Raw genomic sequence first — 57671 nt, 5'->3', positions numbered from 1 at the left:
GCACTGACGGCATCCTTGATGTCTCCGTCCGTGCAGGAGCAGACGCGTGATACGCCGATGGTCCTGTTCGCCGGAATGACGCTGGCGGTATCGTTGTGTGACTGGCTATGTCTGAAAGGCATCCGTGACCATGACCGTGCCATGTCGTTGGGCGCGTTCGCGTGTTCGGTGATGCTGGCCGTATGCGGTGGCGCGGCGGCCTCATTCATGATTCGATGCACGCAGCCGATGACGGCCGGTGCGCTATTCGCATCCTGCTACGTGGCTGTGAACATGACGCTGATGATGGTCCTTGTCGCCGATCCGACCATCGGAGGGGCAATCGTTGCTACGTTTGCGTCGTCGGTGCCCTTGATGCTGATATGCGCCGTCGCACTGATCCATACGCTGCATGTGCGGTTGCTGGCCGGTTTCGTGCTGACCGTGGCGGTCTGCTGCCTGCAGATGCTGCCCAATATCGTGATGCATGTGCCGGACCGCTATCTGGTGGAATGGCGCACCTACATGACTCGTCGTTGGACGGTACGCGGCGGTATTCCGGAAAAGTCCCGCGTACTTACACGGGCCGATGTACATGACGACATGCAGACGTTTCTGGCACGGTATTCCACCGGTTTCACGATATGCATGATGCTGATGTTGCTGACATATGCGATAGTGGCCGATTCCTGTGCGTTCGACCAGCCGTATGATCGCATCGGCTTCCTGACGCTCAGTGCCGCGCTGTTCCTGTTCCTCACCCTGAAGCCACGTCAGTCCGGTCGTCCCTTCGAACGATACCTGATGCGCCTTGGCGGTGTCACCGTGCTGCTGATCTGGTGCATGCATATGCCGCATGCGCTGCCGGATTGGGGGCAAGCCTTGCCGTTGGCGTGCGTGCTGACCGTTGGCGCGTTGGGATTGACCATGGCATTCGGCATGCTCGCCCAGCATGGCGGATTCCATTCGCTCGCATTGTCCCGCATCGGCGACGTACTGTGCTTCGCCTCCATGATGTGCACGCCGCCGGCGACGTTCTTCGCCGTCGGCGCCTTGGAATTCATAAGGGGGTTATGATGACCGCCTCGACACTGATCACTCGTTTTCGCCCGGCCGACGCGGCCAGGCAATGTGAGGCCTCCTTCATTGATTTGGGATTCGTGGTGGCGTGCGCGGGTGTCGCCGCCCTGATCAGCCACGACATCACGGTGACGGCCATGATTGCGCTTGAAGCGGTGGCGGTGCTTGCAGTGGGTGAAGGTTCCCGAGGCATAACCCCGGGCAATATGATGCTTGGGCTGCGAACGGTCCGGGTCGAAGGCATGCATGATGCCACAGCCGGGGTGCTTCCCGCCGGAATGGGACGCATCCTCATCAAATACTGCATGTTGATCGCCTCACTGCTGGCTGCATTCGTAGGGCTCCCGATAGTCATGTGTTCGCCGCTGTTCTCCGGGAACGATCTCAACCAGGGATGGGCGAACAGGCTTGCCTCGCTGGCAAGCGTCGATATCCGCCAGCCCATCGTCGTACAGGCAAGGGCACCGCGTCAACGGATCGCCATGGCGGATGAGTCGAACCCATCCATACCACGGACGGTGGCAAGAAGACCATCCTCGTTGCCTACGGTCGCTTTGCCCCCTCACCCCAAGCCGGCTCCGGCAGCGCCGGCGGTACCGGCCATGCCGGTACCCGTCGCACCGGCACCGCACATCATCATCTTCTTCGAAGACGGTTCCAAACAATCGCTCGACATCCCCTCCACGCTGGTTCTCGGCCGCAGGCCCGCAGCACAGCAACCGGAAGACGCCGTGCTCGCGGTGCCGGACCACACCGGCACCGTATCGCGTAGCCATGCACGACTTGAAATCACCGAGGATCATCTGTGGATCACCGATCTAGGCAGTACCAACGGAACGAAAGTCGTCAACGAAAACGGCGAGGAAACCAGATTGAAGGCGCGGCAACGATTCCCCATCCACACCAGAAACCGCATTTTCCTAGGTGACATGGGATGCAGCATCATCATGTCGACAAGCAGGAGGAAACACGCTCGTGAGCGCTGAAGAAACGCAGGCCAGCAGACTCGAAGGCCCGAAAACGCCCAAAGGCAGGGTCGTGCTGCAACCTCCGCCGGAACTCGAGCCCAGCGATGGCGTCAACACGCTGCTCACTTCGCTTGTGCCGTTGCTGGGCGCCATCAGCGCCATGGTCATGATGCTGATGACCAATTCAGGACTGACCGGCATACTCACCGGCGGCATGTTCATGGTCTCGTCATTGGGATTCGTGGTGGTCAATGGTTTTCGCCAGCGTTCACAACGCATGGCCAACCTGACCGCTTCACGCAGGGAATACCTCACCTATCTGACCGGACTGCGAAAAACCGTACGCGCCGCAGGCCGCAAACAGCGTAACGCGGCGCTCTGGAACGCGCCATCGCCGCAATCCCTGACGGCGCTCGCGGAAGAACCGGAACGTCGCTGGGAACGCATCCCCGCAGACGAGGACTTCATGGTCCTGCGCTGCGGCACCCAGGAGGTGCCGCTCTGCCTCAAACTCGAATCGCCCGAACTGCCGCCCTTGGCGCAGCTTGATCCCGTTTCGGCCTCGGCGGCGCATCGATTCATGCTGGCGCATCAATCCCTGCGCAACATGCCCTACACCATAGATATGCGTGCCTTCAAACGTGTGGAGCTCCTGGGCGACATCGAGCATACGGAGGCGCTCGCCCGCACGCTGGTCTGCCAGGCGGCCGTATGGCATTCGCCGGAACATCTGCGTGTGCTCGTGCTGACTTCCGTCGAACATGCGGGCCGATGGGATTGGATCCGCCTGCTGCCGCACTCCCACACGCTTAACGAGGAGTTCGATGAAGGGTGGAAAGGCGCGTCTTCGACACCTTCCGACCTGAGCCGGTTCATGGTGACCACCAACACCCACATGGTCGACGGCCTCGTTGGGGATGATGTGGTCAACCGCAATCGATACACCGGTGATGACGAGATATCCCCGCATGTGATCGTGATCAACGACGGTTTCGATCGCGACACGCTCGCCAAGGAGACCCGACTGTTCTCCTCGGATGGACTCGGAGGCGTCACCGTCATCGACATGCCCAGTCAATGGGGCGAACTCGAAGAGGACGATGTGCTACGAGTCCTCTTTTCGCAGGCCGTGATCGAAGAAGGCCTGAACGTGCTCGAAAGCCACGATGCCGACATGGTGGAGCTTTTCTCAACCACCATCAAGCCGATACGAATCGAACCGGACGGACTGACGGTGGGTGAGGCCCTCGCCGTCGCGCGTCGCCTCGGCGATGCGCCATCGCAGGAACGCTCCGACAACGGCGCGCAATCCACAAATGCACGCAAGAAATCCTCCGAACTGCCGGATCTGCTGGGCATCAGCGACATCCGCAACATCAATCTGAACGCATTGTGGGCATATCGGACGGGCAAGGAACGGCTCCGCGCACCTATCGGCCTGTTCGATGACACCAGCACCGCGTATCTCGACATCAAGGAGATGGGTCAGCGCGGCATGGGCCCGCATGGCGTGCTGGTCGGTGCGACCGGTTCGGGCAAATCCGAGGTGCTGCGAACGCTGGTACTCTCCCTGGCCTTGAGCCATTCGCCCGATCAACTCAATTTCGTGCTCATCGATTTCAAAGGCGGTGCGACCTTTGCGGGAATGGACGGCATGCCGCACATCTCGTCCATCATCACCAATCTTGGCAGGGAGGCGTCGCTGGTCGACCGTATGGAAGACGCCTTGGACGGCGAGATCAACCGCCGTCAGGAGCTACTGCGCGATGCCGGCAATCTGGCGAACATCACCGAATACGAAGATGCCAGAGTCAATGGCGGGCGTACCGATCTGAAGCCGTTGCCATCCTTGCTGGTGGTGGTGGATGAGTTCTCCGAACTGCTCAAAGCCAAGCCGGACATCGTACAGTCCTTTGTACGCATCGGCGCGGTGGGCCGCTCACTCGGCATACACCTGCTGATAGCCTCGCAGCGTCTTGAACAAGGCAAGCTACGCGGTCTGGACGAGCATCTGTCCTATCGCATCGGTCTCAAAACGTTCTCTGCCTCCGAATCCCGGGCGGTGCTGGGCATTCCGGACGCCTACGAACTGCCGAGCCTACCGGGCATCGGCTACCTGAAGTCCCCGGACGGCACCATCACACGATTCCGCGCATCCTACGTTTCCGGCGCACCAAAGGATCTTCCGGGAGAGACCACCACATTCCAATATGCCGTCGAACAGATGCGCGGCAAAGGCACGCCGGCCCACGTGGTGTGGCTACCGCCGCTGATCACGCCGAATTCCCTCGACGACTTCATGCCCGACCTGACCGTCACCGAACAATATGGTTTGATCTGCCCGAGCTGGAGGGCCCGCGGCACGTTGCTCGCCCCATGCGCGCTTGAAGATCGGCCTCGCGAACAGAAACGCGAAATCATGGCGCTCGACCTATCCGGTGCGGGAGGTCACGTGGCCGTGGTGGGCGGACCCCTCAGCGGCAAGAGCATGATGCTGCGCTCCATCGTCGCATCGCTGGCATTGACGCATTCCCCGCTGGAGACGCAATTCTACGTCATCGACTGCGGCGGCGGTACGTTCGCCTCCATGGAAGCCCTGGAACACATCAGTGGCGTGGCTTCCGGCAACGAAGAGGAGAAAGTGCGCCGTACACTTGCCGAAGTCTCCGGCATCATCGACTCCCGCGAGCGCTTCTTCAAGGAACGGCGCATCGACGGCATGGACACCTATCGTCGGCGTCGCGCCGCGGGACAGGTCGATGACGGGTATGGCGATGTGTTTCTGGTCATCGACGGCTGGGGAGTGTTCCGTAACGATTATGAAGAGTTGGAAGCCAAGGTGCAACAGATTGTCGCACGCGGTCTGACCTTCGGCGTGCATGTGTTGCTGAGTGCCAACCGGTGGTTGGAGATTCGGGCCAATATCGGCGATCTGCTCGGCACCAAGCTTGAATTGCGCCTCGGGGATCCAGGTGATTCCCAGATCGATCGCAAGATCGCCGCCACCGTGCCCAAGGGGACTCCGGGCCGTGGTCTGAGCATGGCGAAACTGCACATGCTTGCCGCGTTGCCACGTATCGATGGTGGGCACGACGCCGCTACGGTGGGCGACGGCATCGCCGATCTGATCGCCAAGGTGCATGCGGCCTGGAAGGGTAGGCCGGGCCCGAAACTGCGTCTGCTGCCTACGAATCTGCCGTATGCCGCGCTCGCTGACGCCGTGGCGGGGCAGGACGTCTCCGGAAGTCTCACCCATGGCAGGATGGTCATCGGCATCAATGAAAACGCCCTCGCTCCGGTGGTGTTGGATCTGCATAGGGAGCCGCACTGCTACCTGTTCGGGGATTCCGGCTCCGGCAAGTCCACGTTCCTGCGATTGGTGATCAACGAGATCGTGCGTGGATACCCGGATGGCAAGGCGAAGATCTTCATGGTGGATTATCGGCGCGCCAACCTCGCCCAGATTCCGGACTCGCATATGGGAGCATACCTGACCAACGACACGATGGCCACGGAACAGCTTGCGGAGCTCGCGGATTTCCTGTCGACCCGCATTCCGGGGCCGGACGTGACCGCCGAGCAATTGCGCAATCGTTCGTGGTGGACGGGCTCGGAAGTCTATGTGCTGGTGGATGACTATGATTTAGTCGCGACCAGTCGGAGCAATCCGTTGCGTGCGTTGGTGCCGCTTCTGGCGCAGGCCGGCGATCTGGGGCTGCATGTCATTGTGACCAGGCGTACCGGCGGCGCGAGCCGTGCCATGTATGATCCGGTATTGCAGTCGTTCCAGGATCTTGGCATGCCCGGCATCCTGTTGTCGGGCGATCCGAACGAAGGCCAGCTGATCGGCAGGGTCAAGCCGGTGAGGGCCGTGCCGGGCCGTGCGCAGATCGTCACGCGTGACGAAGGGCTTTTCGTGGCGCAGCTCGCCACGCTTGCCATCAAGGAGTAGGAGCGGCACGGCGCGTGTTAACGATGTTCGTAACATGCGCATGGAACGATGATGCATTATGGATAAACAGCAAGAGTTTGCGCTGCGCACCGTCGAGGAACGCGACGTGCGCTTCATTCGCCTGTGGTTCACGGATGTGCTGGGAACATTGAAATCCGTTGCCATCGCACCTGCGGAACTTGAGGCCGCATTCGAGGAGGGGCTCGGATTCGACGGTTCCGCGGTGGAAGGTCTGACGCGCGTGTCCGAAGACGATATGATCGTCAAGCCTGACCCGTCCACCTTCCAGATTCTTCCATGGCGCGGCGGTCCGCAGGGTACCGCGCGCATGTTCTGTGACGTGCTCACCCCTGATGGAGAGCCGTCGCTGGGGGATCCGCGTCATGTCCTCAAGCAGGCCTTGGCCAAGGCCAAGGAGCGGGGCTTTACCTTCTACGTGCATCCGGAAATCGAGTTCTACCTGTTCGAGAAGCAGGACGATTGGTCCAAGTCGCCGACGCCGATCGACGAAGGCGGATATTTCGATCACGTGCCGCGCAGTCCAGGCATGGACTTCCGTCGTGCCACCGTGAACATGCTCGAGCAGATGGGCATTTCGGTGGAATACTCGCATCATGAGGCGGGTCCCGGTCAGAATGAGATCGATCTGCGGTACGCGGATGCGCTCACCACGGCCGACAACATCATGACCTTCCGTACCGTGGTCAAGGAGATTTCGCTGGAGCGCGGCATCCACGCCAGCTTCATGCCGAAACCGTTCTCCGACGCTCCGGGCTCCGGCATGCACACGCACTTGAGCCTGTTCGAAGGCGACGCCAACGCGTTCTATGAGGCCGGTCAGGAATTCAACATGTCCATGACCGCCCGCCAGTTCGCTGCCGGCATCCTGTACCATGCGGCGGAAATCTGCGCGGTCACCGACCAATACGTCAACTCCTACAAGCGACTGTGGGGCGGCGCCGAGGCGCCGAGCTACATCTGCTGGGGGCACAACAACCGTTCCGCTCTGCTTCGCATCCCGCAATACAAGCCGGGCAAGGGCAACTCCGCACGTATGGAGTTCCGTGCGCTCGATCCGGTCGCCAATCCGTATCTGGCGTATTCTGTGCTGTTGGCCGCAGGCCTTGACGGCGTCGATAAGCAGATGCAGTTGGGCGAGCCGACCAGCGACGACGTGTGGGAGCTCACCGATGCTGAACGTCAGGCCATGGGCATTCAGCCGTTGCCGGAGTCACTTGACGAGGCGTTGAAGATCATGGAGAAGTCCGATTTCGTGGCCGGAGTGCTCGGCGAGCATGCCTTCGAGTATTTCCTGCGCAACAAGCGTCAGGAGTGGGAGGAATATCGTCAGCAGGTCACGCCGTACGAGCTGAAGAAGTATCTGCCGAAGCTGTGATTGCCGGGCGGCTCGCGTTTACGACCGTAGGCGTTTGATCGAGGAGGTCCGTCATCCGATCTGCTTGGATGACGGACCTTTTGCATGCGGTCCTCGTGCGCCGCCTCCCGTTCGGAAGACCTAGCCGCGCGGATTGCCGAACCAGCTCGAATAGATGATGGCGAAATTACGGTTGCCATATGACGAACAGGCGTCGCCTTCTCCGGCCCCTGCCTCCAATGCGGCCGTATTCGGCTGATATGGCGTGTAGATGTACAGCAGTGCGGTCGCCTTGTTTTCGATATACACGTTCGTGCCGCCGCATTCGGCATTCGGATGGTACTGGATGTAGTTGAGAGCGCCGGCATGGTAGCCGTAATCGTCTTCATGCTGCACGTAGTACTGGTATCGCTTGGCTGCGCCGTACACCTGTTTGAAGAATCCCGCATATTCCGGATCGCAGTTCGCATCGTCCGGGCAACTCAGGCCCATCGCAGACTTGTACTGGAAGTCGCTCGGGTCGGTGGCGGTGAGCAGATGCTGCTCCTTCTGCAGTACGGTGAGCAGCACTTTCTGGCTTACCCCGCAGGCCTTGCCTGATTTGTAGATGATCGCCGCGGCGCTTTCGTTCTTGCCGCCTTCGTATGCCTCGCAGTATTCGTTGGCCGACTGTGATTCGGTATCGAAGGTCATGGTCTTGAGGCATCGTTCGCCCGAACATGCCGCTCCCTGCTCCTCGATGAAGGATCGGACCTGTGCTTCGCTCAAAGCGTTGCCGTTGAAGAACTGCCCGTCGGAGATGATGTTGCCGGGATTGAAATCGTATTGCGCCTGCAGCTGATTCTGCGTCTTCTCGGCCTGTCCGACTTCCACACGCCAGCTGACGAAGCGCACCAGACCCACGACCAAGGCGATTGCGATGATGATGACAAGCAGCGTCCTGCAGAGCATACCGACTCGTTTCCTGAGGCCAGCCTTTTTCCAGGTGTTGCGCAAGGACCTGAGATGGGGGAGTCTGCGCCGAGGGTTACGTTTGCGACGTTTTGTGCTTGTCATTGTGCCATATTGTAGCGCGCCAGCCTAGGGTCGATTTCGTAAGTTGAATGAACATAGTCAGCATGTGGAATTCGGATGCGTCGAAAGGGTGGAAAGGGCGCAGGGCCCGTCTAAAGTTGGCAATCGTTTCGTGATATGCAGAACGATTGACGAGAGAGTGACGTATGACGCACAACGTGAAGAAGGACCGATTTTTCAATCTTCCGGTGACGATTCTCGTGGCCTTGAGCTTCATGCTGGGCATGAGCGAGTTCATCATGGTCGGCATCCTGCCGGATATCGCGGCCGGACTGAAGGTATCCGAAGTGACCGTCGGTAATCTGGTTTCGTTATTCGCGCTTGTCTACGCACCGGTCACGCCGCTCGGCTCGGCCTTGTCGGCGCGCTTCCCACGCTTCGCCACGCATCTGACGCTGGTCGGCGTCTTCCTGCTCGGCAACGTGCTGTGCGCGTTCGCGCCCAACTATGGCGTGCTCGTCATCGCGCGAATCCTCATCGCACTCGTCTCCGGTACGCTTGTGGCCATTGCCATGACGTACGCTCCCGATGTGACGACGGAACGATATCGCACGAAATTCATCGCATGGGTGTTCTCCGGCTTCTCCATCGCATCCGTCGTGGGGGTACCGGTCGGCACATGGGTGGCGAACGTGTTCGGCTGGCGTTGGGCGTTCCATCTGGTCAACGTGCTCACTGTCGTGCTCATCGTGCTGATGGTCATCGTATTGCCGCGCAACAGCCATATCGTGAAGATCGGCTTCCTGCCGCAGTTCCGCCTGTTCTTCGACCGGCGCATCCAGCTCGGCGTGCTCGATGTGGTGTTCGGTGCGGCCGCGAGCTACGTGTTCTACACGTACCTGACGCCGATCATGCGCGACGAGGTGCATGTGCCGGAACGGTATTTGAGTGTCGGACTGGTGATTTTCGGCGCAGCCTGCCTGTGGAGCAACCTATACGGCGGCAAGCTCGCGGACCGGGGCAGAGGAGTGGAACCGCTGACGCATATCCGCCCGATCTATTGCGCGCATGCGGTGCTCATGGCGTCGCTGATCGTGGCACATTGGGTGCCGGTGTACGGCGCGCTGCTGCTCGTGGTACTCGGTATGTTCATGTACCTGCAGAACTCCGCATCGCAGGTGCTGTATATGGATGTCGCCTCGCAGTCGCATCCGGGATCGTTGAACCTTGCCGCGTCGCTCAACTCCATGTCGTTCAATATCGGCATCGCTCTCGGCTCCGCCGTCGGCGGCGTGGTCAACGGCCATGTCGGTCTGATGTGGCTCGGCCCCGTCGGCGCGCTGTTCCTGTTGTGCGCCATCGCCATCACCACAATGCTGCGCCCGTTCGTCGCACGTGAACGTGAATTCTACTCGCGTGGCAAATAGCGCCGAGTGAGCGGAACTCACGTTCCCGTCTCGGTCAAAGACCGGGCAATCGGTCAGTTGAGCGCCTTCTTGATGCGTTGCAGACTGATTGGCTTTGGGGTGCCGAGTTCCTGCGCCCAGAGGGACACGTAGAATTCCTCGAGCATCCAGCGTACGGTTTCGGCCTGTTTCATGAGCGTTTCATGGCGTGGACCGGCCGGTTCGCGTTGGGCTTTCGCCATGGTTTTGTCGACGAGCTGTTTGGCTTCGTCGGCTTCCCATGCCCAGCGCACGTCGCGGTTCTTGTCGTTTTTCGCCTTGGCGAGGCGCAACAGGTCGGCGTGCAGGTATCGTTCGATGGACGGCAATGCTTCTGGTGGAGTCTTGCCGATGAAGCCGGGGAAGACGAGCGTGGCGATGTGCTCGCGGATCGACTGCAGTACGCTCAGCAGGGGCAGGTCGGCCTTGCCGGACACGGCTTTGTCGACTTCCGCATAGCGTTTCAGTATGGCGATCACGTCGTGTGCCACCGCGTACACGGTGTCTTCGTACACTTCGCGTACATCGAGCACCGCGTTTGCCAACGCCTCGTCATCAGGCAGTTCGTCGACCTTCGGCAACAGGCGCTTGACGGCGGCCAGCTGCAGGTCTTCGGTGAGTTCCTTCGTGGACTTGTAGGGGGCGGAGGCGAGCATGAGCGCTTCCGTGCCGAGCCAGCGTGAGGAGATGCGTTCTCCGGGTAGCCGCAGTGCGTCAAGCGCGCCTTGCCAGAGCATGGTGGCGCGTGCTTCGGTGGTGGCGCCCGCTTTGTGCAGCAGGTTCGCCTTCTGCACCAGCTTGCCTTGGTTCCCTGCCGTTTCCGCCTGCCTTTTGACCATCTGCCGGGCGGAAGCCTCGGCCTGTTCGGCAAATGTGCGTTGCAGTTCAACCAGCGATTTGCCGGTGCCGAGTACCTTGACCGGTCCCCGTGCGTGGCGTCTGCCGTGCTGCTGCTTGCGATTGGCCGGCAGTTGCTGTTCCACGGCGAAGGTCATGCGCAGGTATGGCGTGAGCTTGTTCCATAGTTCGCCGGTGAGCACTTCCGGGTGGATCTGCGCGCCGACGATGTCGATGGCGGCCTGCGTGAACACGTGAGGCAGATCCGGCCACACAGCCACGCCATCCGCGTCACCCGGTGGAAGATTCGGCCTCTGCTGGCTTCCGGAGCCGGGCAGATCCGGATACCGCTCGTCGATCCATGCGCGGATCTTACGTGCCGTGTCCGGGGCGGGCACGAATTGCACGCGCAACGTTTTCGGCAGTGATTTGATCATGCCGACGATGAGCTCGTCCAGCAAGCCGGGCACATTCCACGAGAACTGTTCCGGCGTCAGTCGAGAGAGCGCCTTCAATGGAATGTGCACGGTTACGCCGTCGTTCGGATCATGCGGATCGTACACGTAGCTCAACCGCAGGTCGATGGGTGAGCCGTCCGTACCGAGCGTATGCCAATGGTCGGGGTAGTCGGACAACGATACCGAATCGGCATCGGCGAGACGTTCGACCTTCTCCGGATCGAAATCCAACAAGTCAGGCCGTTCGTCATGCTTCGTCTTCCACCATTTCGCCAAATCGGCGACGTTCGTGACGGTGTTGGGAATGATGGCGTTGTAGAAATCGAACAGATCCTCGTCACTGACCGTCTGCGCCATCTGACGGGTGCGGCTCGCGTCGTCGGCGGCCTCTTCGAGGACGTCGCGGTTCTTCGTGACGAAATCGTCGTAGGGGAAGCGCTGCTGGATGTCGCCCTCCACCAAACCCTGACGAATCAGGAAATCGCGGGCCTCCAACGGATTGATGCGGCCCCATTGCACGGTACGGTCCTGTACGATCGGCAGACCGTACAATAGCACCTTCGCACTCGCCACTGCGGAACCACGAGAACCCGACCAGTGCGGGTCGGCGTATGTGGTGCGCGTCAGCGATCCGGCCAGAGGTTCCGCCCACGCCGGATCGATTTCGGCGGAATAGCGAGCCCACAGGCGGCTTGTCTCCACTAGTTCGGTGCTCATCACCCATGGCGGGGTGCTTTTGGCTACCGCCGAAGCCGGGAACAGCGCGAACCGTGTGCCACGTGCGCCCTGATAGTCGTTCTTCGCCATCTTCTGCGCACGCTTCATGGCACGAGCGCGCGCAGCCCCCTTGAGTCCGGCAAAATCGGAGGCCTTCGGTTCGCGTACGATCTGCATACCCATCATGGACAGCAGGCCGGAAAGCATGGACGTGTGGATGCCCTGCGCATCCCACGAACAGCACAGCGCATGCGCCGCCTGCTGGTTCATCGGCAACTGGCGGATCCCCAAGTCCGGCCGGGATACCGGAATCGGCTCGCCGACCTTGAACCTGAACTCCTTGCACATCTCGCGCAGCTGCGTGACCAGATCCTTCCACTGGCGCATACGCAGAAAACTCAGATACTCGGCTTTGCAGATACGACGCAACGCGGAATTGCTCGGATCGCCATCCGCCTGGAACACGCGGTCCCACAGATTCAACGCGGTCACAAAGTCGCTGGAGGCGTCCGCATAGCGGTTGTGGATGCGGTCGGCCTCCTCGCGGTTCTCATCCGGACGTTCGCGCGGATCCTGCAAACTCAGGAACGCGACCACCACCAGCACTGCGGCCAGTGTGTTCGGCGTGGTCGACTTCGCGGCCTCGATGATCATACGACCCAAACGCACGTCAATCGGAATGCGCGCCAGCTGGCGACCGGTATGCGTCAGCACCACCTCGCCATGCTTGCGGGCGATGGCCTTTAACTCGGTCAGTTCGTTGAAACCATCGGACACGGCCTTCATATCCGGCGGATCGATGAAACCGAACTCCGTCACATCCTGTGCGGTACGTGCCACACCCACCGACAGCATGTGCAGCACGACCGCGCCCAGCGACGTGCGTAGGATTTCCGGCTCCGTGAACTCCGGCCGGGTCTCGAAATCCTCACGCGAATACAGACGGATTGCGATACCGTCGGCGATACGACCGCAACGACCCGAACGCTGGTTCGCGCTCGCCTGGCTGATCGGCTCGATCGGCAGCCGCTGCACCTTCGCCGTCTTCGAATAGCGGGAGATGCGGGCCGTACCCGGGTCGACCACATAGCGGATGCCCGGTACGGTCAACGACGTTTCGGCCACATTCGTGGCGATCACGATGCGCTGGTGCTCGTGCGGTTCGAATACTTTGTGCTGCTCCTTGGAGGAAAGTCGCGCAAACAGCGGTACGATCTCGATTGCGTCGGGCCTGCGCATATCCGCCGCGCGCGGACCGTAATGGTGGCGGAGCGCGTTCTCGAACTCATGGATATCGCGCTCTCCGGAGGCGAATACGAGAATATCTCGGGCCCCGCGGTCATGGCTGGAATGGATCACCAGCTCCGCGCAGGCACGTGCCACGGCGGTCGGCATGTCGATATTCACGTCGCGGCCCGAATCCTTTGCGTCCGGAGCGGCGGACAACGCCTCGTAATCGGAGTCGCCCGGCATCGCACCGGTTTCGAAACCCGGCACGGAGCGCATCAGCGCAGGCGCGGTGCCAAGCGGCTCGTACACGATCTGCACGGGGTAGGTACGGCCCGACACCTCAATGACCGGTACCTTCGTATGCAGAGCATGCTCGAAATGCTCCTGGAACTTCACCGAATCGATCGTCGCCGACGTGATGATGAGCTTCAGATCGCGACGCTTCGGCAGCAACGCCGTCAGATAGCCGAGCAGAAAGTCGATGTTGAGACTGCGCTCATGCGCCTCATCGATCACGATCGTGTCGTACTGCATCAGCTTCGGATCACGTTGGATCTGCGCCAGCAGAATGCCGTCCGTCACCACGCGAAGACGCGTCTTCGGCGAACTCTCGTCGGTGAACCGCACCTGATAGCCGACTTCGTCGCCCAAACGCACACCCATTTCGGAGGCGATGCGCTCGGCCACGGTACGGGCGGCCAACCTGCGCGGCTGCGTATGCACGATCTGCCGTCCATGGGATCCACGGCCCAATTCCAACAGGATCTTCGGCAACTGCGTGGTCTTACCGGAACCCGTCTGACCGGAGACGATCACCACTTGACTCGACGTGACGGCTTCGGCAATATCGCCACGTGCCGCGGAAACCGGCAGTTGGGAAGGATATTCGAATTTCATGCCTTCATGACCTCGATGACGCGGAAACCCTTGGCGCTCGCATACTTGCTCACTTCATATCCGTCGCCAAGTTGCGTGGCAAGCCACGGAATCAACGAATCGGAGCCCAGATTCTTCTGCACTACCAGATATGCGGCACCGCCCGCATTCAATCGCGGAAGCCACGCCATCAGCAGCTCGTGCAAGGCCTCCTTGCCAATGCGGATCGGTGGATTCGACCAGATCAGATCGAAGGTGAGGTCGTGCGGAATCTCGTCCGCCGTAACTGCATGAATGGTGCCGATGCCATTGATCTCGGCATTGCGCTTCGTCAACTCCAACGCACGTTCGTTCACGTCCAGCGCCCACACGTCGGCCTTCGGCGATTCGAACGCCATCGTCAATGCGATTGGCCCCCAGCCGCAGCCCAAATCAAGGAATGTGCCCTCCTGCGCAGGCTCCGGCACCCTCTTCAACAGCACGGAAGTGCCAAGATCCAATCGATTGCCGGAAAACACGCCGTTGGAGACCTCCACATCCGCCGTATGGTCGCGAAGCATGATGTGCAGCCTTCTGCGTACGTCCTCCGACGTCGGTTCCGCGGCGAAGTACTGCTCCGCCTTGCCGCCATGTCCGCCCATATTCGTATTCGTCATGCCACTTCCCATCCGTTACATGCGGTCCCGAGGCCATGTCCGCCCTATCGCGAATGCCGCCGGTTCATGTCTCTACACAATGATGATAATAGGAGGCATCATAGTTCAACCGTGAGAGGTGCCATTGACCCAGGAGATCGAAATCGAGCAGAAAACGGACGAGCCCACCATGGGCGGCGTGCTCGCCGACCAGTCGGAAGTGCTGCTCGACACCGGCGACGGGGAGCGTTTCCACGAATCCCACGATGAACAATGGCAGGAGCGTGAATCCCGCAATGCGCTGAAGCATGTGGCGGGTCTCGGCGAGAAGCAGGACGTCACCGAAGTCGAATACCGTAAGGTACGACTCGAGCGCGTGGTGCTCGTCGGCGTATGGTCTTCCCGCGAAACCACCCAGGCCGCGGCCGAGGAATCATTGCGAGAGCTGGCCGCACTCGCCGAGACTGCGGGCGCCGTGGTGTGCGACGGGTTGCTTCAGCACCGTATCAAGCCGGACGCGGCCACCTATGTCGGTTCCGGTAAGGCACGCGAACTGGCGGGTATCGTGGCGCAGGAGGATGCCGACACCATCGTGGTGGATGACGATCTGCCGCCAAGCCAACGTCGAGCCCTCGAAGACGCCACCAAGGTGAAGGTGGTCGACCGTACCGCCGTGATTCTCGACATCTTCGCCCAACATGCCACCTCCCGTGAGGGCAAGGCGCAGGTTGAACTGGCTCAGCTTGAATACATGCTGCCGCGACTGCGTGGTTGGGGCGGATCGTTATCCCGTCAGGCCGGAGGCCGTGCGGCGGGCGCCGATGCGGGCATCGGCTCGCGAGGTCCGGGCGAGACGAAAATCGAGATGGATCGTCGTGTGATCCGCAGTCGCATCGCCAAGCTGCGTCGTCAGATCGCCGAAATGGCCCCCGCACGTGAGGTCAAGCGTGGCTCCCGACGACGTTTCGGACTGCCGACGGTTGCCGTGGTCGGCTATACCAACGCCGGCAAATCGTCGCTGACCAACCGCCTGACCGGTTCCGCCGAGCTGGTGGAGAACGCCTTGTTCGCCACGCTTGATACCGCGGTGCGTCGTGCGCGTGCGAAGGACGGTCGTCTGTACGCATACGTCGACACCGTCGGATTCGTGCGCCGTCTGCCCACGCAACTGATCGAAGCGTTCAAGTCCACGCTGGAGGAGGTCGCCGAAGCCGATCTGATCGTGCATGTGGTCGACGGTTCCCATCCCGACCCGTTCTCGCAGATAGATGCGGTGAACGACGTGCTCGCCGATATCGATGGCGTGGGAGCCATTCCGACCATAGTGGCGTTCAACAAATCAGATCTTATGGGTGAAGCGGTTCGTGAACGCATCGAGGCCCTGATGCCCGACGCGTACGTTGTTTCCGCATATTCGGGCGAGGGCGTGGACGAACTGCGCACCGGAATCGAATCCATGCTGCCGACCCCGAACGTGCATGTGGAGGCGTTGCTGCCATATTCCGCCGGATCGCTGGTGTCACGCGTCCGCGAATACGGCAAGGTGCTTGCCGTCGAATATCGCGACGACGGCATGATGCTCCGGGCGGAGGTCGATGACCATCTGGCGGCGCGGATAGTTGAACAGGCCATTGCCTGAATGCCTTTCGATGTATCCAGGGTGAGTGCCCGCCATGTTTGTGAGCGCTCACATCAAGTGTGGCGCAAATCACGTTTCAGCCATGTCAAGGCGTGCTACACAGGCCTGAAACGTCATGCTGTGTGGATACAGTAAAAGTGTTATTGAAGATGAAGCCCGTCACCAACGGGACATTCGTTGCCAAAGAGAGGTAAGCACATGGTGGATTCACCAATCAAGCCCACAAAGCTCGCTATCATCGGTGCCGGCGCAGTCGGCTCCACTCTCGCCTTCGCCGCCGCCCAGCGCGGTGTCGCCCGTGAGATCGTGCTCGAAGACATCGCCAAGGAACGTGTCGAGGCCGAAGTGCTCGACATGCAGCACGGCTCCAGCTTCTATCCGACCGTGTCCATCGCAGGCGGCGACGATCCGGAAATCTGCCGTGACGCGGACATGATCGTCATCACCGCAGGTCCGCGCCAGAAGCCGGGCCAGTCCCGTCTCGAGCTCGTCGGTGCCACCATCAACATCCTCAAGGCCATCATTCCGGGTCTCGTGAAGGTCGCCCCGAACGCCATCTTCATGCTCATCACCAACCCGGTCGACATCGCCACCCATGTCGCCCAGAAGATTTCCGGTCTGCCGAAGAACCAGGTCTTCGGTTCCGGCACCAACCTCGATTCCGCACGTCTGCGTTTCCTGATCGCCCAGCAGACCGGCGTCAACGTCAAGAACGTCCACGCATACATCGCCGGCGAACATGGTGATTCCGAAGTCCCGTTGTGGGCTTCCGCCACCATCGGCGGCGTTCCGATGTGCGACTGGACTCCGCTCCCGGGCCACGATCCGCTCGACGCCGACAAGCGCGAAGAAATCCATCAGGAAGTCAAGAACGCCGCCTACAAGATCATCAACGGCAAGGGCGCAACCAACTACGCCATCGGCATGTCCGGCGTCGACATCATCGAAGCCGTCATGCGCGACTCCAACCGCATCCTCCCCGTCTCTTCCATGCTCGAGGATTTCCACGGCATCTCCGATGTCTGCATGTCCGTCCCGACCCTGCTCAACCGCTCCGGCGTCAACACCGCCATCAACACCCCGGTGTCCGATCGCGAGCTCGCAGCCCTCAAGCGTTCCGCAGAGACGTTGAAGGAAACCGCCGCCCAGTTCGGCTTCTGATACCAAACGCGGTAACGGAGTGCCAGTTGCGCTGCTCGAAACTTGACGTACCTTCGTATGTCTTCGTTCCGGGCGTCGTACCGGCACACATGGTACCGCGTTCTGTATGTCTTGACATCAAGTTGCGAAATAGGTATTGTGCAACTTGAAAACAAAGGAAACCCCAGCCTTCGGGCTGGGGTTTCCGCGTTTGAGCACGAATGAAAATGGTATTGAGAAGCGATTTCAGTTCGTCTCTCGATGGAACCGAGCGATGGGAATGACACCATATGGCACATGATCATGCGCATGTACATGAAATGACGGCGAATGGGGGAGGGGAACACCAGAAACGACTCATGCTGTCGCTAGGGCTCACCGCAACGGTGTTCTTGGCGGAAGTCGTCAGCGCCGTCATCACTGGATCGCTTGCCCTGCTGGTGGATGCCGGTCATATGCTCACCGACATGTCGGTGTTGGTGGCCTCCACGATCACCGCGATGCTCATGCAACGGGAGCCTAACAGCAAACGAACCTGGGGATGGGCTCGACTTGAAGTGCTCACCGCCGCCGTTGGCGCGTTGATCCTGCTGCTGGTCGGCATATATGCGTTGGTGGAGGCCGGCATGAGACTGTTCGGCGGCGCCGCCGATGAGATTTCGGATGTGCGGCTGCTGCTGTTCATGGGTGTTCTCGGCCTGGCGGCGAATGTCGGATCCATCTTCATTCTCGCCTCGCAGAGCGAAGACAACATGAACATGAAGGCCGCGTTCCTCGAAGTGATGAACGATGCCTTGGGCTCCGTGGCCGTAATCGTTTCGGCCATTGTGCTCATCTGCACCGGGTGGACGGGCTTCGACGCCGTAGCCGGCGGCATCATCGCGTTGATGATGATTCCACGTGCGCTTAAACTCCTAGGCAACGCGGCACGCGTGTTGCTGGAGGAGACCCCGAAGGGGCTGGATCTCGATGAGGTGCGCATGCATCTGGAGCAAGTTCCCCATGTGGTCGCCGTACATGACTTGCATGCCAGCACCGTGTCAACGGGCATGCCGATCCTCATGGCGCATGTAGTGGTGGAGCAAGGCCTCACCATGGAGGATTCGGCACGAATCCTTTCACAGCTTCAGGACTGCCTGCGGGAACATTTCCCTGTTTCGATACCCCATACCACCTTCCAGCTTGAACCGGAAGGATACAGTTCCGCAAGTCGTCCGCAGATGCACTCCTGATACGGCGGGTGAGTCGACTGCCGTATCAGGATGGTCGGGGATGATGGACTCAGATCTTACGAAGAACGGTGACGACTTTGCCCATGATTTCGGCATGTGTGCCGTCAATGGGTGAGTAGGCCGGATTGTGCGGGATAAGCCACACGTGGCCATGGTCTTTGCGGAAAGTCTTGACCGTGGCCTCGTCATCAAGCAAGGCGGCGACGATATCACCGTTTTCCGCAGTGTGCTGCTCACGCACCACCACAAAATCGCCGTCACAGATCGCGGCGTCGATCATGGAGTCGCCATGCACCTCCAACATGAACAGATTTCCGGTTCCGGTCAGCCGTTCGGGCAGACGCATGACATCGTCGATATGTTGTTCGGCGGTAATCGGCACGCCTGCGGCGATACGCCCCACCAGTGGCACATCATGGGAGGCCATGATGGACTCGCTGGAATCCACGCCGGTGGGGAACGGAATGACTTCGGCGACCCCGTTGCCGGAGGCAGGCCCCTCGGGATCGACGACTTCGATGGCGCGTCCCTTGTTGGCGCTCATGCGGATAAAGCCTTTTTCCTCCAATACCTGCAGTTGGTGCTTGACCGAGGATGGACTTTTCAGACCTGCGGCCTCGCCGATCTCTCGAAACGAAGGGGCGAAACCACGCTGGGCAAGATGCGTTTTGATGGCGTCCAGCACCTTGCGCTGACGCTCGGTGAGCGCATTGGCATCAGGGTGCGATTCACCTTGTTTGGGAGTGAATGGGACGGTGCTCACGGTGTGCTCCTTTCGGTCCAATCACCAGCATATCGCGAAACGCCGCGAAAATCAAACATCTGTTCGATGTGTGGTTGCGCTTTTCGAACGTATGTGCCATAATGTAGAACACATGTTCGATAGAACAAGTGTTCGAAAGGAGTGGCTGCGATGAACGGTATGCGGGATGCGTCGGCGACGGCTCGGGCGATGCGTGCGGCGAATGGTTCGACAGTGTTCCATGCGAAGTCGCATAAGGGAACGAAGTCACATCGGGAATGGTGGAAATTCCTATCGGACCGTATCGTTACCGTGGCGTTGCTGGCCGGACTGATGTGGTGCCTATATGGGGTGATTCGTCCGGCCCGAGCGGAATCCGCAACCGGTGCGACTCCCGTGGTCGTGTACACGGTGCAGCCCGGGGATACGCTGTGGGACTATGCCTCGAGCATCACTCCAGCGGGCGACGACGTGAATGAAACCGTCGATACGCTTGTCCGGCTCAATAATCTTGATTCCGTATCTCTGCAGGCGGGGCAACGGTTGCTGGTTCCGAGTCAGAGTTCGTGAGGGGGTTTGGGCTAATTCAATGGTTCAGGCTATTGTGGAGACCATGCATTGCCCGTTTTGCCAGAACCCAGATACGAAGGTGGTCGATACCCGCATCAGCGAGGACGGTCACTCCATTCGCCGCAGGCGCGAATGCCCGAAATGCGCTAAACGTTTCACGACGGTGGAAACCACCATGCTGCTGGTGGTCAAGCGTTCCGGAAACGTCGAACAATTCGATCGCAACAAGGTAATTTCCGGCGTACGGAAAGCATGCCAGGGCCGTCCGATCAATGAAGACGACTTGAAAATGCTCGGACAACGCGTGGAGGAGGACCTGCGGTCACGAGGACTTGCACAAGTCAAGTCCGATGAGGTGGGCAAGGCCATTTTGAAGCCGTTGCGTGATCTGGACATGGTGGCCTACATGCGTTTCGCAAGCGTATACCAAAATTTTGAGAATCTTGAAGACTTCCAACATGCCATTGACGAACTCAAGGGCGATATGAAATAGGCGGAACTGGCGTCATACATGCAAAAGGGGTTCTTCAACCATAGGTTGAAGAACCCCTTTTGCATGCGTTTGCGCGAGGTGGAGGGCGTCAACTGATGACGCGCATGCGAATCGTACCCTCGATGGCAGCCAGCGCATCCAATGCGTTCTGATCCGGACGCTGCGCCACATCGGTGACCACATAGCCAAGCTCGCCTTCGGTGCCCAACGACTGTGCGGCGATGTTGATGTTGTCTTCGCCCAAAACACGATTCACGTGGGCGAGCACACCGGGAAGGTTGGCATGCAGGTGTGCGATGCGGCAAGTGCTGCGGATGTCGGACAGTATGATCTGCGGCATGTTGACGGACAGCATCGTCGAACCCTTGAACCAATAATCCTCAAGCCGTTGCGCCACGAAGTGTCCGATCGATTTCTGGGCCTCCAGCGTGGATCCGCCAATATGCGGCGTCAGAATCATATTGTCCTCATCGGCCAACGGCGTGGTGAACGCATCGCCGGTCTTCTTGGGCTCGACGGGGAATACGTCCACGGCCGCGCCGGAAAGATGCCCGGAATCAAGATGCCGTTTCAGCGAGTCAAGGTCGGCGACGAAGCCGCGGGACAGGTTGATGAAAATTGCATCCTGCTTCATGTGGGCAAACTGGTCGTCACCGAAAAAGCCGATGTTCGACTTGCGCCCATCGACATGCAAGGTGACCACGTCGGACTGTTCCAGCAGTTCATTGAGCGTGCCGCAACGATGGGCATTGCCCATGGCGAGCTTCTCTTCGATGTCGTAGAACACCACACGCATACCGAGAGCCTCGGCGATGACGGAAAGCTGGGAGCCGATATTGCCATAACCGATGATGCCCAACGTCTTGCCGCGTACCTCATGTGAGCCGGATGCGGATTTGTCCCACATGCCATGCTTCATATGGTGGGTATGCGCCGGGATGCGACGCATCAGGCAGATGATGTCCCCGATGACCAGTTCCACCACTGAGCGGGTGTTCGAATATGGCGCATTGAATACGGCGATGCCGCGTTTGCCGGCATATCCGAGGTCGACCTGATTGGTGCCGATGCAGAAGCAGCCGACGGCGGTCAACGTCGGACGGGCGTCGATGACCTTGCGCGTCACGTTGGTCTTGGAACGGACACCAAGCAGATCCACTCCTTCAAGTGCTTCGATGAGCTCATCCTCGCTCAGCGCGCCCTTGAGGCACTCCACTTCGAAACCGTGCTCACGCAGCGATTGCGCGGCGTCGGGATGAATGTTTTCCAATAGCAATGCTTTAGGCATGGATACCACCTTATAGCGTGAGTAGTTTTTCGTCGTCGTTTGTCCGCACTATAAGCAGTCGTTGCGTGGGCCTGGTCATGGCGACATACAGATCGGAGGCCGCCACGATGCGTGAAGGGGCATCCTCTTCGATACGGCCGGGTTGCACCACCATGACCGCGTCATATTCCAGACCCTTGACGGTCCGTGTGGAGCATATCGTGACCTGTTCATCCCAGGAACTCTGCGAGCTCAGGCGCTCGAACTCCTTGGGAGCCAAGGTCTGACGCAGTTCCGCGTAGACCCTGGCCCGAAGGGAGGCAAGCAGGGCATCGGGAGCGATGATGGCCACACGGCCGGTACCATCCGCGCCGACATGGGCGCGCACCAGATCGATGGCCTGATGCGCTACTGCGTCGGCGAGCAGGCTTTCGTCGGTGAGCGTGAGGCGCCTGACGGAATCCGCAACGCCGCGTACGGCGTTGACGGTGGAGATGTACAGTCCTTCCGCCGAGGCGAAGTCGCAGGCCAGTTGCGAGACTTCCTTCGGATTGCGGTAGTTGATGGTCAGCTCGTTGAGCGACCAGTTATGCGGTCCGAACAGCGGGTCCATCATGCGTCGCCAGGAACGGGTACCGCCCAGGGCCGAAGTCTGGGCGACGTCTCCCACGATGGTGAAGGAGCGGGATGGACAGCGGCGGATCAGCATGCGCCAATCCATGGCGGTGAGCTCCTGCGCCTCATCGACGACGACATGCCCGTAGGTCCATTCACGGTCGGCTCCCGCGCGCTGGGCGGTGAGTTCCGCATCCATGCCGTTGATGTTGTCGACCAGCATTTGCGAAGTGATGATGCCCGACCCGATGCCGGCTTGGGCGAGCGTGTCTTGGGCGAACTGCTCTTCTTCGGCGCGTTTGGCGTCCAGTGCCTTTTGCCTGGCCACGGCCTTGGGGTCTGGGCCGAGCAGTTCCATGGCTTCATCGAGCAGAGGCACGTCGCTGATCGTGAAGGGCGATCCCTTGGGGCGGGTCAGCGTCCTGATGTCGCGTTCCTCGAGCCATGGTGCGAAGCGCCGCAGTTGATCGGGCTTGGCGAATAGCTGATCCACCAGCCAGGTGCCGGTCATGGGCAGCCAGGCAAGGTTCAGGGTTTTCCGGAGCGCATCGTTCATACGAAGCTGCTGCATCACATCATTGAGCTCCGCCTGCTCGGGGGTGTAGTCGAGTTGTTCCACGTAACGGTTTCGCATGGCGATGAGCATGCTGTGCACGAAGGATTCGCGGGCCTTGTTATGCGGTTGGCGAGTTCTTTTGGCGTCGGTGATGGCCTGTTCCAAGTCGACGCGCAACATGGGACAGGCGAATCCGTTGATGCGGATCGTCGGTAGTTCGGACGGAATGTGTTCGCGTGCGGCCACGGCGTTGGCGATGGCCTTGGCCATGCGACGTTCGCCTTTGAGCTTGGCGGCTCGTGGATCGTCATGACCCGTGGCGATGACTCCCGGAATGAGATCGGCGATGGTGCGACTGACCACACCGGTCTCGCCCAGCGAGGGGAGTACCTGATCGATGTAATGCAGGAATGTCGAACTCGGGCCGATCACCAGCACGCCGGAACGTTCCAATGCGCGTCTGTGCGTGTACAGCAGGTAGGCGGCCCGGTGCAGGGCCACCGCGGTCTTGCCTGTGCCCGGGCCGCCCTGCACCACCACGGCCTGATTGAGATCCGCGCGGATGATGCGGTCCTGCTCCGCTTGGATGGTGGCCACGATATCGGTCATCTTACCGGTTCGTTTGGCGTTGAGCGAGGCCAGCAACGCGCCCTCGCCAGTCAATGTGCCGGCTGAAGAGGCCTGCCCGACCTGGTCGGAATGCACGTCGAGCACCTCATCCTCCACACCGACCACCTCACGGAAATTCAAGGTGATGTGACGACGCATGACGATGTCGCCATGGCTGGAAGGCGTCGCTTCGTAAAACGGGCGGGCCGCTTCGGCGCGCCAATCCGTCAGGATCGGCTCGTGACGTTCGTCGGACAGTCCCAAACGGCCGATATATCGATGTTCGCCCTTGGCGTTATCCAATCTGCCGAACACCAGTCGGTCCTCGACGGCGCGCAACTGGGTGAGGCGATCCTCATACATGGTGGCGAAGGAGTCCCGCTCGGTGCGTTGGGTCGGAGAGCCATGCGAACCGGCTGCGCGCACCGTATCCAGACGGGCGCGGACCTGTGCCCGAAGCGCGTCCAGACGGTCGTATGCGCGGCTGACTGCCTGCTGCTCCTCATGCAGCTGGGCGGAATAACTCGACATGTGGTGATCCCTTCGTGCAAAAACTCAGGCAATCAAATCTACTCCGAGGCTTCTACGAAAACGTGGGGACCGAAACGAATGACGATGAATGGCTGATGAATTCGGGCGGGGACGAATGAATCGAATTGCGGGGAAAAGACATCCGGGTGAGTGTAGTTTTTGTGTTTTGGTGGGGAATTGCGGTGATTCGTGGGGTAAAGTGGTGAATCAGCTGTGGGTGGAGTGTACCCAATGTCGAAAAAAAGGAGGTGTGGCCATGGTTCACGACGCTGAATCCGAGCCCGCCTCGAACGATGCCTCCGCATCGATGCACGACATGATGGCCGATTTGCCTCCGCTGTTGCTGGGGACCTACACTCCCAAGATCGACGCCAAAGGACGCATGGCGTTACCTGCGAAATTCCGCAGCCAGCTCGGTCCGGGCATGGTGATGGCACGAGGGCAGGAACGCTGCGTCTATCTGCTGCCGCAGATGGAATTCCGTCGCATCGCCATGCAGATTCAGCGCACTTCGATGGGCAACAAGGCCGCGCGTGAGTACCTGCGTGTGTTCCTATCCGGCGCCGTCGATCAGGATCCGGACAAACAGGGCCGCGTTCTGGTGCCGCAAATGCTTCGCGATTACGCGAATCTCGGCAGCGACATCGTGGTGATCGGCGTGGGAACCCGAGCGGAGATTTGGAACAGGCAGGCATGGGAGGAATATCTGGCCGACAAGGAACAGGGATATTCCGATATTGCCGATGACGTATTACCGGCGGTGGAATTCTGATGACAGATGTGACGACGATTCATCAACCAGTACTGCTACGCGAATGCGTGGAGTTGGTCGCACCGGCATTGGCGAAGCCGGGAGCGGTCGCAGTGGATTGCACGCTCGGCCTTGCGGGACATTCCACGGCGTTCCTCAGGGCGAGTCCCGAGGCTCGGCTGATCGGCATCGACCGGGATGTCGAGGCGTTGGCACTCGCCACCAGGCGCATGGAACAGGAAGGGCTGGCGGAACGTTTCATTCCGGTGCATGCCGCCTTCGACGAGTTCGCGCATGTGCTTGAAGATCGAAACATCGACGTGGTGGATGCGGTGTTCATGGATCTGGGCCTTTCCAGCCTGCAGATCGACGAGACGGAACGCGGATTCTCCTATTCCCATGACGCGCCGCTCGACATGCGCATGGACGTGACGCAACCACTGACCGCCAGGCAGGTCCTGTCCGAATATTCGTTCGCCGATCTGGTACGCATCTTCCGCACCTACGGCGAGGAGCGCTTTTCCAAGCAGATCGCACGGGAGATCGTGCGCAGACGTGAGACGGAACCGTTGACCACTTCGGGGCAGCTCAATCGGCTTGTCGACGAAGTGGTGCCGCAGGCCCATCGACCTGCCGGCAATCCAGCCAAGCGCGTGTTCCAAGCGTTGCGTATCGAAGTCAACGGCGAGCTGGACAAACTCGCCGACACCTTGCCGCAGATCGCCAACCATCTTGCGGTCGGAGGCCGCTTGGTGGTGGAGTCGTACCACTCGTTGGAGGACAAGACGGTGAAAACCTTCATGGCCCAAGGGCTTAAGGCCGATGTTCCAGCGGATATGCCGGTGATTCCTCCCGATATGCAGCCATTCTTCAAGGAACTGACCCGAGGGGCCATCAAGGCCGACGAAACGGAGATTGCCATGAATCCGCGTTCGGCATCCGTCCGATTGAGGGCCGTGGAACTGATCAGACCGATTCCCGATCGATGGCGCAAACGCTTCGATCGGGGTAACGATTACCGCACCATGACAAGACAAGGAAGGAGGGGCTGATATGGAGGCACCACGTACCATCTCATCGAATGCAGCGCCTGCAGGTCGCAGGAACAAAAGCGAGATCGCGGGCACCACCCGTCCCGAATTGCACGTCATCAAGGGGAATCGTACGGATGAATCGCGCGTCAGGCGCGGTTTCGAACAACTCCTCACCTGGACGCGCACGCGCAGAACCCCGTTGCTACATCTGGTCGTCGCCGTGGTGTTCCTGGTGGTATGCCTGCTGGGATCATTGACATTGCGCACCCAGATGGTGCAGAACTCCTTTGAAGCCAATCAGATTGAAACGAACATCACTCGCCTCTCCCAAGACGTCGAAGACGACCAGGCCAAGCTCGACGAGCTTGAAGCATCCCTGCCGGACAAGGCGGAGCAGATGGGCATGGTGCCGCAGAAAGGGGCATTGACCATCGATCTCAACGGATACAAGGCGAGCGGGGACGACGCTCAGTGAAGTTCGTCAGACGCGTCTACGCGATATTCCACAGGAACCTGTTGACGAAGACCATGGCCATCGGCGTCATATTGGCGGTTTTGGCCTGCGCATGCCTGATCCAGCTGACCAATGTGCAATTGGTCAACGGCAAGGACATGGCACAGGCCGCCGCGCAAAGCCGCACCATCACGGTGACGCTGAAGGCTCGGCGTGGCAAGATCCTTGACACCAACGGGTCGATTCTGGCGCAGAGCGTGGAACGCTACACCATTATCGGAAATCCCGAGGAGGCGCAGGCCTTCATACCGACCACCTGCACGAAACAGACCGGTGACAACTGCCATCAGATCGATGGCAAACCGGTCGGCGCCACGGGTGCAGCCGCCGTGGCACGTCTGCTGGCGCCGGTGCTCGGCATGGACGCGACCGAACTCGGAGCCCAATTGTCGGGAACCGGCCAGTATGCCGTATTGAAAAAGGACGTGACGCCTGCGGTCAAGCGTAAGATCAGCAAACTGAATCTGGGCGGTATCGTCTATGCCGAGCTGAGCAACGAGCGCATCTATTCCAACGGCACCCTGATGGGCGCGTTGCTGGGTGGGGTCAACGATGACGGCGAGGGCGTGGCCGGCATCGAACAGATGGAAAACAAGACGCTCACCGGCAAGGATGGCTACCAGGTCTACCAGCGGGGCAACAGCGGTGTCGAGATTCCGGGGACCATGACCGAATCCCAGGATGCCGTCAATGGTTCGGACATCACCCTCACCATCGACCATGACGTGCAGTGGTACGTCGAAAAGGTGCTCAAGGAGGGCCGGGAGAAATACCAGTCCGCTTGGGGAGTCGCCATGGTTCAGGACATCGAGACCGGCGATATCCTGGCGCTTGCCGACAGCGATGAGGTTCAGGCAGACGGTGATCAGGCCAAGCTCGGTGTGTCGAGGGCCGTCAGCGAGACCTTTGAACCGGGGTCGATCGGCAAGGTGTTCGCCATGTCGGGCATGCTGCAGCTCGGGTTGCATCAGATGACCGATAAGTTCACCGTTCCCGACAACTACACGGTGGACGGTCAGACCTATAAGGATGCCACTACGCATGGCGCCGAGCATTGGACCCTCGCAGGCATTCTCGAACAATCATCCAACGTGGGCATGGTCATGGCCGGTGACAAGATGAGCAATGAGCAGCGCTACGAGTTCATCAGCAAATTCGGCATCGGTCAGGATACCGGTCTGGGGTTGCCCGGCGAGTCGTCCGGCGTGTTGCATCCGGCGAACGAATGGGATCAACGAACGCGCAACACGGTGCTGTTCGGCCAAGGCTATACGGTGAACGTCATGCAGATCACGAATGCCGTGGCGGTGATCGCAAACAAGGGAGTGAAGAAACCGCAGCGCATCATCAAGTCGGTTTCGGATGCCGAAGGGCATACACAGGAAAAGCAGGCGAAGGGGGAGGCCACCCGCGTGCTTGACGAACAAGTGGCGTCTCAGATGATGAACGCCATGGAATCCGCGGCCGATCACTACTCCTCGTTCGTGAAGGTCGACGGATATCGTATGGCGGCCAAGTCGGGTACGGCCGAAGTCGCCGGCTCCGACGGCAGGTTGTCGTCGATCATCAGCGATTATTCCGCGATCATTCCCGCCGATAATCCACGGTACGTGATTACAGTGGTGCTCAAAGACCCGCAGGGAAGCTTCGGCGGCCTGACCGCCGGCCCGCTGACTGCGGAAATCGGTGAATTCCTTATGCAGAAATATGAGGTGCCGGCCTCCAGTCCGCGCACTGATGCTATTGCAGTGAATTGGTGATTGGCGGCCGAAGAAAGGCAGGGAGACGTCAGCAATGAGCGCGGTAAGCGAATCCATGAACCGGCGAATGACTTTGGGGCATCTTGCCAGCCAATACGGTTTTGACCTTGACCCGTCATTCGCCTCCGCAGTGACGGTGACCTCGCTTGCGGACGATATCGACTCGATACGTCCCGGCGCGTTGTTCGTGCCGGGTGCCGATGTCGACGTTCGGCAGCTGGTGCAGGCGCAGCAACTGGGGGCATACGGCGCAATCGTGCCGCATGCGATGCGCGGTGAGATCCAAGATCTTCAGATTCCCCTGATCTACGCCGAACCGACGGCTCAGCAATTGGGCAAACTGGCCTGTGATATCGCGGGGGCGCCGTCCGATGTCCTGGCCGTATTCGCCATCGTAGGCAGCGATAGGGAGTCGGTCGAGGCCGATGTGAAGGATCTCGCCGATTTCCTGCATATGCTCGGCAACCCCGTGGGCGTGATCAGCGCCGCCAACTCGCAATCCCTGGAACGATTCCTCGATTTGCACTATCCGTTGTCCATCTTGGATGTGCAGCGTACCTTGGCGGTATGCGCCGAAGACGGTGCCGCCGCAGTGATTCTCGCGTTGGACGAGCGGACGTTGCGTAAGCAGGCGTTGCAGTCGGTCAGTATCGACGTACTTGGTGTCGATGATGCCAGAGTCAGCGAAGCGCAACTGTCGCGGGACGTGGCGGGCTTCGGCGGTGCGATCGGCAAGCAGACGCATGTGGCCGCGCGTACGCAGGAGTCCGATCTGCTGGCATCGCAGGCCGCGATGGCATACGAGCAGGTCGATGGCAGGGCGTTGTCGCTGTCGATCGCCATGGTTCTGGCGGCCGGCGTACGTAAAGCGAACATCAAGAGCGCGCTACGCGTGTCAAGGGACCTGAACTGACCACAACCGAACGAAATCGGAACGAATAAGAGGAGACGAACCAGTGAACAGCAACCCGACCATGATGCCGATGGGCCTTGCCGAAATCGAGCAGGCCGTCCATGGACGGCTGGTGGCAGCGGAGGGGATCGCGTCGAACGGGGCCATGGCGACCAGCGCATGCAGCGATTCCCGTCAGGTCCGTGAAGGCTCGGTGTTCGTGGCCATCGCCGGCGAGCGCGTGGATGGTCACGACTTCGTATCGAAGGTCGGTGCACAGGGGGCCGTTGCAGCGTTGGTCGATCATGAGGTGGCCGATGCGGGCGTGCCGCAGATTGTGGTTGACGATACGGTTCGCGCGCTGGGTGAGTTGGCTAAGCATAATCTGGAACGCCGTCGTGCGATAGGTTCGCCGTTTACCGTGATCGGCATCACCGGTTCCGTGGGCAAGACCACCACTAAGGATCTGATGGCATCGTTGCTGTCGGCCATGGGTGAGACGGTGGCTCCGGTCGGTTCGTTCAACAATGAGATCGGTTTGCCGTTGACTGCGTTGAAGGTCAATGCGGGCACGCGTTTTCTCGTGGCGGAGATGGGTGCCAACCACGTGGGCGAGATTGCCAATCTTACGAGTCTGGTGCCTCCGGACATTGCCGTGGTGCTGAAGGTCGGCGTGGCGCATCTGGGGGAATTCGGCTCGGCGGAGCGCATTGCGCAGGCGAAATCCGAAATCGTCAAGGGCTTGGTGCCGGGCGGCGTGACCGTTTTGAATGCCAATGACGAGCATGTCGCGGCCATGAGTGGCATCGCTCCGGGTGAGGTGCTGTGGTTCGGTCTGCCGCAGCGGCGGACTCCCGATCGCATGGTCGCCGCCGAGAACGTACGTTGTGATGAGCTTGATCACCCGTCTTTCGAACTCAGGGATGCCGAGGGCGAGTGTGCCAAGGTCAATCTGGGGATTTGCGGAATGCATAATGTGATGAATGCTCTTGCCGCCGCCACCGTGGCGCATAGGTTGGGTATGCCTCTGGACAGGATCGCTGCTGGATTGGCGGATGTCAAGCGCATCAGCCCGCACCGCATGGCCGTGTCCGCCATTGTCAAGCCGGAGGCGAGGTTTACGCTGATCGATGACTCCTTCAACGCCAATCCTGATTCCATGAAAGCCGGCTTGGATGGTCTGATTCGCTGGCATGCCAACGATGAGCGACAGCCGTTCCGCATTGCGGTGCTGGGTGCCATGCTTGAGCTCGGTCCCGATGAGCGTGCGTTGCACGAGCAGGTGGGATCATATGCCGTGCAAGGCGGCGTCGACGCGCTGATCGCCGTCGGCAGCCGTGGTGACGATGCGCTTGACGCCTTGGCCGAAGCCATGGCGCAGGGTGGAAAGCAGGTCGGTGATGTGCGTTGTGCGGTGGATTGGGCCCATGACATCGATCAGGCGGACGCACTGGTGTCCCGGCTGGCGACCGAGCATGCGGGTACAGTGGTGTTGCTCAAGGGATCTCACGCCTCGGGGCTGAGCGCTCTGGCGGAACGTTGGCAGCCATTCGCCGCGGAATAGAACGATATGCAGAAACTGGTATTAGCCATCGGCTACTTGACTGGAACGGAGAGCATCAGGTGATTTCGCTCATCATTGGAATCTTGGTGTCACTGGTCGTGACGATTGTGGGCACCCCGCTGCTGATACGCCTAGTGCATAAGCTCAATTACGGACAGTACATTCGTCAGGACGGACCGCAGTCGCATCTGGTCAAGCGCGGCACGCCGACATTGGGCGGTGTGGTCATCAACCTGGCCATCGTGTTGGGATGGGGCGCGTCGGCGTTGTACCGCTTCCTTCATCAGAACGAGATGCCGTCCTGGTCGGCGGTGTTGGTGCTGTTCGCCATGCTGTCGATGGGCATGCTCGGATTCATCGATGACTTCGCCAAGGTGAGTAAGCAGCAGAGCGAGGGCCTGACCGTGCGGGGCAAGTTCATCGGCCAGTTCATTCTTGCCACCGTCTACGCGGTGCTTGCGCTGATTCTGCCCACCAAGTCCGGCTTCCCGAGCGCGCAGGCGGGCGTCAGCTTCATCGAAAGCCCGTTTTTCAGCTTTGAGTTCGCCGGTCGTGTGGTGGCCATCGTGCTGTTCGTGATTTGGGTGAACTTCCTCATGACCGCATGGACGAACGCCGTCAATCTGACGGATGGTCTGGACGGTCTGGCCGCCGGCTCGTCGATGATCGCCTTCGTCGGTTATGCGGTCGTGGCCTTCTGGGAGTTCTACCATCTGAAGGGTTCCGGGCATGAAGGCTTCACCTATGCGGTTTCCGATCCGCTTGACCTGACCATCATCGCCTCCTGCGCGGCCGTGGCCTGTCTCGGCTTCCTGTGGTACAACTCGAATCCCGCGTCCATCTTCATGGGCGATACCGGATCCCTGGCCCTCGGCGGTTTGTTCGCGGCCTTGTCCGTCGCCACGCATACCGAGGTCCTTGCCGTCGTCATGGGCGGTCTGTTCGTGCTTGAGGCCATGTCCGACGTCATTCAGGTCGGATATTTCAAGATGACGCATAAGCGTGTATTCAAGATGGCGCCGATTCATCACCATTTCGAGTTGAAGGGGTGGCCGGAAGTCAAGGTCGTGGTCCGTTTCTGGATGATCGAGTTGCTGTTCGTACTCATCGCGCTGGTGCTGTTCTACGGCGACTGGGTCACGCGCTCCGGTCTATGGCTGAGCTGAGACGTCTTTAGGGAATAGCAGATGGCATACGTCGATACGGCATGTGCCATGTTGGAAAATGGATAAGGGTGGTTGACATGGATGTGAACGGTAAGACCGTGATCGTGGCGGGTCTGGGTATTTCGGGCCGAAGCATGATGCAGGTACTGAAGCCAAGGGCTGGCAAGGTCATCGGCGTGGATGAAAAGCAGCCTGATGCCGACCTGCACTCCTTCGACCAGATCGATTGGGACGACGTGGATCTGGTGATGACCTCTCCGGTGTTCAATCCACGTACGCCGTTCATCCTTGAGGCGCAGCGCCGTGGCATCCCCGTGATGAGCGAGGTGGAGCTGGCATGGCAACTGCGTGTGAACGCCGATTCCACCGGCGAACCTGCACGTTGGATCGGCATCACCGGAACCAATGGCAAGACCTCCACCACGGAAATGACTTCCGAGATGCTTACCGCCTGCGGACTCACCGCACCGGCCGTCGGTAACATCGGCAAGGCGGTCTCGCATGCCGCGGTCGATCCCGCCAATGACGTGCTATGCGTTGAATTGAGCTCCTTCCAACTGCATTTCACGGATTCGCTCGCATTGGATGGTGCGGCCATCACCAACATCGCCGATGACCATCTTGACTGGCATGGAGGCATTGACAACTACGCGGCCGATAAGGCGAAGGTGTTCCATCGTGCCAGTAAGGCACTGGTCTACAATGCCGACGACATTCGTGTCACCGAATTGGCCGAACGGGCCGAAACGGCGGAGGGTTGCCGCCGTATCGGATTTACGTTGCATGAGCCGGAGGCGGGTCAGATCGGCATCGTCGACGGTTGGATCGTCGATATGAGCGGCGTTGCCGGCGGCGAACCGGACCAGCCCGTGAAAGTGGCCAAAATCGCCGACTTCACGCATCTGACCGAGCCGGATGGCACGGTATATCCGCATCTGCTTGCGGACGCGCTGACCGCGCTGGCGCTGGCATTGGGATTGGGCGTCGACAAAGGCACGGCCATCGCCGCGTTGCAGCGGTTCACGCCGGGTGGCCATCGGATTCAGACCGTCGCCACGGCCCACGAGTCCGATGGCGGCATCATTCGTTTCGTCGATGATTCCAAAGCTACGAATGCGCATGCGGCCAAGGCATCGCTGAACAGTTTCGCCGACAAGTCCGTGGTGTGGATCGCCGGTGGTCTTGCCAAGGGAAGCCGTTTCGAACGGCTTGTAGCCGATCAGGCGCACACCATCAAGGCGGCCGTCATCATCGGCGAGGACCAGCAGCCGATGCTTGACGCCTTCAAGGCCAGCGTCCCGCAGATTCCATTGACCGTCATCGATCCGGCGGATAAGTCCACCGTCATGGCCAGGGCCGTGAACGCGGCCGGCGCATATGCCGAATCGGGCGATGTGGTGCTTATGGCTCCGGCTTGCGCATCCATGGACCAGTTCGTATCGTATGCCGATCGCGGTAACCAGTTCGCAGACGAGGCACGACGATGGGTGAGCGAGCATGGCGAAGCCTAAAGCGAGCCGTATCGTATCATCGTCGGCGACCGATGCCGTTGCCCGAACCGCACGATCCACATCCCGCAATGAGGATAAGACGGCGCGACGGCCTGAGGATTTTCACGCATTCGTCGGGGTGCGGAGCCTGTTCAACCCTCTATGGTGTTTCCATGGATTCCGGCTGTCGGTGATCATCCTCACGTTGTTCGGCGTGATCATGGTGTTCTCGAGTTCGTCGGTGAACATGATTGCCAACGGCTTGTCACCGTGGGCTCAGGCCCTGAAGCAGGGCGGATTCTGCGTGGTCGGGTTTGCCGTCGCCCTGCTGACGATGATGGTTCCCGCCTCGGTGTATCGCAAGATCAGCTTCATCATGCTGTGCGGGGCGATGATGCTGCAGGCGTTGACGCTCACCCCGCTCGGCGTGGAGGTCAACGGCAACAAGGGTTGGATCGGCATCAAGAACGTGTTCACCATACAGCCTGCGGAAATCGTCAAGCTGGCATTATGCGTCTGGATGCCCTGCGAGCTGATCCGCGCACGTAAACGGCTTCGCAAGGAGGGTTTCCTCAAGGCGTATGGGAAGCTGGGCCTAGGATATCTGTTGAGCTTGGGGCTGGTAATGTCCGGCAAGGATCTCGGCACCTGCATGATTTTGCTTGCCATCGGTGCGGTCGCATTGATTCTCGGGGATTTTCCCGGCAAATGGCTGGCCTTGATCGGCGCCTCGGGCGTGCTGCTCGTCGGCGGACTCGTGTTGAGCAGTCCGAACCGAATGGGGCGCATCCTGGCTACATACCAGACGTGTTCGGCCTCCGACCTGCAAGGCGTGTGCTATCAGGCGGTGCATGGCAAATATGCCATCGCATCGGGCGGTCTTCTCGGGGTGGGCATCGGCAATTCCGGAGAGAAATGGGGTTATCTGCCCGAGGCGCACAACGATTTTATCTTCGCCATCATCGGTGAGGAGACAGGGTTCATCGGGGCTTCGATGGTCATACTCCTGTTCGTGGTGCTCGGCTGGTGCATGCTTGTGGTGGCACTGCAGGCACGGAACCGGTACGTGACGATGGTGCTGGCATGCATCACCGTGTGGATCGTAGGGCAGGCCATCGTCAACATCGGTGTCGTAATCGGTCTGTTCCCCGTCATGGGCGTGCCCATGCCGTTTGTCTCGGCGGGTGGTTCGTCGCTGATCATGTGTCTGGGTGCCGCGGGCATTGCCGTCAGCATGATGAAGGAGCAGCCGCAGATCAAGGCGGAGACGGCCAAGGCCTGAACGGCAAAACGTAGATACTGTAATCATCTGCATGTCGATGGGTGAGCCGTGCTGTCAAGCGCCGTGCCGTGGGCTAAGCTCATACACTATGAGCACTCGGAAGCATATCGTTCTGGCTGGCGGCGGCACCGCCGGCCATGTCAATCCACTTCTCGCCGTGGCCCAGGTGATTCGTTCCCTGGAACCTGATGCGGATATCGCGGTCGTGGGCACTGCAGTCGGACTTGAGCATAATCTGGTGCCGCAGGCCGGTTTCCAGCTGGAAACGATCGAGAAAGTGCCGTTTCCGCGCAAGCCCAATATGGCCGCATTGAAATTCCCCGCCCAGTGGAGGCGTGAGACCGCAAAGGTGCGTGACATCCTCACCCGTCATGAAGCCCAGGTCGTGGTGGGCTTCGGCGGCTACACATCGGCTCCGGTATATGCCGCCGCACACAACATGGGTATTCCGATCGCCATGCACGAGCAGAATGCGCGTGCCGGTATGGCCAACAGACTGGGCGCACGGTGGGCCGATATGATCGGTTCCGCTTACGCGGATACCGGTCTGAAGCCCCGCAGGGGCGTATCCGTCGAGCGTGTGGGACTGCCGTTGCGTCCGGCCATCGCACGGCTCGCTTCGGATCTTGGACATGATCGTGTCGCAGTCAGGCGTGAGGCGGCCGCACAGCTTGGCATCGATCCGGAACGTCCGCTGGTCGTGGTGACCGGCGGCTCCTTGGGTGCGGTGAACGTAAATCGTGCGGTGGCCGGTTCGGCCAAGGAACTACTGCGGCATGCGCAGGTGATTCACCTGACCGGAAAAGGCAAAAGCGAAGAAGTGCGCTCCCTGGTATCGGTGAACGCGGGGGAGCATGTGCTTGGCAAGCTCGGAGCCGATCATGTTGGCGAGGGTGACTATCGTGTCGCCGAGTATCTGGAACGGATCGATCTGGCGTTTGCCTGCGCTGATCTGGTTATCTGCCGTTCCGGTGCGGGCACCGTTTCGGAATTGACGGCTTTGGGTCTGCCTGCCATCTATGTGCCGCTGCCGATTGGCAATGGTGAGCAACGCTTCAACGCGCAGCCGGTGGTGGATGCGCATGGGGGACTGATGGTCGCCGATGGTGAATTCAACGTGGATTGGGTCAGGCGTCATGTGCCGCAACTGCTCGCCGATTCCGAAACGCTTGCCGAATATGGTCGCAACGCTTGGAACTATGGCATTCGTGATGCGGCCGAGGTCATGGCCGAGCGGGTGCTGGCGCTCATCGGGCGGCAAACGGCGTGACCGGCCAACCGGACGAGGGCATGTTGGCCTGAGGTCCGACCATAATGGAATGAGCTTGAAAACATGCATAAGAGGAGCAGTCGTGTCTGACAACCAGCGTGATGCCGGTACCATTATTCTTGATCCAACCCATGCGTCCTTCGGCCCCGGAGAGGGCGTGGATGATCTTGGGAAAACCCACTTCATCGGCATCGGCGGAGCCGGTATGAGCGTGCTTGCCGAGATGCTGCATGAGCAGGGCGTGCACGTGGATGGCTCCGACCGCGAGCCGAGCGCCAAAACCGAGCGACTGCAAGGGCTTGGCATTGCCGTGGAATTCGGGCAGCGGGCCGAAAACGTCGAGGGTGCGCGCACGGTGGTGTTTTCCAGCGCCATCAAGCCCGATAATCCGGAGATCGTGGCGGCCTACGAGGCCGGCGAACGCATCGTGCACCGCAGCGACATCCTTGCGTTGCTCATGCAGTCGAAGCGCGCCGTGACCGTTGCGGGCGCCCACGGAAAGACGACCACCAGTTCCATGCTCGCCCACATCCTCGTCAACGCAGGCGAAGGTGAGTTGGCGGATCCGAGCTATGCCATCGGCGGTTCCATTCAGGGCAAGGATGGTGCGACCCTCGACGGTGGCCATGCCGGTAAAGGCAGCGTGCTCGTAGCGGAAGCCGACGAATCCGATGGCAGCTTCGCCAAATACCATCCTGAAATCGCCATCATCACCAATGCGGAGGCCGATCATCTCGACCATTACGGCACGGAGGCCAAGTATCGTGCGGCGTTCGTGGAACATGCGGGGCGTGCGGGCAAGGCCGTGATCATGTGCGGCGACGATGATGGTGCATTGGCTGTACTGCGTGCGCTCAAGACGGAGGTGGCACGGCATGTCGTGGTGTATTCCACTCAGCCATCCGAGGATCTCGGCGATCTGAACGGCGCCGCTCACGTACGTATTGAATCGGAGAGCGAAAGCACGCAAAGCGGTACCGAGCATTTCATCCTGCACCTGCCGGCCGGACTGGTCGATGTCGAGGAACGCCGCGTTCCGGTCACCCTCACCGTTCCCGGCATTCATAATGCAAGGAACGCCACGGCGGCCCTGCTTGCTGCGGTGATGCTTGGCGTCGACGTGGAACGTGCCGCAGCTGCGGCGACGTCATTCCTGGGCGCCGCACGGCGTTTCCAGATTCGAGGCAGCGTCAACCAAGTGACCGTCATCGACGATTACGCACATCATCCTACCGAGATCGCGGCGTTGTTGGATGCCGCCCGCCGTCGCTATCCGGAAGCCGGAATCCATGTGATCTTCCAGCCGCATCTGTTCTCTCGTACCATGTTTTTCGCCCGTGAATTCGCCGAGGCGTTGGCCAAGGCCGATGATGTGATCGTCACCGGCATCTTCCCGGCTCGTGAAAAACAGGAGGATTTCCCGACCGTCAGCCCCGACACGATCGTCAACGAGGCCGTGAAGCTTGAACATGAGCCCGCCGATGATTGGATCCGCGGCGTCGACGACATGCGCACCGCAGCCCAGATGATGGTGATGCGTGCCCATCATGGCGATGTCATCTTCACCGTCGGCGCAGGAGACATCACGCAGATGGATCCGGTGATTCTGCATGCTTTGGAAGCTCACCGTTGGGATTGCGCACGCTGATGGCGCGCCGGGTCATCAGTTCGGGCAAGGAATCGGACTCCAGCCAACAACATCAGGGGCGCTCCGTGCAGGGGCGCTCCGTCTCGAGCGATGGTTCACGTTGCGAATCCGGAGGATTCGTGGACGCCCGTACGCTGCGCAGCGAGGATCTGATCGCCAAGACGCTTGAGGAGACCTCCGGCGCGCTGGGTGTGATCACGCGACCGAAAGTCGTCGATTTCAGTGCGCGGTTGAAGGAACGGCGCAAGGCCAACACCCGAATGATCGTCATGCGTGTGGCCGCTTTCGTCGGTGCGGTTGCGGCTATCGTCGCACTGGTCTGGTTGCTGTTCTTCTCATCCGTATTCAGATTGGAATCCTCCGGCATCAGTGTCGTTGGCGCCAACGAATGGGTGAGTCAGGAGCAGGTGCTGTCGATCGCCCGTCAGCAGGCCGGCAAATCTCTGCTACTCGTGTCCGGCGGCGATGTCGAAACAACGATCAAGGACATTCCCGGCGTCACTTCGGCAAAGGCGATCAAGCATCTGCCGAATTCCCTGGAAGTGACCATCAAGGCACAGAAGCCCGCAGCCATGCTGAAAACCTCCGAAGGCACCATGACGGCCGTCGATAGCCGAGGACGTGTGCTCAATTCCGTCAGCGGGGCGTCCGTCGAGGGGATTCCGGTCATCGAAGTGACCGACGTCAATGAAAGCCTGCAAAATCGTTCCATCAAGGAAGCGTTGCAAATCCTAAGCTCTCTACCGGATTCGATGCGCAACTCCATCACCAAGGTCACCGCGGAAACGCAGGATTCCATCACGACCGAACTCAATGATGGAGACAAGGTGATTGTGTGGGGTGACTCTTCGCAGCTCAAGCTCAAAAAGGCGGTCGTCGACAAGATCATCAATGATCCCAACGTAATCGGAGACAAGCATAACGTTGATGTGTCCGCGCCCTTGCGACCCATCATCAAATAGTTTCCGGTTCGGTCCTCAAACAAGAGATCCCCTCGATTCCGTATGGAGTCGAGGGGATCTCTCGGTTAGGAGGATGGAAGGAGAAGCATCGGGATGTCAGGCGTTCGGATTGGCCTTGAGCGCCGGCGCTACGGAAACGGCGGGATCGAGACGCGGAATCAGCGTGCACTGCGTGGCATGATACAGGTCGGACTTGCCCGGCCACACGGTGCCGATGACCTGATTGTCCTTGTTCAGCTGATGGAACCAGGAGCCGTTCTCATGGTCGATCAGATACTCGTCGATGTACTGCCAGAAGGTTGCGTACCAATCCTTGTACACCTGCTTGCCGGTGACGGTGGCCAAGGTGGCGGAGGTGTTCACGGATTCGGCGAGCGTCCAATGCATGCGGTCGGTGACGACTGGCTTGCCGTTCCAGTCGGTGGTGTAGGCCAGACCGATGGTGCCCTCGGCGTTCCACGCGTCGGCCAGAGCCTGGGCGAACAGGTTTTCGGCGGCTTCGATGAGCTGTTGCTTGCCTTCTTCGGAACGGGCCTTGGAACTCAGCGCGTACTGGGTGATCAGACGGGCCCATTCGATGCCGTGGCCCGGAGTGGCGCCATACGGCTTGAACTGGTCGTCCGGCTTGTCGTGGTTGCATTCGAGATCCGGCTGCCAGTCGGCGGTGAAGTGTTCCGGGATGCGCCAGTCGTTCTCGCGGGCCCAACCGACCACATGGTCGATGATGCGACCTGCGCGTTCACGGTACTCCTCGTTGCCGGTCACGTCGGCGACGGCGAGGAAGGCCTCGGTGGTATGCATGTTGGCGTTGATGCCGCGATACGGGTCGAGCTCGGTGAATTCGGTGTTCCACGTGTCGACGGCAAGGCCGATTTCATCATCCCAGAAATGCCTGTCGTAGGTTTCGAGGGCTTCGTCGAGCAATTCGTCGGCACCTGGGCGGCCGATGAGCTTGGCTGAAGTGGCGGCGAGGATCACGAAGGCGTGGGCGTAGCAGACCTTGCCGGCTTCGTGAGTGGAGCCGTCGGCGGAGATGGACGGATACCAGCCGCCGTGTTCGTCATCGTGCAGCGGGCCACGCAGGCCGGCGATCGCCTTGTCGACGAGTTCGGCCGCGCCAGGTTCGTCATGAAGGAAGCCGAGGGAATAGACGTGAGCCATACGGCAGGTGATCCACGTGTGGATGCTCTGGGCCAGATCCGGCTTGCCGGTGTCATCCAGCCAGTAGGAGCCGCCCTGTGGTGCGGGGAAATGATGGCCGAAATGCAGGAGCTCATTGGTTTCCGCCTCGAGCAGGTCATGGTTTTCCTTCGAGCCGAACACATAGGCTTCGGGGGAGTATGCGCAGGTCATCGATCAAGTCCTTCCTTGGTATCGTCTGCAATGACGTGATAACTGAGTTGATGTATTAACTATGTTAATCACTTAAGCGGTTAATGCAAATCGGATCAATGGTGTGTCGCGATACGTTCGGAGTAGCCTGTAGCGAAGGGGTGATATACCCCTCAACCACTGGCGATTGACACCCCTGCGGAACTGCCGTATTCGTAAGGAATGGCGGTATTGAGAACAGGTGCGGGAGAGAAAGGATTTTTCCGGATGAGGAAACTTTTTGGAGGCCTCAAGATGGGTTGGCTTGCCGTGATATTGTTCGCGGTCGTTGCGGGCGCCTACACCGGCATCGTCGGATCCATCCCGGCCGCGGAGGGAACATCGTTCAAGGACATCGCGATTTCCTACGAATGGTGGGTCATCTTCGCGGTCGTCATCGCGTCCAACTGCACGAAAAGCTGGGAGTCGGCGCTCAAAATCTTCGTTTTCTTTCTTATCAGCCAGCCACTCTGCTTCATCGTCGAGGTGGTGTTCGGCCTTTCCGTTGACCAAGCGTTGTACTACTACTGCTCCATCTGGGGTCCGGCCACGCTCCTTACGTTGCCCGGCGGATTCATCGCCTACTACATCAACAGGCAAAACGTGTTCGGCAGTGTGATCCTGGGTTTGGGCAACTCCATTCAGGCGTTTCTTGGAATCACCTACATAATCCAGATGCTTGGAAACCCTCCGTATCATCTACTCAGCGCCATCGTCTGCTTCGCCTCCATCCTCATCATGACCTTCCAGATCCAGAAGGACAATGGAAACCGAGTGATATCGCTCCTGGTACCTGTTGTGGTTGCGGTAGCCGCCCTCGTGCTCATACGGATGACCGGACGCGTCATCGTCTAGGATTACGGGATGGGGCACGTCGGCGTGGGCTGATGGTTGAATGTTGTGCCCACGCTTTGCCCACGTTTTACTATGAAGTGCCGTAAATCGTAGTGATTTACGATGAATCATACAAGCTGACAAATACGTGGAAACCGTTGGAAATACAAAGAAAGCCGTCATTTCCGGCGGCTTTCGAATGGTGGAGCTGCGGGGAATCGAACCCCGGTCCGATAACCGAACCCTCAGTCTTCTACGTGCGTAGTCTGCTGGCCATGCGGCGGTTTTTCTGCCCCCATCGATATCGCAGACAACTGATGGCGAGCATATTCGCAGTTAAAGTCCCTCACCGGCCCTGTGACTCAGCCGATGAAGCAAGTCTTCTCAACGACGCTCAGCATCCTCCCAAAGACGAGAAGGAGTGAACGGAGCGGCTGCTCACTGGTTAATCCTGGCGCGAAGCTCAGGCAGCGAGAGCGAACTCAGTGCGGTTAGATTTAGCACTTATTCTTGTGTAGGGGTCATCCACGAGCGGACCCTACGTTCTCGGCACGCTTCCCTGCGACGAACAGGTCACCGTCGAAACCGATCAGCCCCAATCTTGAGTTATCAAGCATTCCGACTTTGCAGCCGGACATTTCAAGATATCATAAGTCTGCTGGGAATTGCAAGTTTTCTTCGAGCGATTCCCGACAATCGCCCCGAACGTCGATATCCGACGTCTTGGCTCATGTGTTGATGCGGATGCCGAAGAAGTCCATGACCAGCTCACAGAACATCATGTTCGCCCAACTGAACCATGGTCTGGTGTACTGCGTCGGATCACTCACGTCGAAGCTTTCGTGCATGAGATGCGTGCCGGCGTCCGCCGCGACAAGCTGATCGAGGAGACGTTCCTTCTCAGCCCTGTCGTTGCTGGTCAGGCCTTGCATGGCCATGGCGATTGGCCAGACATACCCGGTTGGCGTATGCGGGGAACCGATGGCGCGGGCGAAGGGTCCTTCGAAATAGTAGGGATTCTCGGAGCTGAGCAAGGTGCGGCGGGTTGCCAGATACAACGGGTCGTCGGCATCGCAGAATCCCAGGTATGGGGCCGAGATGAGATTGGGTACGTTGCTGTCGTCCATGAGCAGGGCGTTGCCCAGGCCATCCGTCTCGTAGGCGTAGATCCGTTCTCCCGCCGCGTTGCGTATGGTGGCATGTTGCGCGATGCCGTCGGAGATGTCGTGCTGCAGTTTGCCTGCGCGGCGTACGATTTCGGCATCATCGAGCACGTCGGTGAAGATCTGCCGAAGATGGCCCATGGCCACGACCGCGAACATGTTGGACGGCACGAGGTACGGATAGATGCAGGCGTCGTCGCTGGGACGGAATCCGGACCAGGTCATACCGGTGACGGCAAACGGTCCGCCGAGGCCTTCGTTCGGCACGGAATCACGCGGGTCATCGTTCGGGCGGAAGAACCGGTACCGAGACTCGGCGTGATTCTGTTCGGTCTCGAAGGTGTCAAGGATGCGACGCACGCCGGAGACGAACGATTCGTCGAAATGCGAGGTCAGTCCGGTATTGCGATACAGCAGCCATGCGAGTTGGATGGGGTAGCATAGCGAATCCACTTCGTATTTGCGTTCCCATAGCCAAGGTCCGAACGAATCGGTCCGATCGTCAGGATCCCAAGTGGCTCCGCTTGGCGTCTCGTTGAATGCGTTGGCGTACGGGTCGATGTTGATGAACCGGAACTGCTGGCGGACGAGCCCCGCGACGAGATCGGCCATGTCCGGATCGTCTTGGGCGATGACGAGATAGGGGCGGAACTGTGCGGAGGAATCACGCAGCCACATGGCCGGGATGTCGCCAGTCAGAAGGAACGTGGTGCCATTGTCATGCCGACGCACGGTGGTGGTCAGCGTGTTGGCGAAGCAGGTGTTGAAATTCTCGGCCCAGTCCGCATGTTCCGTACCGCACAGTTCGGTGATGCGTTGCATGAAGATGGAGACGGATTGGGGTATGGCATTGGTGGTCGGTGGCATGGCAACTTCTTCGTTGAATACGTAAATCGATTGACGTGCATTCATCATAGCAGGTGTCGCAATACAACAAGGTCCACGACATCGTTCGATGACCGTGGACCTGTGGATGATGATGAGACCGGGAAAGGATTACTTGGCCGCCGCGGCGAGATAGTCCGGAACGCCTTCTGCCGGATAGGTCGGCCAGCCGCCTTCCTTGGTGCACACATAGGCGGAGGTGTTCACGGCCGCACGGTGCGCTTCCTTGAGGGGGGCTCCGGTGAGGATCTTGCCGGTGAAGGAACCGGAGAAGGAATCGCCTGCGCCGACGGTGTCGGCGACCTCGACATGCGGGGTGTGCAGGGTGGAGACTTCGCCGTCCTTGGCGATGATGGTGCTGAAGGTGGCACCACCGGTCAGAATGATGTACTCCAGACCGAAGTTCTTGATGAACCAGTTGCACGCTTCCTCGTCGGTGGTTCCGGGAAGCTCGAACATGTCGCGCATGAGCAGCAGCTCGTCATCGTTGATCTTGAACACGGTGGCGTAGCCAAGCAGCTCTTCGATGAGTTCCTTGGAGTAGAAGTCGGAGCGCAGATTGATGTCGAAGAACTTCAGCGCGCCTTCCTTGGTGTGCTTGAGCAGTTCGATGATGGTGTCGTGGGACTCGGGGGAGCGTAGACCCAGGGTGCCGAAGCAGACGGCGTCGGCCTTGGAAACGGCGTCGATGAGTTCGTCGGTGAGCTTGATGTGATCCCAGGCGACGTTCTTGACGATGGTGTATTCCGGAATGCCGTTGGTCAGCGCCACGTCCACGGTGCCGGTCGGGTATTCGTTGGTCTGCACCAAGGTGTTGATGCCGGCCTTGTGGGCGTCGGCGATCAGCTCTGCACCGAGCTCGTCGTTGCCGACTGCGCTGATGGCATAGCCTTCCGCGCCATTCTGCGAGGCATGATAGGCGAAGTTGACGGGGGCGCCGCCGGCACGCTTGCCGGTGGGGAGCATATCCCAAAGAATTTCGCCGAGGGAGATGACGGTTGGCTTGGACATGGTTTTCCTTTCTTTAGATGGCGGCGTGCTATGCGACGTCGAAGAACATCGAAGGATGTTCCAGAAAATTGGTGATGGCCACGGCGGCGGCTCCGGTGACGGTGGCGTCGGTGGGCAGGGCGGACAGGGAGATGGTGGTCTCCGAACTCACTTCCGGAATGGTGTGTTCGGAAACGATGGCCTTGACCTCGTCAAGTAGCGGCTGACCTGCCTGGGAGACGATGTCACCCAGAACGATGTGGCTTGGATTGAAGGCATTGATGATGGTCACGCACCCGAAGCCGATGTACCTGGCCGCTTTGTTGACCAGCTGCCGGGCCGCTTCGTCGCCCGCGTCGGCTTTGGCGAACAGCGCCGCGCATGCCTGCGCGTGGGTCATGGATTCGCAGCCGGGCACGATGTCGCCTTCGGTCTTGAGCTCCTCGTGGATGGCGACCGCCGAGCAGTAGCGCTCCAGACATCCGACGTTGCCGCAGTCGCAGGGCCTGCCGTTGACGTCGACGGAGACGTGCCCGATTTCGGTTGCGGTGCCGTGCGCACCGTAGAAGATTCTACCGTCGTCGATCAGCCCCAGTCCGATGCCTTCACCCAGCAGATAATAGGCGAGAGAGCCTTCGGACAGCTCGGGGTTGAACAGGAATTGCGCCAATGCACCGGCTCGTGCATCCTGCTCCACGAATACCGGCACGTCGAAGGCCGCGCTGAATTCGTGGATGAAGTTGACCTGCCTCCAGCCTTGCATGGAGGAGACGAGAGCGGTATGGCCGGCGTCCCGCAGATACGGGCCCGGGACGGCCATACCCACGGCGACGATGTGCGGATCGTCGGCGATGAGTTGCCGGACGGTGCGACGGATTTGCTCCACGGTGTCGGGGATGTGCTCTTCGCTGACGGTGGGTAGGTCGGTCAGCGAGATCTTGTTGCATTTGAGGTCGAACACCGCGATCTGCACCAGACTGCGGGCGAATTTGACGCCGACCACATGGTATTTCGCGCAATTGAGGTTCAGGCCGATGGAACGACGGTTCTTGTCACCCTCCATGTCGCCGGTCTCTTCGATGACGTCCTGGGACAGCAGTTTTGCCGTGATTTTGGTGATTGCCGCAGGGGTGAGTTCAATGGCCTTGGCGATCTGGGCGCGGGAGCAGATGCCATTGTGATACAGATATTGCAGGATGCGTGACCGATTGTTTTCGGAGATCGATGATTGTTGCATGCTGTAGCTGCTCATAACACCTCCTTGCGCCGATGCACGGATTCTCTCGTTTAACTAGTTGATATATTAACGCTGTTAACGTCAATGTACAAGCCGCGCATCATCCGCGTGTCGCCAAGTGTATCCGGTCGAAACGCATGCTCGCTCACATGCGTCTCATTAATCGACCGGGCATCGTGGGAAAGATGAATCGTGGAAAGAACGGGGAAAAATAGGGTTTTCCGATACCAACAATGCAGGAGACGGGACGATATTGCCCTACACGAAACGTGCGGTTAACATTAGGCGCCAATTCTAAGGAGTCAAGCCATTTCAATCACGAGATGCCTTTGGAATTCAAGGATTAGAGAGAGGAATCCTCAGTGAATCGCAAGAAAGTCATCGCCGCGCTCGCTTCCGTCGCGGCCATCGCATCCCTTGCCGCCTGCGGCGGCGTGAAGGACGGCGGTTCCACGGCAAGCGGCACCACCATCACCATCGGTACCACCGATAAGATCACCAGCCTCGATCCGGCCGGCTCCTATGACAACGGTTCCTACGCCGTGCAGATTCAGGTGTTCCCGTTCCTGTATTCCCAGGACTACAACACCTCCGAGCTGTCCCCGGACATCGCCGCCGATGACGGCACCTGGAGCGACGACGGCACCGAATTCACCGTCAAGCTCAAGTCCGGCCTGAAGTTCGCCAACGGCCACGATCTGACCGCCTCCGACGTCAAGTTCTCCTTCGACCGCATCAACAAGATCAACGACGAGAACGGTCCGTCATCCCTGCTCGCCAACATCGACTCCGTCGAAGCCAAGGACGACACCACCGTGGTGTTCCACTCCAAGGTCAAGAACGACGTGACCCTCAAGCAGGTGCTTTCCAGCCCGGCAGGCCCGATCGTGGATGAGGAGTCCTTCGACGCCGACAAGCTCACCGACGCCGACACCATCGTCAAGGACAATGCCTTCGCCGGCCCGTACAAGCTCACCTCCTATAAGGTGAACGAGGCCTTGGCCTATGCCAAGAACGACTCCTATGATGGCCTGACTCCGGCAAAGAACGACGCCGTGCAGGTCAAGTACTTCGCCGATTCCTCCAACCTGAAGATGGCCGTGCAGCAGGGACAGGTCGACGTCGCCTACCGCTCCATGACCCCGACCGACATCGAGGACCTGTCCAAGGACGACAAGGTCAAGGTCGTCAAGGGCCCGGGTGGCGAAGAGCGCTTCATCACCTTCAACTTCAAGATCATGCCGTACGGCGAGAAGTCCAGCGAGCCGAACGCCGACAAGGCCAAGGCCGTGCGTCAGGCCGTCGCCAACCTGATCGACCGCGACGAGCTGTCCACCAAGGTCTACAAGGGCACCTACACCCCGCTGTACTCCTTCATTCCGGATGGTCTGTCCGGTCACGACGACACCCTGAAGGAAGCCTACGGTGACGGCGAAGGCAAGCCGAGCACCGACAAGGCCAAGAAGGTTCTCGAGGATGCCGGTGTCACGACCCCCGGTCGATCTGAAGCTTCAGTACAACCCGGACCACTACGGCCAGTCCTCCGCCGACGAGTATGCCGCCATCAAGGCCCAGCTCGAAGAAGGCGGCCTGTTCAAGGTCGACCTGCAGTCCACCGAATGGACCCAGTACAGCAAGGATCGCGTGATCACCTCGGATTCCGATGGTTCCTACCCGGCCTACCAGCTTGGCTGGTTCCCGGACTACTCCGATCCCGACAACTACCTGTCTCCGTTCTTCCGTGACGGCAACTTCGTGAACAACGGCTACTCCAACACGGAAGTCAATGACCTGATCGTCAAGCAGGCCGGCCAGACCGACGACAAGGAACGTGAGGACACGCTGAAGGAAATCCAGAAGCTCGAGACCGATGACCTCTCCACCATCCCGCTGCTGCAGGGTGCCCAGGTCGCCGTCACCGGTTCGGGCGTGAAGGGTGTCGTGCTCGACGCCTCCTTCCGCTTCCGTTACGCCTCCGTGACCAAGTCCTGAATGTGACTTGACCGCCCCTGCCCGGCCGTTTCGAGTCGGGCGGGGGCTCAATTTGTATCTGCATCATCCATCAAGGAAAAGGAGCCCGACGTGACGCAAAGCGCAACCGTGGCTCAGCCGAAAGCCAAGAAAAACAAGCTTTCGAGCGGATTCTTCCGCTTCGTGCTTACCCGCTTCCTGCTGATCATTCCTACCGTATTCATTCTTGTTACCATCGTCTTCTTCGTCATGCGCGCCACCGGCGATCCGATTTCCGCCGCCCTAGGCGGCCGCCTGACGCCGGAGGAACTGCAAAAGCGCATCCACGCGGCCGGCTATGACCGTCCATTGGTCGTACAGTACATCGATTATCTCAACGGCCTGCTGCACGGTGACCTCGGCACCACGCTGACCGACAACCAAAAGGTCATCACCATTCTTACCCGTTACGGCGCCGCCACCTTCGAACTCGCGTTCCTGGCGCTTATCGTGGCGCTCATCGTCGGCATCGGCCTGGGCCGTATCGCGGCACGCAAACGCGACCGTGCGGCCGATGCGGGCATCCGCACCTTCGCCATTCTGTGCTACGCCACTCCGGTGTTCTTCCTGGGCCTGATTCTGAAACTCATCTTCGCCATCTGGATGAACGTGCTGCCGGCATCCGGCCGTTCGTCATTGAGCAGCGAAATGGAATTCTCCCGACTGGTCTCGCCAACCGGTTTCTACATCATCGACGCACTTCAGTTGGGCGATATGTCCGTGCTCGTCGACGTACTGCGTCACGCGGTGCTTCCGGCCCTCGCATTGGGACTGCTGACGGCGGGCGTATTCATCCGCCTGGTGCGTACCAACGTGATCTCCACCTACACTTCCGGCTATGTCGAGGCCGCCCGCTCCCGCGGCGTCTCCGAAAAGCGTCTGCTCAACAAGCATGCATGGAAGCCGGCCCTGATTCCGATCATCACCGTCATGGGCATGCAGATCGCCCTGATGCTCGCCGGTGCCGTACTCACCGAGACCACCTTCGAATGGAAGGGCCTCGGTTTCATGCTTTCGCAATATCTGAAGGCACGTGACTTCGTGGCGGTGCAGGGCATCGTGATTCTGATCGCCATCATCGTGGCCGTCGTCAACTTCATCGTCGACGTCATCGCCGCACTGGTCGACCCGAGAGTGAGGTACTGACATGACCGAAGCATCCGTCAACAATGTCACCGTTCCCGGCGATGACCGTCTGGACAGGCTCAAAATCAACAAACAGGCACCGTTCTGGACCAAGATTCCGATTATCAAGGAACTGCGCGTAGCCGTCGGCTGGCAGAAGGGCATGCTGATTACCGGTCTGGCGCTCACCGCCTTCTTCCTGCTCGTCGCCATCTTCGCACCCTTGATCGCACCATACGGATACGCTCAGCTGAAGGACTCCAACGGCGTATCCTTCCCGGCCCAGGCGGCACCGTCATCCGAACATATCTGGGGTACGACCGCCGGAGGCTATGACGTGTTCAGCCGTGTGGTGTGGGGTTCCCGCACTGCGGTCATCGCCATCGTCATCGCCGTGCTGCTGTCCATCTTCGCGGGTGTGCTGCTGGGACTGGTCTCCGGCTATTTCGGCGGCTGGGTCGACCGCGTACTCGTGATGATCGCCGACGCCGTCTACTCCTTCCCGTCCCTGCTGTTGGCGATTCTGATGGCCATTATGATCTCCCACGGCCAATCCGGACTGTGGAGCGGCATCTTCGCTTCCGGCATCTCCATCACCGTGGTCTATATTCCGCAGTACTTCCGTACCATCCGTGCCGAAGTGATCCGCATCAAGGAATCCGCATACGTGGAATCCGCACGTGTGGTCGGTGCCTCCACCTGGCGCATCATGACCAAGCACCTGTTCAAGAACTCCACCCGAACCCTGCCGGTCATCCTGACCCTGAACTCATCGGAGGCCATTCTGACCCTTGCCGGTCTGGGCTTCCTTGGCTTCGGCATCGAACCGACCGCAGCCGCCGAATGGGGCTATGATCTCAACCGTTCCGTATCCGACGTGACCGCCGGCATCTGGTGGACCGCGGTATTCCCCGGCGTCGCCATCGTGCTGATCGTACTGGGCATCACCCTCGTCGGCGAATCGCTCAACGATCTCGCCGATCCGCGACTGCGTGCACGCAAATCCGCGGGCGAAGTGGTCGGATCCATCGAAGACACCTCCGTTGATCCGAACGAAAAGCCGGGCGCCCGCAACGAGGTCATGGCGGAACTTGCCGCGGCCAGAAACCCGATGGGTGCCATCGACGCCCCGGTGACCGTCACCGACCATGATCCATCATTCGTGGCCTCCGCATGGGGCTCCAAGGAAGGGGAGTGAACCGATGAGCGAAATCGACAACGGCAATCTCGCCGAAATCAAGGATCTGAGCGTCTCCTTCATGACCGACGCCGGCTCCATCAAGGCCATCGACGGGATCAGTTTCAAGATTCCCCGCAGGAAGGTCATCGGCGTGGTGGGCGAATCCGGTTCCGGCAAGTCCGTGACCGCGCGCTCCATCATCAAACTGCTGCCGGAAACGGCAACGACCTCTGGTGCGATCTACCTGTCGAACCGTGCCGGCAACGAGGAACTCGACGTGCTGTCCCTATCCGGCGAGCAGCTACGCGAAATGCGCGGCTCCGAGGCGGCGATGGTGTTCCAGGAGCCGAATTCGGTGCTGAACCCGGTGTATACCATCGGCTGGCAGATCGAGGAGGGGCTGCGGGCCCACGGCATGAAAGACAAGAAAGAGCTGCGTGCCAAGGCGATCGACATTCTGAAGAAGGTCGGCATTCCCGACGCCGAAACCCGGGTCGATTACTATCCGCACCAGTTCTCCGGCGGCCAGAAGCAGCGCATCGTCATCGCCATGGCGTTGGTGCTCAATCCCGGTCTGATTCTGGCCGATGAGCCGACCACCGCCCTTGACGTGACCGTACAGGCCGAAATCCTCGATCTGCTGCGTCTCGCACGCGACGAATTCGATGCCTCCGTGCTCATCATCACGCACAACATGGGCGTCATCGCCGACATCGCCGACGAGGTCGTGGTCATGTACCGTGGCCATGTGGTCGAGCAAGGCGGCGTGGAACAGATCTTCTATTCACCGCAGGACGACTACACCAAGCGTTTGCTGGGTGCCGTACCGCGCATCGGGCAGAAGCTCATCGTGCGTGACGGCAATGGCAAGGTCATCGAGCGTGAAAAGGATTGGCGTGAACAGCCGGTCGCGGTCGAGGCCAAGGGGCTGACCATCACGTATCCGGGCCATCTCATGCAGCCCGATTTCAAGGCCGTGGATGGCATCGACTTCACCATCCACCGTTCCGAGGTGCTGGGACTGGTAGGCGAATCCGGTTCCGGCAAATCCACCACGGGCCGTGCCATCGCAGGCCTGCAGAAGGTTTCCGGCGGTTCACTCAACGTGCTCGGCATCGAAATGAACGGCGTGAAGGAACGTGACTTCAAGCCCAAGCGCGCCGACATCGGCTTCGTGTTCCAGGATCCCGGCAGCTCGTTCAACCCGCTGATGACCATCGCGGAGAACGTGGCCGAACCGCTGATCGTGCACGGGAAATACTCCTCCGTGGCTGACGCACGGCATTATGTGGGCGATCTGCTGGAAATGGTCCAGCTGCCACGCGCATACATGAACCGCTTCCCCCATGAGCTGTCCGGCGGCCAGCGTCAACGCGCCTCCCTGGCGCGTGCGCTCGCGTTGAAGCCGAGCCTGCTCATCGCCGACGAGCCGACCTCCGCATTGGATGTGTCGGTGCAGGCGAAGGTGTTGGAACTGTTCAAGAAACTACAGGTCGAAATCGGTTTCGCCTGCCTGTTCATCACTCACGATCTTGCGGTGGTAGATATGCTTGCCGATCGCATCATGGTGATGCACAAGGGCAAGATCGTCGAACATGGCGATGCCGACCAGATCATGCAACATCCGCAAAATCCGTACACGCAGAAGCTGCTGGCCTCGTTGCCGGTGCCGGATCCGCGTGAACAACGCGGGCATCGTGAGCATCTGCACGAGTTGCTCACGGCCCAACAGTAGGGATGAGGGATTTAGGAGCATAGACGGCGATGCCTGCGACGGACCGATTGTCGCAGGCATCGCCGTCTTACGTTGGCGGGAACTTCAGTGGATCTCGCCGTTGAAGCAGAACTGCGCGTGGGCGTCGCCACCGGCCTTGTTCCTCAGATATTCACGCACATACCCCATGCGTTCAACCGTGGTGGCGGCCAATGGCCCGGGTAGCTCATCGGGGAAGAACCAGCCCACGTTGAGGCTCTCCTCATCACCGACGTACGGTTCCGTGTTACCGGCCGGATCGGGCCTGCAGATGAACAGGTGATCCATGTACATGGTGTTGTCGCCATTCGCGTAGGTGAGTATGCGGCGAGATGATTTCACCGACACCAGATCGGTGACGATCACGTCCACGCCGGTCTCCTCCTTGACTTCGCGGGCCACGGTGTCGGCCGGCTCCTCGCCGGGCTCGTTGATGCCGTACACCATGGCCCATTCGCCAGTGTCGGAACGTCGGCCCAGCAGTACGCGGCCCCGTTCGTCCTCGACGTAGCCGGACACGCCCATCAGCCATAGCAGATCGTGGCCGATCTTCCTGCGGAGTTTCAACACGAATTCAGGGGTTGCCATATCACGTTCCTTTCCTCCCCGTCGGGGAGTACGGTGGAAGACTATTGCGCCATGTCGGCCATCCAGGCCTCGACGTCATCGATCTGCTTCGGTATGCCTGCGGAGATCCATTCGGGACCATTCTCGGTCATGAGCACGTCATCCTCGATGCGGATGCCGATGCCGCGATACTCCGGCGGAATCAGCAAGTCATCCTCACGGAAATACAGGCCAGGCTCAATCGTGAAGATCATGCCCGGACGGATTTCGGCACCCTGATATGACTCGTAACGGGCTTGCGCGCAATCATGCACGTCAAGGCCGAGATGATGCGCCACGCCGCAGGCGAGCCAACGACGGTGCTGCTGACCGGCGGGGGAGAGCGACTCCTCCACGTCGACCGGCAGAATGCCCCATTCGTGCAGGCGTTCGGCGATCACACGCATGCAGGCATGATGGATGTCGGAATACGTGGCACCTGGCTTGGCTGCCTCGAAACCGGCCTGCTGGGAGTCCAGCACGGCCTGATACAGCCTCTTCTGAAAGTCGGTGAACCTACCATTGGTCGGGAACGTACGGGTGATGTCGGCGGTATACAGGCTGTTGACTTCCACGCCGGCATCGATCAGCAGCAGCTCGCCGGATGCGACGGTACCGGTGTTACGCATCCAATGCAGAATCGGAGCATGCGCGCCGGATGCGATGATGGTGTCGTAACCGACCTCGTTGCCTTCCTCGCGGGAGATTGCGTTGAACGCACCTTCCAGCATACGTTCCGAACGCGGTTTGCCCAGAGCCGCCGGCAGCCTGCGCAGGATGCTGTCGAAGCCGTGCTTGGTGGCGTCCACGGCCTTGCGCATCTCGCGCACCTCATATTCGTCCTTGCACATGCGTGCCTCGGCGGCGAATTCGTGCAGTCTGTCGTCGGCGGCGGTATTGCCGTCCGGATCGGCGAAACCGTTCGCCTTGCGAATATCCTCTACCATCTCGGTGATTTGCGGATCGGCCTCACGAATCACACGGACGCGTACTGCACCGGCCTCGGTGCCGACATCCTTGCTCAGTGCATCGGCCAGTTGCGCGATGTCGTTCGTCTCGATGCCCGTCATGGCGGTCATCTCCCGCAGACCCGCGCGCGGACCCACCCAATATTCACCATAGTGGGCATTCATGAAGAAGTCCTGCGTGTAATGGTTCGCGCGCGGAGCCACGAACAGTTCCGGCTCATGCGTCCTGCCGGCCTTTGCATCCGCGGAATCCGGATCGACCGGGTTCAGCACCAGCACCGCGCCGGCCTCATAGTCCTCGCCAAGACCGGTGTAATACGAGAAGGTGGTGTCCGGACGGAACGCGTAGTCGCAATCGTTGTTGCGTACCTTCGGCTGACCGGCCGGGATTACGAGGCGTTCGCCTGGAAACGCCCTGCCCAGCGCCTCAAGACGTGCCGGCGTGTACTTGGAGGATTCCAACGGTTCGATGGCCGGCTCATTGTCATCCCAACCGGTGGTCATGAACTCCTTGAACGCGTCGGAACGAGGGCGTAGGGAACGATTGTTCACACGGTCGCTCATGGCCTGATCCGGCCCCGGTGCGGACTCCCGCTCCAAAGCCTCGTATTCCTTGTCCTTATCGGTAATGACTTCGCTCATCACATCTCCTGAACAATCCAATGAATTACCGCCACCAATCCTATTACGTTTTGCGACGCCATAACGTTCATGCGCCCACCTAGAATGGGGACGGTTTCAGTGAGTAAGCATCGACCAGCGTAAGGAAACAGCACAGCATGTCGTTTGAACATCCCAATCGCAACAACGAAAGCATGATCGACGTCGAACGTGACATCATGGGCCGTCCATCGGAACGCAATACCACCAATCTGGACCTCAGGCGCATGAAGATGATCCTCGACGTCATGGGGCATCCGGAAGAGTCCTTCCGCGTGGTCCACATCACCGGCACCAACGGCAAGGGATCCACCGCGCGCATGGTCGAGTCGATCTGCCGCGCCTACGGCATGCGCACGGGACTGTACACCTCGCCGCATCTGGAACATGTCAACGAACGCATCGCCATCGACGGACAACAGCTTTCCGACGACGACTTCGTCGACGCATGGGATCAGGTACGCGATCTGATCGCCATCGTCGACATGAAGATGGAGGAGCTCGGGAAGCCGAAAATGAGCTTCTTCGAAGTACTTACCGCCATGGCCATCTGGAAATTCGCCGACGCTCCGGTCGATGTGGCCATCGTGGAGGTCGGCATGGGCGGCCGCTGGGACGCCACCAACGTGCTCGATGCCGATGCCGCCATCATCGGTCCCATCGACATGGACCATATGGCGTGGCTGGGCGACACCGTCGAACAGATCGCCTCCGAAAAGGTCGGCATCATCAAGCCCGGCTGCACCGCCGTCATCGGGCGTCAGCCGCATGAGGAGGCCGTCATGCCGATCATCGAGAAGGCCGCCAAGGGCAACCATGCCAATCTGGTACGCGACGGCATCGAAGCGGAAGTCGTCGCCCGCGTACCGGCCGTCGGCGGCCAGATGGTCACCCTGCGCACCCCCAACGGCACATATGAGGAAGTGCCGGTCGCCAAATTCGGCGAGCATCAGGCGCATAATGCGCTCGCAGCCCTGTGCGCGGCCGAGGCGGTGATTCCGGTAAACGGCGCGCTTGACGGCGATCTGGTGGCCGAAGCGTTGAGTACGGTGAAGATTCCGGGACGCCTCGAACAGATCCGCACCTCGCCGACCATCATCCTTGACGGCGGGCACAATGTGAACGCGGCCGAGGCGCTGCGTGCCGCCATCGAGGAGAACTACGACTTCCAGCAGCTCGTCGGCGTGATCGCCATGATGGGGGACAAGCAGGTCGAAGAGTATCTCGGCGTGCTTGAACCGCTGCTGAGCCATGTAATCGTCACCGAAAACTCGTGGCGCGACCGTGTGATGCCGGCCGAAGACCTGAAGAAGATCGCGGATCAGGTGTTCGGACCGGAACGCGTCACCTGCATTCCGCAACTGCCGGATGCCATCCAGGAAGCCGTCAACATGGTCGATTCCGAAGACGAACTCGGCGTAGGCTACGGGCACGGCGTGCTTATCTGCGGTAGCTTCACCACGGCTGGAGACGCGCGCCTGATGCTGGAGGAGAAGATCAATCCGGATCTGAAGAAGCCGAAGGTCGAGCGTGTGTTCCAGGAGGCCGTGGAACCGGAGCCGCGCAAGGATCAGGATGCGGCCGAAGCGGATTTCGAATCCGATGCCAATCCGGATTTCGATGTCAATGATTTCGGCAATGTCGGTTCCGATGATGCCGATGATGCCGAAGCATAGCTAGACGCCAGGCATGGATTTATGCATCGAAAGGTTGCGGCCCGTCGTGAGGGGCCGCAACCTGTTCAGCGCAAGGATTTGGCGCGAGCCACGGTGTCTTCCACCAACACGGCCTGCGCGTCGATGATCGGTAGCTGAGGCATCGGGAACGCCTCGTTCAGTACGCTCAGTTCGGTGCATCCCAGAATCAGCGCGTCGCAGGCGCAAGGGCTGGCCGGGTCGAGCATGTCACGGAGCACGGATTCGTATCGTTCCTGATTCAGCTCTCCCGAGCCTTTCACATCATCGTAAATCAGCGAAGTGATGCGCTCCTGCAGGTCATCGGTCGGTTCCACGAAGGCATATCCGGCTTCGGTGGCCGCACGCGCATAGACGCCCGATTTGCGCGACCCGGAAGTGCCGAGGAAACCGATTCGGGGGAACCGTTCCTTTGGGTAGCGTTGTGCCATGCGATTCACGGCGCCGCGCGGCATGTGCAGAATCGGTACCGGCGTCAGCCTTTGGAAATCATCATAGAAGTAGTGCGCCGTATTGCAGGTGAGCACGATGAAGCTCGCGCCCATCGCGGTGGCCTTTTCGATATCGTCGGCAATCACCGGGAACGGGTTCTCATCGGATGCCCCCACGATATACGCGGTGCGATCCGGCACGGAGGCGTCATTGAACACCACATAGTCGAGATAATCCTGATCGCCATGCGCATGCGTGGCGTGGTTGACCAGACGGATGTAGCTCTCGGTAGCCAATGTGCCCATGCCGCCCAATACGGCGAAGAACGGTCGTTTCACTTCATCTCACCCTTTTTGGTGAAGTATTTGGCGTAGCTTTTCCTATAGATCGCGAACATATGCCTGATCATCAGCCAGCGTAGCGGATTCATATCCTTGGAATATTCCAGCGTGGTGCCCCAATCCCCGGATTCGAGCATGCGTTTGCCGGTTTCCTTGTCATCGCCTTCGGCGACATACTCAAGGAACACCGACTTCGGAATCTCCATCCACAGCTTCGAACCGCGGCCGAACAAGGTCTCGCCGTCGAACGGCGTGTCCTCGACAAGATCCTCCACGAAGTATTTGGCCAGGTTGAAACCGTTCAACGTCACGAAATAGCTGGAACGCCCCTGACGCAGATTGATCTCGAACAGCTTGTATTCGCCGTCGCGCTCATCGTACTTCATGTCGAAATTGGCGACGCCTTCATAGCCGATATCCTCGAGGAACGCCTTGATGCGACGGAACACGTTCTCGTTGTAGTCGGGCAGGATCGCCGCATAGTTGCCGGCCGCCACCGGAGACGGATCCTCCAGCAACGGATGGCCGAGGAACATCATGCGTACGCGATGATGCTGGTCCACGTACGCGTTGAGCACACGCATGCGTGAATCGTCGCCGGGAATGAAATCCTGAATCACCATTTCGGAGGTATAGCCGGCATCGTAGGCACGTCTGATGATCGTGTCGAGTTCGGCCGGGTCGTTGAAGATATAGGCCTTGCGCCGCCCTTCGAAGTCGACGTTCAGCCATTCGACGGAATTGGCCGGCTTCATCGCGACCGGATAGGGGAACGGCAGATCGCGGTATTCCCCTGCCTTCACTCCGTCGGCGGTTACGGTCTTCGTCTTCGGGTGCGGCAGATCATACCGTTCGCAGATCTGATAGAACGTGGATTTGTAGGCGAGTCGGCGTGACAGATTGATGTCGAGCGTGTTGTATACGAAATAACGACGCAGATCGTCCCCGCACTGGCTGAGCAGATTCGCATACACATCGCCGCAGGGGATGAGCAACAGCGTGCGATCCGGATCCTCGGCCTTCATACGCCTGCCGAGGTTGAGCATGAAATCGCGGAACGTCACGAAATTGTTGAAATCATCGACGACATGCACGTTCACGATATTGCTGAACTTCGTAGGGCTGAGCTGGAAGTAGGCGTACGCCTCGGAGATGATGCCATACTCCTCATGGAACGCCCTGGCCATGCCGTAGACGTTAATGTCGCTGCCGAGCAGAATCGGTTGGAATCGTGTCATAGTGACCTACCTTACCCCGTGCCGTGTGACGAACGGCCGTGCTATTCGCCGAGTACGCGACGCACCACGGCGCCATCGCCCTCATATGGCACCGGCTTGCCGTTGATGATATTACGGGTCTCGTCGCCCTTGCCGATGACCAGCACGATATTGAACCGGTCCGCATGCTCACGCGCGTCGGCGATGGCCTTTTCGATGGCGAGCTCGCGCGGAACGACGATCTGCGTCCGGGCCGTCGGATCGGTCACATACGACTGCATCTGACGCGCGATGTCCATGGGATCCTCGTAATTCGGGTCGTCCAATGTGAAGATGAAGGATTCCACACGGCCAAGCGCCCCCTTGACGATGCCCTCGCGTCTGTCGACGGCCTTGCCGCCGGTGGTACCGGAAACCAGCGTGATGCGTGGGCGGCGTTCGCCATAGGTCCGTACCATTTCGTCGACCAACGATTTGACGGAAAGATAGTTGTGGGCAAAATCGATGTAGACCAGCAGACCGTCTCCCGCCTTGACGCGTTCCATGCGTCCGGGCACCTGTACCCGGCACATGGCGGCGATTGACGGGTCGGATTCCGGCACGCCGGCCTCGATGGCGATGGCGACGGCTGCCGCGGCGTTCGTGACATTGAATTCACCGGACATGTCCAGCTCCATCGGCCGAAGATCCGAGCCATTGACGGAAACGATGAAACCGGCTTTGTTTTCCGGATCGACGCGGGCGATGACCTGTGCTGGGGAGGTCAGGCCCCGTGCGGCATCATGCAATGCGAACTCGGTGACCTTGACGCCCGCGTCGGCGGCATCCTGCATGAGCAGATCACGGTGATCGCAGTCGGCGCCGAGCACCAGCGAACGGCTGTTGGCGATCAACCGGCGCTTGCAACGGAAG

42 protein-coding genes, 1 other RNA gene and 1 pseudogene (1 of these 44 running past the window's edge) are annotated in these 57671 nt (G+C 59.9%); 28 read left to right on the top strand and 16 right to left on the bottom strand.

Annotated features, from left to right (window positions below; genetic code table 11):
* The 4 genes in view from HMPREF1494_RS08985 to glnA are tightly spaced (at most 58 nt apart) and all read left to right on the top strand, a layout consistent with a single transcriptional unit that may run on beyond the window.
* Positions 1-1056 carry the 3' portion of a hypothetical protein gene (locus tag HMPREF1494_RS08985; protein ID WP_231495392.1) on the top strand. 150 nt of this gene lie to the left of the window's left edge, so 1056 of the gene's 1206 nt are visible here — the last part of the coding sequence; its start codon lies beyond the left edge, outside the window; its stop codon occupies positions 1054-1056.
* Positions 1056-2045, top strand: a complete 990-nt coding sequence (locus HMPREF1494_RS08980) for an FHA domain-containing protein (protein WP_231495391.1) — start codon at positions 1056-1058, stop codon at positions 2043-2045. Before HMPREF1494_RS08985 ends, HMPREF1494_RS08980 begins: the two co-directional genes overlap by 1 nt.
* The gene (locus HMPREF1494_RS08975) at positions 2035-5979 is read left to right on the top strand and encodes a type VII secretion protein EccC (protein ID WP_034522236.1); all 3945 of its coding nucleotides are present in this window, start codon (positions 2035-2037) and stop codon (positions 5977-5979) included. The genes HMPREF1494_RS08980 and HMPREF1494_RS08975 overlap by 11 nt, the downstream gene beginning before the upstream one ends.
* Before the next feature lie 58 nt (positions 5980-6037).
* Positions 6038-7375 carry a type I glutamate--ammonia ligase gene (gene glnA, locus HMPREF1494_RS08970; protein ID WP_003839401.1) on the top strand — a complete coding sequence of 446 codons (1338 nt, stop codon included), beginning with the start codon at positions 6038-6040 and terminating at the stop codon, positions 7373-7375.
* Between the two features lie 120 nt (positions 7376-7495).
* Here glnA and HMPREF1494_RS08965 read toward each other — a convergent pair whose 3' ends face one another.
* A complete protein-coding gene (locus tag HMPREF1494_RS08965; protein ID WP_231495390.1) occupies positions 7496-8410 on the bottom strand; it encodes a hemagglutinin in 915 nt (304 codons plus the stop codon).
* A gap of 164 nt (positions 8411-8574) precedes the next feature.
* Here HMPREF1494_RS08965 and HMPREF1494_RS08960 point away from each other — a divergent pair, with 164 nt between their 5' ends.
* Positions 8575-9795: an MFS transporter gene (locus HMPREF1494_RS08960; RefSeq protein ID WP_003841341.1), complete on the top strand. Its 1221-nt coding sequence runs from the start codon at positions 8575-8577 to the stop codon at positions 9793-9795.
* 53 nt (positions 9796-9848) lie between these two features.
* Here the strand turns inward: HMPREF1494_RS08960 and HMPREF1494_RS08955 are convergent, their stop codons facing one another.
* Positions 9849-13952: a DUF3418 domain-containing protein gene (locus HMPREF1494_RS08955; RefSeq protein ID WP_034522230.1), complete on the bottom strand. Its 4104-nt coding sequence runs from the start codon at positions 13950-13952 to the stop codon at positions 9849-9851.
* On the bottom strand, positions 13949-14572 hold the full coding sequence (locus tag HMPREF1494_RS08950) for a class I SAM-dependent methyltransferase (RefSeq protein ID WP_171843662.1): 624 nt from the start codon (positions 14570-14572) through the stop codon (positions 13949-13951). The genes HMPREF1494_RS08955 and HMPREF1494_RS08950 overlap by 4 nt, the downstream gene beginning before the upstream one ends.
* Before the next feature lie 184 nt (positions 14573-14756).
* On the opposite strand from HMPREF1494_RS08950, the gene hflX reads away from it, so the two are divergent.
* The 3 genes from hflX (at position 14757) to HMPREF1494_RS08935 (ending at position 18577) form a co-directional block, all read left to right on the top strand.
* Positions 14757-16205: a GTPase HflX gene (hflX, locus tag HMPREF1494_RS08945; RefSeq protein WP_129879809.1), complete on the top strand. Its 1449-nt coding sequence runs from the start codon at positions 14757-14759 to the stop codon at positions 16203-16205.
* A 198-nt stretch (positions 16206-16403) separates the two neighbouring features.
* Positions 16404-17366 (top strand): L-lactate dehydrogenase, encoded by a 963-nt coding sequence (locus tag HMPREF1494_RS08940; protein ID WP_003839412.1) that lies wholly within the window; start codon positions 16404-16406, stop codon positions 17364-17366.
* A 269-nt stretch (positions 17367-17635) separates the two neighbouring features.
* Positions 17636-18577, top strand: a complete 942-nt coding sequence (locus tag HMPREF1494_RS08935) for a cation diffusion facilitator family transporter (protein ID WP_034522224.1) — start codon at positions 17636-17638, stop codon at positions 18575-18577.
* Positions 18578-18626: 49 nt separating this feature from the next.
* On the opposite strand, the gene lexA is transcribed toward HMPREF1494_RS08935, so the two are convergent.
* Positions 18627-19340 (bottom strand): transcriptional repressor LexA, encoded by a 714-nt coding sequence (gene lexA, locus HMPREF1494_RS08930; protein WP_034522222.1) that lies wholly within the window; start codon positions 19338-19340, stop codon positions 18627-18629.
* 150 nt (positions 19341-19490) lie between these two features.
* Here lexA and HMPREF1494_RS08925 point away from each other — a divergent pair, with 150 nt between their 5' ends.
* A complete protein-coding gene (locus tag HMPREF1494_RS08925; RefSeq protein ID WP_034522220.1) occupies positions 19491-19889 on the top strand; it encodes a LysM peptidoglycan-binding domain-containing protein in 399 nt (132 codons plus the stop codon).
* 43 nt (positions 19890-19932) lie between these two features.
* Positions 19933-20382 carry a transcriptional regulator NrdR gene (gene nrdR / locus HMPREF1494_RS08920; protein ID WP_033489071.1) on the top strand — a complete coding sequence of 150 codons (450 nt, stop codon included), beginning with the start codon at positions 19933-19935 and terminating at the stop codon, positions 20380-20382.
* 88 nt (positions 20383-20470) lie between these two features.
* On the opposite strand, the gene serA is transcribed toward nrdR, so the two are convergent.
* Positions 20471-21670, bottom strand: a complete 1200-nt coding sequence (gene serA / locus HMPREF1494_RS08915; protein ID WP_034522216.1) for a phosphoglycerate dehydrogenase — start codon at positions 21668-21670, stop codon at positions 20471-20473.
* Positions 21671-21680: 10 nt separating this feature from the next.
* Positions 21681-23960, bottom strand: a complete 2280-nt coding sequence (locus HMPREF1494_RS08910; RefSeq protein WP_034522209.1) for a HelD family protein — start codon at positions 23958-23960, stop codon at positions 21681-21683.
* 307 nt (positions 23961-24267) lie between these two features.
* On the opposite strand from HMPREF1494_RS08910, the gene mraZ reads away from it, so the two are divergent.
* From mraZ to HMPREF1494_RS08850, 12 genes are all read left to right on the top strand, one after another.
* Positions 24268-24732 carry a division/cell wall cluster transcriptional repressor MraZ gene (mraZ, locus tag HMPREF1494_RS08905; RefSeq protein WP_370622782.1) on the top strand — a complete coding sequence of 155 codons (465 nt, stop codon included), beginning with the start codon at positions 24268-24270 and terminating at the stop codon, positions 24730-24732.
* Positions 24732-25763, top strand: a complete 1032-nt coding sequence (rsmH, locus tag HMPREF1494_RS08900; protein WP_034522207.1) for a 16S rRNA (cytosine(1402)-N(4))-methyltransferase RsmH — start codon at positions 24732-24734, stop codon at positions 25761-25763. Before mraZ ends, rsmH begins: the two co-directional genes overlap by 1 nt.
* 1 nt (position 25764) lies before the next feature.
* Positions 25765-26220 carry a hypothetical protein gene (locus HMPREF1494_RS08895; protein ID WP_003839428.1) on the top strand — a complete coding sequence of 152 codons (456 nt, stop codon included), beginning with the start codon at positions 25765-25767 and terminating at the stop codon, positions 26218-26220.
* Positions 26221-26273: 53 nt separating this feature from the next.
* A complete protein-coding gene (locus HMPREF1494_RS08890) occupies positions 26274-28019 on the top strand; it encodes a peptidoglycan D,D-transpeptidase FtsI family protein (protein ID WP_231495403.1) in 1746 nt (581 codons plus the stop codon).
* Positions 28020-28053: 34 nt separating this feature from the next.
* Entirely contained in the window at positions 28054-28932 is an 879-nt protein-coding gene (locus HMPREF1494_RS08885) for a hypothetical protein (RefSeq protein WP_034522201.1), read from the top strand.
* A 61-nt stretch (positions 28933-28993) separates the two neighbouring features.
* Positions 28994-30475, top strand: coding sequence for a UDP-N-acetylmuramoyl-tripeptide--D-alanyl-D-alanine ligase (locus HMPREF1494_RS08880; protein ID WP_003841360.1), 1482 nt, complete (start codon positions 28994-28996; stop codon positions 30473-30475).
* Positions 30476-30534: 59 nt separating this feature from the next.
* Positions 30535-31641: a phospho-N-acetylmuramoyl-pentapeptide-transferase gene (gene mraY, locus HMPREF1494_RS08875; RefSeq protein ID WP_003839436.1), complete on the top strand. Its 1107-nt coding sequence runs from the start codon at positions 30535-30537 to the stop codon at positions 31639-31641.
* A 77-nt stretch (positions 31642-31718) separates the two neighbouring features.
* Entirely contained in the window at positions 31719-33152 is a 1434-nt protein-coding gene (gene murD, locus HMPREF1494_RS08870; RefSeq protein ID WP_034522200.1) for a UDP-N-acetylmuramoyl-L-alanine--D-glutamate ligase, read from the top strand.
* Complete coding sequence (locus HMPREF1494_RS08865) at positions 33139-34413, top strand: peptidoglycan glycosyltransferase FtsW (RefSeq protein WP_034522197.1); 1275 nt, start codon at positions 33139-33141, stop codon at positions 34411-34413. Before murD ends, HMPREF1494_RS08865 begins: the two co-directional genes overlap by 14 nt.
* Before the next feature lie 88 nt (positions 34414-34501).
* Entirely contained in the window at positions 34502-35683 is a 1182-nt protein-coding gene (locus tag HMPREF1494_RS08860) for a UDP-N-acetylglucosamine--N-acetylmuramyl-(pentapeptide) pyrophosphoryl-undecaprenol N-acetylglucosamine transferase (RefSeq protein ID WP_034522194.1), read from the top strand.
* Positions 35684-35765: 82 nt separating this feature from the next.
* Complete coding sequence (gene murC / locus HMPREF1494_RS08855) at positions 35766-37331, top strand: UDP-N-acetylmuramate--L-alanine ligase (protein WP_034522192.1); 1566 nt, start codon at positions 35766-35768, stop codon at positions 37329-37331.
* The gene (locus HMPREF1494_RS08850) at positions 37331-38293 is read left to right on the top strand and encodes a cell division protein FtsQ/DivIB (protein WP_034522189.1); all 963 of its coding nucleotides are present in this window, start codon (positions 37331-37333) and stop codon (positions 38291-38293) included. The genes murC and HMPREF1494_RS08850 overlap by 1 nt, the downstream gene beginning before the upstream one ends.
* Before the next feature lie 96 nt (positions 38294-38389).
* Here HMPREF1494_RS08850 and HMPREF1494_RS08845 read toward each other — a convergent pair whose 3' ends face one another.
* Positions 38390-39646 (bottom strand): AGE family epimerase/isomerase, encoded by a 1257-nt coding sequence (locus tag HMPREF1494_RS08845; protein WP_034522186.1) that lies wholly within the window; start codon positions 39644-39646, stop codon positions 38390-38392.
* A gap of 246 nt (positions 39647-39892) precedes the next feature.
* Here HMPREF1494_RS08845 and HMPREF1494_RS08840 point away from each other — a divergent pair, with 246 nt between their 5' ends.
* A complete protein-coding gene (locus tag HMPREF1494_RS08840; protein ID WP_228369687.1) occupies positions 39893-40519 on the top strand; it encodes a hypothetical protein in 627 nt (208 codons plus the stop codon).
* Positions 40520-40698: 179 nt separating this feature from the next.
* Here the strand turns inward: HMPREF1494_RS08840 and ssrA are convergent.
* The 4 genes from ssrA to HMPREF1494_RS08825 form a co-directional block, all read right to left on the bottom strand.
* Positions 40699-41095: a transfer-messenger RNA gene (gene ssrA / locus HMPREF1494_RS11330) on the bottom strand.
* 131 nt (positions 41096-41226) lie between these two features.
* A complete protein-coding gene (locus tag HMPREF1494_RS08835; RefSeq protein ID WP_034522462.1) occupies positions 41227-42528 on the bottom strand; it encodes a glycoside hydrolase family 125 protein in 1302 nt (433 codons plus the stop codon).
* A 129-nt stretch (positions 42529-42657) separates the two neighbouring features.
* Positions 42658-43557, bottom strand: coding sequence for a carbohydrate kinase family protein (locus HMPREF1494_RS08830; protein WP_003839450.1), 900 nt, complete (start codon positions 43555-43557; stop codon positions 42658-42660).
* A 28-nt stretch (positions 43558-43585) separates the two neighbouring features.
* Positions 43586-44788 (bottom strand): ROK family transcriptional regulator, encoded by a 1203-nt coding sequence (locus HMPREF1494_RS08825; protein WP_034522185.1) that lies wholly within the window; start codon positions 44786-44788, stop codon positions 43586-43588.
* Positions 44789-45135: 347 nt separating this feature from the next.
* Between HMPREF1494_RS08825 and HMPREF1494_RS08820 the strand changes: the two are divergent.
* The 4 genes and pseudogenes from HMPREF1494_RS08820 (at position 45136) to HMPREF1494_RS08805 (ending at position 50823) form a co-directional block, all read left to right on the top strand.
* Positions 45136-46765 (top strand): annotated as a pseudogene (locus HMPREF1494_RS08820) (ABC transporter substrate-binding protein).
* 90 nt (positions 46766-46855) lie between these two features.
* Positions 46856-47929, top strand: coding sequence for an ABC transporter permease (locus tag HMPREF1494_RS08815; protein WP_003839458.1), 1074 nt, complete (start codon positions 46856-46858; stop codon positions 47927-47929).
* A 1-nt stretch (position 47930) separates the two neighbouring features.
* Entirely contained in the window at positions 47931-49106 is a 1176-nt protein-coding gene (locus HMPREF1494_RS08810) for an ABC transporter permease (RefSeq protein ID WP_003839460.1), read from the top strand.
* A 4-nt stretch (positions 49107-49110) separates the two neighbouring features.
* The gene (locus HMPREF1494_RS08805) at positions 49111-50823 is read left to right on the top strand and encodes a dipeptide ABC transporter ATP-binding protein (RefSeq protein WP_034522183.1); all 1713 of its coding nucleotides are present in this window, start codon (positions 49111-49113) and stop codon (positions 50821-50823) included.
* Positions 50824-50907: 84 nt separating this feature from the next.
* On the opposite strand, the gene HMPREF1494_RS08800 is transcribed toward HMPREF1494_RS08805, so the two are convergent.
* On the bottom strand, positions 50908-51429 hold the full coding sequence (locus HMPREF1494_RS08800; RefSeq protein WP_003839463.1) for an NUDIX hydrolase: 522 nt from the start codon (positions 51427-51429) through the stop codon (positions 50908-50910).
* A gap of 41 nt (positions 51430-51470) precedes the next feature.
* Complete coding sequence (locus tag HMPREF1494_RS08795) at positions 51471-53057, bottom strand: aminopeptidase P family protein (protein ID WP_034522182.1); 1587 nt, start codon at positions 53055-53057, stop codon at positions 51471-51473.
* Between the two features lie 173 nt (positions 53058-53230).
* Here HMPREF1494_RS08795 and HMPREF1494_RS08790 point away from each other — a divergent pair, with 173 nt between their 5' ends.
* On the top strand, positions 53231-54751 hold the full coding sequence (locus HMPREF1494_RS08790; protein ID WP_012902316.1) for a bifunctional folylpolyglutamate synthase/dihydrofolate synthase: 1521 nt from the start codon (positions 53231-53233) through the stop codon (positions 54749-54751).
* A gap of 65 nt (positions 54752-54816) precedes the next feature.
* Here the strand turns inward: HMPREF1494_RS08790 and HMPREF1494_RS08785 are convergent, their stop codons facing one another.
* The 3 genes from HMPREF1494_RS08785 to HMPREF1494_RS08775 form a co-directional block, all read right to left on the bottom strand.
* Entirely contained in the window at positions 54817-55539 is a 723-nt protein-coding gene (locus HMPREF1494_RS08785; protein WP_034522180.1) for an aspartate/glutamate racemase family protein, read from the bottom strand.
* The gene (locus HMPREF1494_RS08780) at positions 55536-56780 is read right to left on the bottom strand and encodes a carboxylate--amine ligase (protein WP_034522179.1); all 1245 of its coding nucleotides are present in this window, start codon (positions 56778-56780) and stop codon (positions 55536-55538) included. Before HMPREF1494_RS08780 ends, HMPREF1494_RS08785 begins: the two co-directional genes overlap by 4 nt.
* A gap of 41 nt (positions 56781-56821) precedes the next feature.
* The coding region (locus HMPREF1494_RS08775; RefSeq protein ID WP_034522178.1) for a glutamate ligase domain-containing protein at positions 56822-57671 on the bottom strand (850 nt) is incomplete at its 5' end.

Origin of the sequence: Bifidobacterium sp. MSTE12 (assembly GCF_000513015.1) — a bacterium.
Taxonomy (GTDB): domain Bacteria; phylum Actinomycetota; class Actinomycetes; order Actinomycetales; family Bifidobacteriaceae; genus Bifidobacterium; species Bifidobacterium dentium.
This window is presented reverse-complemented; position numbering and strand designations above follow the sequence as displayed.

Coding starts and splice junctions, on each gene's coding strand:
- HMPREF1494_RS08980 (WP_231495391.1), top strand. CDS start 1,056: ATGACCGCCTCGACACTGATCACTCGTTTTCGCCCGGCCGACGCGGCC.
- glnA (WP_003839401.1), top strand. CDS start 6,038: ATGGATAAACAGCAAGAGTTTGCGCTGCGCACCGTCGAGGAACGCGAC.
- HMPREF1494_RS08965 (WP_231495390.1), bottom strand. CDS start 8,410: ATGACAAGCACAAAACGTCGCAAACGTAACCCTCGGCGCAGACTCCCC.
- HMPREF1494_RS08960 (WP_003841341.1), top strand. CDS start 8,575: ATGACGCACAACGTGAAGAAGGACCGATTTTTCAATCTTCCGGTGACG.
- HMPREF1494_RS08955 (WP_034522230.1), bottom strand. CDS start 13,952: ATGAAATTCGAATATCCTTCCCAACTGCCGGTTTCCGCGGCACGTGGC.
- HMPREF1494_RS08950 (WP_171843662.1), bottom strand. CDS start 14,572: ATGGGCGGACATGGCGGCAAGGCGGAGCAGTACTTCGCCGCGGAACCG.
- hflX (WP_129879809.1), top strand. CDS start 14,757: ATGGGCGGCGTGCTCGCCGACCAGTCGGAAGTGCTGCTCGACACCGGC.
- HMPREF1494_RS08940 (WP_003839412.1), top strand. CDS start 16,404: ATGGTGGATTCACCAATCAAGCCCACAAAGCTCGCTATCATCGGTGCC.
- HMPREF1494_RS08935 (WP_034522224.1), top strand. CDS start 17,636: ATGGCACATGATCATGCGCATGTACATGAAATGACGGCGAATGGGGGA.
- HMPREF1494_RS08925 (WP_034522220.1), top strand. CDS start 19,491: ATGAACGGTATGCGGGATGCGTCGGCGACGGCTCGGGCGATGCGTGCG.
- nrdR (WP_033489071.1), top strand. CDS start 19,933: ATGCATTGCCCGTTTTGCCAGAACCCAGATACGAAGGTGGTCGATACC.
- serA (WP_034522216.1), bottom strand. CDS start 21,670: ATGCCTAAAGCATTGCTATTGGAAAACATTCATCCCGACGCCGCGCAA.
- HMPREF1494_RS08910 (WP_034522209.1), bottom strand. CDS start 23,960: ATGTCGAGTTATTCCGCCCAGCTGCATGAGGAGCAGCAGGCAGTCAGC.
- mraZ (WP_370622782.1), top strand. CDS start 24,268: ATGCACGACATGATGGCCGATTTGCCTCCGCTGTTGCTGGGGACCTAC.
- rsmH (WP_034522207.1), top strand. CDS start 24,732: ATGACAGATGTGACGACGATTCATCAACCAGTACTGCTACGCGAATGC.
- HMPREF1494_RS08895 (WP_003839428.1), top strand. CDS start 25,765: ATGGAGGCACCACGTACCATCTCATCGAATGCAGCGCCTGCAGGTCGC.
- HMPREF1494_RS08890 (WP_231495403.1), top strand. CDS start 26,274: ATGGCCATCGGCGTCATATTGGCGGTTTTGGCCTGCGCATGCCTGATC.
- HMPREF1494_RS08885 (WP_034522201.1), top strand. CDS start 28,054: ATGAGCGCGGTAAGCGAATCCATGAACCGGCGAATGACTTTGGGGCAT.
- HMPREF1494_RS08880 (WP_003841360.1), top strand. CDS start 28,994: ATGATGCCGATGGGCCTTGCCGAAATCGAGCAGGCCGTCCATGGACGG.
- murD (WP_034522200.1), top strand. CDS start 31,719: ATGGATGTGAACGGTAAGACCGTGATCGTGGCGGGTCTGGGTATTTCG.
- HMPREF1494_RS08865 (WP_034522197.1), top strand. CDS start 33,139: ATGGCGAAGCCTAAAGCGAGCCGTATCGTATCATCGTCGGCGACCGAT.
- HMPREF1494_RS08860 (WP_034522194.1), top strand. CDS start 34,502: ATGAGCACTCGGAAGCATATCGTTCTGGCTGGCGGCGGCACCGCCGGC.
- HMPREF1494_RS08850 (WP_034522189.1), top strand. CDS start 37,331: ATGGCGCGCCGGGTCATCAGTTCGGGCAAGGAATCGGACTCCAGCCAA.
- HMPREF1494_RS08845 (WP_034522186.1), bottom strand. CDS start 39,646: ATGACCTGCGCATACTCCCCCGAAGCCTATGTGTTCGGCTCGAAGGAA.
- HMPREF1494_RS08840 (WP_228369687.1), top strand. CDS start 39,893: ATGAGGAAACTTTTTGGAGGCCTCAAGATGGGTTGGCTTGCCGTGATA.
- HMPREF1494_RS08835 (WP_034522462.1), bottom strand. CDS start 42,528: ATGCCACCGACCACCAATGCCATACCCCAATCCGTCTCCATCTTCATG.
- HMPREF1494_RS08830 (WP_003839450.1), bottom strand. CDS start 43,557: ATGTCCAAGCCAACCGTCATCTCCCTCGGCGAAATTCTTTGGGATATG.
- HMPREF1494_RS08825 (WP_034522185.1), bottom strand. CDS start 44,788: ATGAGCAGCTACAGCATGCAACAATCATCGATCTCCGAAAACAATCGG.
- HMPREF1494_RS08810 (WP_003839460.1), top strand. CDS start 47,931: ATGACCGAAGCATCCGTCAACAATGTCACCGTTCCCGGCGATGACCGT.
- HMPREF1494_RS08805 (WP_034522183.1), top strand. CDS start 49,111: ATGAGCGAAATCGACAACGGCAATCTCGCCGAAATCAAGGATCTGAGC.
- HMPREF1494_RS08800 (WP_003839463.1), bottom strand. CDS start 51,429: ATGGCAACCCCTGAATTCGTGTTGAAACTCCGCAGGAAGATCGGCCAC.
- HMPREF1494_RS08795 (WP_034522182.1), bottom strand. CDS start 53,057: ATGAGCGAAGTCATTACCGATAAGGACAAGGAATACGAGGCTTTGGAG.
- HMPREF1494_RS08790 (WP_012902316.1), top strand. CDS start 53,231: ATGATCGACGTCGAACGTGACATCATGGGCCGTCCATCGGAACGCAAT.
- HMPREF1494_RS08780 (WP_034522179.1), bottom strand. CDS start 56,780: ATGACACGATTCCAACCGATTCTGCTCGGCAGCGACATTAACGTCTAC.